This window comes from Neorhizobium sp. T7_12, from assembly GCF_002968535.1.
GTDB lineage: Bacteria > Pseudomonadota > Alphaproteobacteria > Rhizobiales > Rhizobiaceae > Neorhizobium > Neorhizobium tomejilense.
Map to the genome: position 1 here is coordinate 1 of NZ_PVBK01000033.1, position 41,896 is coordinate 41,896.

The 41,896-nt window shown below is 62.5% G+C and carries 46 protein-coding genes and 2 pseudogenes; 16 read left to right on the plus strand and 32 right to left on the minus strand.

Annotated features, from left to right (window positions below; genetic code table 11):
- The coding region (locus C5J26_RS31555) for a protein adenylyltransferase SelO family protein (protein WP_206051246.1) at positions 1–683 on the minus strand (683 nt) is incomplete at its 3' end.
- Between the two features lie 98 nt (positions 684–781).
- Positions 782–2,170, minus strand: a complete 1,389-nt coding sequence (locus C5J26_RS31560) for an MFS transporter (protein WP_172746215.1) — start codon at positions 2,168–2,170, stop codon at positions 782–784.
- A 207-nt stretch (positions 2,171–2,377) separates the two neighbouring features.
- On the opposite strand from C5J26_RS31560, the gene C5J26_RS31565 reads away from it, so the two are divergent.
- A complete protein-coding gene (locus tag C5J26_RS31565; protein WP_046668488.1) occupies positions 2,378–3,007 on the plus strand; it encodes an outer membrane protein in 630 nt (209 codons plus the stop codon).
- A gap of 77 nt (positions 3,008–3,084) precedes the next feature.
- Here C5J26_RS31565 and C5J26_RS31570 read toward each other — a convergent pair whose 3' ends face one another.
- From C5J26_RS31570 to C5J26_RS31600, 7 genes are all read right to left on the minus strand, one after another.
- Entirely contained in the window at positions 3,085–4,215 is a 1,131-nt protein-coding gene (locus C5J26_RS31570) for an esterase-like activity of phytase family protein (RefSeq protein WP_105405366.1), read from the minus strand.
- 160 nt (positions 4,216–4,375) lie between these two features.
- Positions 4,376–4,576 carry a heavy-metal-associated domain-containing protein gene (locus C5J26_RS31575; protein WP_105405367.1) on the minus strand — a complete coding sequence of 67 codons (201 nt, stop codon included), beginning with the start codon at positions 4,574–4,576 and terminating at the stop codon, positions 4,376–4,378.
- A gap of 277 nt (positions 4,577–4,853) precedes the next feature.
- Positions 4,854–5,285: a Cu(I)-responsive transcriptional regulator gene (gene cueR, locus C5J26_RS31580; protein ID WP_105405368.1), complete on the minus strand. Its 432-nt coding sequence runs from the start codon at positions 5,283–5,285 to the stop codon at positions 4,854–4,856.
- Positions 5,282–7,696 carry a heavy metal translocating P-type ATPase gene (locus C5J26_RS31585; RefSeq protein ID WP_105405369.1) on the minus strand — a complete coding sequence of 805 codons (2,415 nt, stop codon included), beginning with the start codon at positions 7,694–7,696 and terminating at the stop codon, positions 5,282–5,284. Before C5J26_RS31585 ends, cueR begins: the two co-directional genes overlap by 4 nt.
- A gap of 97 nt (positions 7,697–7,793) precedes the next feature.
- A complete protein-coding gene (locus C5J26_RS31590; protein ID WP_105405370.1) occupies positions 7,794–9,755 on the minus strand; it encodes an acyltransferase family protein in 1,962 nt (653 codons plus the stop codon).
- 153 nt (positions 9,756–9,908) lie between these two features.
- A complete protein-coding gene (locus C5J26_RS31595; RefSeq protein WP_105405371.1) occupies positions 9,909–11,024 on the minus strand; it encodes a helix-turn-helix transcriptional regulator in 1,116 nt (371 codons plus the stop codon).
- 274 nt (positions 11,025–11,298) lie between these two features.
- A complete protein-coding gene (locus C5J26_RS31600) occupies positions 11,299–11,730 on the minus strand; it encodes a helix-turn-helix domain-containing protein (protein WP_046638365.1) in 432 nt (143 codons plus the stop codon).
- 88 nt (positions 11,731–11,818) lie between these two features.
- On the opposite strand from C5J26_RS31600, the gene C5J26_RS31605 reads away from it, so the two are divergent.
- Positions 11,819–12,634, plus strand: coding sequence for an oxidoreductase (locus tag C5J26_RS31605; protein ID WP_105405372.1), 816 nt, complete (start codon positions 11,819–11,821; stop codon positions 12,632–12,634).
- Positions 12,635–12,690: 56 nt separating this feature from the next.
- Complete coding sequence (locus tag C5J26_RS31610) at positions 12,691–13,692, plus strand: NADP-dependent oxidoreductase (RefSeq protein WP_105405396.1); 1,002 nt, start codon at positions 12,691–12,693, stop codon at positions 13,690–13,692.
- Between the two features lie 58 nt (positions 13,693–13,750).
- Here the strand turns inward: C5J26_RS31610 and C5J26_RS31615 are convergent, their stop codons facing one another.
- Complete coding sequence (locus C5J26_RS31615; protein ID WP_105405373.1) at positions 13,751–14,662, minus strand: LysR family transcriptional regulator; 912 nt, start codon at positions 14,660–14,662, stop codon at positions 13,751–13,753.
- Positions 14,663–14,848: 186 nt separating this feature from the next.
- Here C5J26_RS31615 and C5J26_RS31620 point away from each other — a divergent pair, with 186 nt between their 5' ends.
- Positions 14,849–15,520 carry a glutathione S-transferase family protein gene (locus C5J26_RS31620; protein ID WP_105405374.1) on the plus strand — a complete coding sequence of 224 codons (672 nt, stop codon included), beginning with the start codon at positions 14,849–14,851 and terminating at the stop codon, positions 15,518–15,520.
- A 129-nt stretch (positions 15,521–15,649) separates the two neighbouring features.
- Here the strand turns inward: C5J26_RS31620 and C5J26_RS31625 are convergent, their stop codons facing one another.
- Positions 15,650–16,111, minus strand: coding sequence for a YcgN family cysteine cluster protein (locus C5J26_RS31625; RefSeq protein ID WP_046668495.1), 462 nt, complete (start codon positions 16,109–16,111; stop codon positions 15,650–15,652).
- Between the two features lie 185 nt (positions 16,112–16,296).
- Between C5J26_RS31625 and C5J26_RS31630 the strand changes: the two genes are divergently transcribed.
- A complete protein-coding gene (locus C5J26_RS31630) occupies positions 16,297–18,510 on the plus strand; it encodes a transglycosylase domain-containing protein (RefSeq protein ID WP_105405397.1) in 2,214 nt (737 codons plus the stop codon).
- On the opposite strand, the gene C5J26_RS31635 is transcribed toward C5J26_RS31630, so the two are convergent.
- From C5J26_RS31635 to C5J26_RS31645, 3 genes and pseudogenes are all read right to left on the minus strand, one after another.
- Positions 18,491–18,970: a hypothetical protein gene (locus tag C5J26_RS31635; RefSeq protein ID WP_172746216.1), complete on the minus strand. Its 480-nt coding sequence runs from the start codon at positions 18,968–18,970 to the stop codon at positions 18,491–18,493. The genes C5J26_RS31630 and C5J26_RS31635 overlap by 20 nt on opposite strands.
- A gap of 346 nt (positions 18,971–19,316) precedes the next feature.
- Positions 19,317–19,637 (minus strand): HigA family addiction module antitoxin, encoded by a 321-nt coding sequence (locus C5J26_RS31640; RefSeq protein ID WP_105405376.1) that lies wholly within the window; start codon positions 19,635–19,637, stop codon positions 19,317–19,319.
- Positions 19,609–19,891, minus strand: a pseudogene (locus tag C5J26_RS31645) (type II toxin-antitoxin system RelE/ParE family toxin). Before C5J26_RS31645 ends, C5J26_RS31640 begins: the two are co-directional and overlap by 29 nt.
- A gap of 125 nt (positions 19,892–20,016) precedes the next feature.
- Between C5J26_RS31645 and C5J26_RS31650 the strand changes: the two are divergent.
- Both C5J26_RS31650 and C5J26_RS31655 read left to right on the plus strand, forming a co-directional pair.
- Positions 20,017–20,610 carry a DUF1214 domain-containing protein gene (locus C5J26_RS31650; RefSeq protein ID WP_105405398.1) on the plus strand — a complete coding sequence of 198 codons (594 nt, stop codon included), beginning with the start codon at positions 20,017–20,019 and terminating at the stop codon, positions 20,608–20,610.
- Positions 20,611–20,695: 85 nt separating this feature from the next.
- On the plus strand, positions 20,696–21,310 hold the full coding sequence (locus C5J26_RS31655) for a DUF1254 domain-containing protein (protein WP_245441345.1): 615 nt from the start codon (positions 20,696–20,698) through the stop codon (positions 21,308–21,310).
- A 14-nt stretch (positions 21,311–21,324) separates the two neighbouring features.
- Here the strand turns inward: C5J26_RS31655 and C5J26_RS33010 are convergent, their stop codons facing one another.
- Positions 21,325–21,501 (minus strand): hypothetical protein, encoded by a 177-nt coding sequence (locus tag C5J26_RS33010; protein ID WP_172746217.1) that lies wholly within the window; start codon positions 21,499–21,501, stop codon positions 21,325–21,327.
- A 659-nt stretch (positions 21,502–22,160) separates the two neighbouring features.
- Between C5J26_RS33010 and C5J26_RS31660 the strand changes: the two genes are divergently transcribed.
- Positions 22,161–23,201 carry a DUF2336 domain-containing protein gene (locus tag C5J26_RS31660; protein ID WP_105405378.1) on the plus strand — a complete coding sequence of 347 codons (1,041 nt, stop codon included), beginning with the start codon at positions 22,161–22,163 and terminating at the stop codon, positions 23,199–23,201.
- Between the two features lie 4 nt (positions 23,202–23,205).
- Here the strand turns inward: C5J26_RS31660 and C5J26_RS31665 are convergent, their stop codons facing one another.
- Positions 23,206–23,550 carry a DUF1491 family protein gene (locus tag C5J26_RS31665; RefSeq protein ID WP_105405379.1) on the minus strand — a complete coding sequence of 115 codons (345 nt, stop codon included), beginning with the start codon at positions 23,548–23,550 and terminating at the stop codon, positions 23,206–23,208.
- 127 nt (positions 23,551–23,677) lie between these two features.
- Here C5J26_RS31665 and C5J26_RS31670 point away from each other — a divergent pair, with 127 nt between their 5' ends.
- Both C5J26_RS31670 and C5J26_RS31675 read left to right on the plus strand, forming a co-directional pair.
- Positions 23,678–24,013, plus strand: coding sequence for a GIY-YIG nuclease family protein (locus C5J26_RS31670; protein ID WP_105405380.1), 336 nt, complete (start codon positions 23,678–23,680; stop codon positions 24,011–24,013).
- A 139-nt stretch (positions 24,014–24,152) separates the two neighbouring features.
- Positions 24,153–24,320: a Thivi_2564 family membrane protein gene (locus C5J26_RS31675; protein WP_007772654.1), complete on the plus strand. Its 168-nt coding sequence runs from the start codon at positions 24,153–24,155 to the stop codon at positions 24,318–24,320.
- A 53-nt stretch (positions 24,321–24,373) separates the two neighbouring features.
- Here C5J26_RS31675 and C5J26_RS31680 read toward each other — a convergent pair whose 3' ends face one another.
- Entirely contained in the window at positions 24,374–24,766 is a 393-nt protein-coding gene (locus C5J26_RS31680) for a tautomerase family protein (RefSeq protein ID WP_046638374.1), read from the minus strand.
- Positions 24,767–24,872: 106 nt separating this feature from the next.
- On the opposite strand from C5J26_RS31680, the gene C5J26_RS31685 reads away from it, so the two are divergent.
- The gene (locus C5J26_RS31685) at positions 24,873–25,739 is read left to right on the plus strand and encodes a LysR substrate-binding domain-containing protein (protein WP_105405381.1); all 867 of its coding nucleotides are present in this window, start codon (positions 24,873–24,875) and stop codon (positions 25,737–25,739) included.
- A gap of 229 nt (positions 25,740–25,968) precedes the next feature.
- Here the strand turns inward: C5J26_RS31685 and C5J26_RS31690 are convergent, their stop codons facing one another.
- Both C5J26_RS31690 and C5J26_RS33765 read right to left on the minus strand, forming a co-directional pair.
- A complete protein-coding gene (locus tag C5J26_RS31690) occupies positions 25,969–26,340 on the minus strand; it encodes a nuclear transport factor 2 family protein (RefSeq protein WP_105405399.1) in 372 nt (123 codons plus the stop codon).
- A gap of 435 nt (positions 26,341–26,775) precedes the next feature.
- Positions 26,776–26,865, minus strand: a pseudogene (locus C5J26_RS33765) (peptidoglycan-binding protein); the annotation flags it as partial.
- 390 nt (positions 26,866–27,255) lie between these two features.
- Here C5J26_RS33765 and C5J26_RS31705 point away from each other — a divergent pair.
- Positions 27,256–28,425 carry a hypothetical protein gene (locus C5J26_RS31705; protein ID WP_105405382.1) on the plus strand — a complete coding sequence of 390 codons (1,170 nt, stop codon included), beginning with the start codon at positions 27,256–27,258 and terminating at the stop codon, positions 28,423–28,425.
- Positions 28,426–28,673: 248 nt separating this feature from the next.
- On the opposite strand, the gene C5J26_RS31710 is transcribed toward C5J26_RS31705, so the two are convergent.
- Positions 28,674–29,606: a peptidoglycan-binding domain-containing protein gene (locus tag C5J26_RS31710; RefSeq protein ID WP_105405383.1), complete on the minus strand. Its 933-nt coding sequence runs from the start codon at positions 29,604–29,606 to the stop codon at positions 28,674–28,676.
- A complete protein-coding gene (locus tag C5J26_RS31715) occupies positions 29,578–31,113 on the minus strand; it encodes a HAMP domain-containing sensor histidine kinase (RefSeq protein WP_172746218.1) in 1,536 nt (511 codons plus the stop codon). Before C5J26_RS31715 ends, C5J26_RS31710 begins: the two co-directional genes overlap by 29 nt.
- A 465-nt stretch (positions 31,114–31,578) precedes the next feature.
- On the opposite strand from C5J26_RS31715, the gene C5J26_RS31720 reads away from it, so the two are divergent.
- On the plus strand, positions 31,579–31,998 hold the full coding sequence (locus C5J26_RS31720; protein ID WP_046631663.1) for a DUF5330 domain-containing protein: 420 nt from the start codon (positions 31,579–31,581) through the stop codon (positions 31,996–31,998).
- A gap of 231 nt (positions 31,999–32,229) precedes the next feature.
- Positions 32,230–32,652 (plus strand): SufE family protein, encoded by a 423-nt coding sequence (locus C5J26_RS31725; protein ID WP_046631459.1) that lies wholly within the window; start codon positions 32,230–32,232, stop codon positions 32,650–32,652.
- Here the strand turns inward: C5J26_RS31725 and C5J26_RS31730 are convergent.
- Positions 32,649–33,257, minus strand: a complete 609-nt coding sequence (locus C5J26_RS31730; RefSeq protein WP_105405385.1) for a TetR/AcrR family transcriptional regulator — start codon at positions 33,255–33,257, stop codon at positions 32,649–32,651. The two genes, C5J26_RS31725 and C5J26_RS31730, sit on opposite strands and share 4 nt — an antisense overlap.
- A 155-nt stretch (positions 33,258–33,412) precedes the next feature.
- Here C5J26_RS31730 and C5J26_RS31735 point away from each other — a divergent pair, with 155 nt between their 5' ends.
- Positions 33,413–34,174: an SDR family NAD(P)-dependent oxidoreductase gene (locus C5J26_RS31735; protein ID WP_105405386.1), complete on the plus strand. Its 762-nt coding sequence runs from the start codon at positions 33,413–33,415 to the stop codon at positions 34,172–34,174.
- A gap of 98 nt (positions 34,175–34,272) precedes the next feature.
- Here C5J26_RS31735 and C5J26_RS31740 read toward each other — a convergent pair whose 3' ends face one another.
- A complete protein-coding gene (locus C5J26_RS31740; RefSeq protein ID WP_105405387.1) occupies positions 34,273–34,866 on the minus strand; it encodes an NADPH-dependent FMN reductase in 594 nt (197 codons plus the stop codon).
- Between the two features lie 127 nt (positions 34,867–34,993).
- Here C5J26_RS31740 and C5J26_RS31745 point away from each other — a divergent pair, with 127 nt between their 5' ends.
- Positions 34,994–35,317, plus strand: a complete 324-nt coding sequence (locus C5J26_RS31745; protein ID WP_245437525.1) for a helix-turn-helix domain-containing protein — start codon at positions 34,994–34,996, stop codon at positions 35,315–35,317.
- A 63-nt stretch (positions 35,318–35,380) separates the two neighbouring features.
- Here the strand turns inward: C5J26_RS31745 and C5J26_RS31750 are convergent, their stop codons facing one another.
- The 9 genes from C5J26_RS31750 to C5J26_RS31795 form a co-directional block, all read right to left on the minus strand.
- Positions 35,381–36,208, minus strand: a complete 828-nt coding sequence (locus tag C5J26_RS31750) for a DUF6456 domain-containing protein (protein ID WP_245441346.1) — start codon at positions 36,206–36,208, stop codon at positions 35,381–35,383.
- Positions 36,201–36,632 carry a helix-turn-helix domain-containing protein gene (locus C5J26_RS31755; RefSeq protein WP_105405390.1) on the minus strand — a complete coding sequence of 144 codons (432 nt, stop codon included), beginning with the start codon at positions 36,630–36,632 and terminating at the stop codon, positions 36,201–36,203. The genes C5J26_RS31750 and C5J26_RS31755 overlap by 8 nt, the downstream gene beginning before the upstream one ends.
- Positions 36,633–36,945: 313 nt before the next feature.
- The gene (locus C5J26_RS31760) at positions 36,946–37,377 is read right to left on the minus strand and encodes a MucR family transcriptional regulator (protein WP_037083991.1); all 432 of its coding nucleotides are present in this window, start codon (positions 37,375–37,377) and stop codon (positions 36,946–36,948) included.
- Between the two features lie 435 nt (positions 37,378–37,812).
- Positions 37,813–38,157 carry a monovalent cation/H(+) antiporter subunit G gene (mnhG, locus tag C5J26_RS31765; protein WP_037083993.1) on the minus strand — a complete coding sequence of 115 codons (345 nt, stop codon included), beginning with the start codon at positions 38,155–38,157 and terminating at the stop codon, positions 37,813–37,815.
- The gene (locus C5J26_RS31770; protein WP_105405391.1) at positions 38,154–38,558 is read right to left on the minus strand and encodes a cation:proton antiporter; all 405 of its coding nucleotides are present in this window, start codon (positions 38,556–38,558) and stop codon (positions 38,154–38,156) included. Before C5J26_RS31770 ends, mnhG begins: the two co-directional genes overlap by 4 nt.
- Entirely contained in the window at positions 38,555–39,028 is a 474-nt protein-coding gene (locus tag C5J26_RS31775) for a Na+/H+ antiporter subunit E (protein WP_105405392.1), read from the minus strand. The genes C5J26_RS31770 and C5J26_RS31775 overlap by 4 nt, the downstream gene beginning before the upstream one ends.
- Positions 39,025–40,590 carry a Na+/H+ antiporter subunit D gene (locus C5J26_RS31780; RefSeq protein ID WP_105405393.1) on the minus strand — a complete coding sequence of 522 codons (1,566 nt, stop codon included), beginning with the start codon at positions 40,588–40,590 and terminating at the stop codon, positions 39,025–39,027. Before C5J26_RS31780 ends, C5J26_RS31775 begins: the two co-directional genes overlap by 4 nt.
- A 399-nt stretch (positions 40,591–40,989) precedes the next feature.
- Positions 40,990–41,367, minus strand: coding sequence for a Na+/H+ antiporter subunit C (locus C5J26_RS31790; RefSeq protein WP_105405394.1), 378 nt, complete (start codon positions 41,365–41,367; stop codon positions 40,990–40,992).
- The gene (locus tag C5J26_RS31795) at positions 41,367–41,804 is read right to left on the minus strand and encodes a Na+/H+ antiporter subunit B (RefSeq protein WP_105405395.1); all 438 of its coding nucleotides are present in this window, start codon (positions 41,802–41,804) and stop codon (positions 41,367–41,369) included. Before C5J26_RS31795 ends, C5J26_RS31790 begins: the two co-directional genes overlap by 1 nt.
- Positions 41,805–41,896: the final 92 nt, after the last annotated feature.

A 41,896-nucleotide genomic window follows, 5' to 3' on the forward strand; every position in this document is an offset into this window, starting at 1 on the left:
GCCTGCCGCCCCGCCACCGCCTGCAGTAGCGCCAGATAGGGATTTTCCGCCGTTTTCAGCTCCGGGTAATGCCGCTCAATGACGTAGTCGGCGAGCAATTTGATCCCGTCATTGTCGCCGCGGGCGGCAAAGAACTGGAAGGTGCCGATCCGCACATGGCTTGCCGCGACGCGCACGAACACCGCGCCCTGCTCCACCGTCTCGCGATAGACCTGTTCGCCGGTCGCGACAGCCGCCAAGGCCCGTGTCGCCGGCACGCCGAGCGCATTCATCGCCTCGGAGACGATATATTCGCGCAGCACCGGTCCCAAAGCCGCACGTCCGTCGCCTCTGCGGGAATAGGGCGTCGGTCCGGCGCCCTTCAGCTGGATGTCGCGGCGTTTGCCGTTGCGGTCGACGACCTCGCCCAGCAATATCGCCCGGCCGTCGCCAAGCTGCGGCACGAAATTTCCGAACTGGTGGCCGGCATAAGCCATGGCGATCGGCATGGCGCCGGGCGGCACGACATTGCCGGCAAGGATCGCCGCCACCCGGGCGGGATCGGAAAAGTCCGCCTCGACGCCCAGCTCCTCTGCCAGTTCCGCGTTGAATTTCAGGAGCTTCGGCCCCTCCACAGGCTCGGGATAGACGGAGGCGAAAAACCTGTCCGGCAGGCGGGCATAGGAATTGTCGAACTGGAACACGGGAAGGACTCCTTTGGCCGCCGGGATGCGGCGACCTTTTCTTCAAATATGGGAAATCTGTCCCGCCGAACAAGCGAAATGCGCTTTTGTTGCGCCGCTCAAGGCTTGGCCAGCCGCACACCGAAACCGAGGAGGAAGGTCAGGAGCGCACCGGCAGCCGCAGTCCCGTAAAGCCACAGGGCCGGCCCGCCGGCCTCGCCACTCTCAAGCGCCGAAACCAGGCCGGTCGCGCTTGCGATCATCCCGGCGATTCCCGCGCCTATCGCGTAACCGGCGGTCGAAATCGTCGGCAGCAAGGCACTTGCGAGATCGCGCTCCTGCCTTGCTGCCGCTTCCATCGCCGCCTGGTTGACGCTTGCCCAGGCGACGCCGAAGCCCGTACCGATCGCCACCTGGCCCGCCAGCAGCAGCACCAGCGAGCCGCTCGCGAACGCGGCCGCGAGGCAGAGGAAACCGGCCAGTTGAAACAATGCGCCTGCGCGCATCCACCGATGCCGCGGCTGAAGCGCCGTAATCCTGCTCGCGACCACTGCGACCGCACTCCAGGAGAGCGCCATGGTCACCACCAGATAACCGACCACGGACGGCCGGAGACCGAAGACGGCGTCGATCATCAGCGCCAGGTAAACGCTGCCGACCGAGTGGCTTGCCGACATCAGGAACAGCACCCAGAATCCGTGCCCGAGCACCGAACCGAGCCGGAAAGCGCCTTCCGGAAACAGCCTTGGCCCGATCCGCCCGTCGAGCTTCAGCGCCGGCAGGAACAGGCCCGCCCCTGCCACCACCGCCACTGCCTGCATCGCCCCTCCGGTCACCACCGACGACAGCGACAGGACGAAGGAGGCGGCAAGGCAGAGCGAAATGGTGGCGGCGGAGAGCGGCACCGGCGCCGCCTCGGTCACCCTCACCTTCGCGGTGAGCGCGAAGACGGCCAGCAGCAACACGAAGGGCGAGACGGCCAGGAACGACGCCCGCCATGAATAGGCCTCGGTCAGAAGCCCGCCCGCCAATGGTCCGGCAATCGCCGCCACCGCCCAGACGATCGCCTCCACCGCAAACACCTTTGCGATCAGCGCGGAGGGAAAGTTGGCCGGGATGAGGCTGTAGCAGATCGCCACGATCAGCCCGTCGGCAATGCCCTGCAGCAGGCGCCCGGCCATGATCCAGGAAAAGGCCGGCGCCGACAGCGCCAGCAGCCCGCCGGCCGCAAAGACCAGCGCCGCAAGAAGGAGGATGAAGCGCGCGCCGAACCGGTCGCGCATCGCCGCCGCACCCGTGCCGCCGGCGATCGAACCCAGGAAATAGAGCGTATAGGCCCAGCTGAAATAACCCGTGCCGCCGATCTCTCTCGCTGCCGGCGGCAGCGCTGCGACGATCGCGAACTGGTTGAAGGCATGCAGCCCGATCCCCGCCGAGATCAGCCCCAGCATCGCCCCTTCGCGGCCTCTGAGAAGCCTCGACCAGCCCACATTGATATCCTGCAACACGCCCTGCCTCTTATCCGTTTTTTCAGTCCCGGGGACGCTACAACCTCAACCACGATTGAGGTCAAGGGATGAGCCAAAAATTAAAATTACGTATTTTCAGCGCCTTAAGGCGTAATTGCAGATTCTTTCCGATGTTGTATTTTAGCTACAGCTTTCCAAGCAAACCGCTCTATTTGCGTTTTTGCCAACCAATCGGAGGGAATATCCATGAAGGCTCTTTTCATTCTCGCAGCGTCGGCCGCCATGACCGCCTCTTCCGTTGCTTACGCAGCCGACGCCGTCGAACAAATCCCGCAGGCTCCGCAAGCCGTCGAAACGCCCGTCGTGTTCTCCTGGAACGGCCCCTATATCGGTGCCCATACGGGATATGCCTGGGGCGACGGTGATGCCCCCGGCGGCGGTTCGGACGATTTCGACAGCTGGAGGCTTGGCGGCTTCGTCGGTTATAACTGGCAGTTCTCGAGCGGTTTCGTGGCCGGTATCGAAGGCGACGTCAACTACGACTGGAACGAGAACAGCTATGCCGGCGGCATCGACGTCGACACCGGGTTCTCCGGTTCGGTTCGCGGCCGTGTCGGTTACGCCATGGACCGGGCGTTGATCTTCGCAGCAGCCGGCTGGACGGCCACCACCGCCCATATCGACGGCGGCGGCTTTGACGACGACGACATGCTCAACGGCTGGACCGTCGGCGCCGGCGTCGACTACGCCTTCACCGACAATATCTTCGGCCGCCTCGAATACCGCTACAACGACTTCGGCAACGGCAGCCTCGCAGGCGCCGATTTCGACTTCAGCCAGCACGTGATCAACGTCGGCATCGGCGTGAAGTTCTAAGCCGCGGCTTCGGAATACGTCTCAATGCTCCACCTTGCGACAAGGTGGAGCAAGATCTCGAGGGGTGGCGGGCGTCCTCAGGGGCGGGCCAGCACCTTGAAGGCGATGAACTGCGTCTTCTGTTCCTTCGAGAAATTGTTGTCGGAAACAAAAATCAGCAGATCGCTGCCATCGGTGCCCTTGGCGAAGGTGACGGCCTCGATATTGTCCGGCTGCAGGCCGATCGCCCGCATGTCGAGCACCTGGGCCTTGCGCACCGGCACGATGGCCGCCTCGGTACCGGCGAGCGAAGGAATGGCCGAGACATCGGTGGCGCCCTCGGTATCGACCATGAAGACCTTGATCGAACTGCCGAACCCTTGCGCAAAACCGCGCTCGACCACCAGCAGGCGGTGGTCGTCCAGGCTTAGGATCTCCGAAGCGCCGTTGTCGTTATAGCCCTTGTCGACGGTCGGCGCCTGGGGGATCGGCGCGATCGGATAGACATATTCGGCCTTCGGCCTGCCGGTGGCCGCATCGTAGCGGATCATGCGGGCGAGCGTGCCGCGGCTAAGCCCGGAGATCGGGCCGTCCTGGAACAGCGCCGATTCGACCTCCACCATCAGGTCTCCGCCGGGCAGCGTGGCGAGCCCCTCGAAGGCGAGGTTGTCGCGAACACCGGCGGACTTGTCGGCGGTCGGCAGAAAAGCCTTGGGAAGCTCGAACTCGCGAACGAAGGCACCATCCGGGCCGGCGACGCGCACGAAGGGCGGCAGAAGCTGCTTCACGTCGCCTTCACTCGACCAGTAGATGCCGTCCTTGCCGAGCCGGACCGATTCCGGATCGACGCTCTTGGCTGCAAAAGCCGCGCCGCTCTTGTCCTTCAGGGTCACGGTCTTGACCACCTTCACATCGCTGATGCCGGCGGCGCTCGCCTCGATCGAAAGCTCGTAGAACCGGGCCGGCGCCCGTTCGGAACGGTCGTCTGAAATGGCGATGTAGCGATTGCTTGCCGGGTCGTAGTCAAGACCGGACAGGCCGCCGAACTCGACGCCGTCGAACAGCGTGCCGGTCGGGATGCTAAATTCGCCGGCGAAGGAAAGCCCAATCGCCGCCTTGCAATCGCCGAACGGGCAAGGAGTGACGACCGTCACGCCGGGCTCGGCAGCATGGGCAACGGGCGCGAAGAGGAGGACGAGGGCAACGGTTGAAAACAGCGCTTTGAGCATGATCGATGTCCGGCAATTCGAGGCGGGTGAAAACGGTGACCAGCCTCACGAATGAAAGCCGGTCCCGCAGTTGCTCATCCTCTGCCACGCGAGTTTTGCGGACGTATAACGGTCGGCCGTCAGAATGTTGAAATTTTCGTGACGGGTGGTGGGGAAGACCTCAGACCGCCGCCCGCTCCGGTGAATACCCCGCCTCGCGGATCGCCTCTTCGGCCTTCGCCGCATCGCCTTCGATCGCTACCGTCTTGGCGATCAGATCAATCGCCACCACCGCACCCGGCAGGGCTTCCGCCAACGCGCCGCGGACGGTCTTTTCGCAATGGCCGCAGGTCATGTCCGGCACGGTGAAAATCGCAGTCATCGGAATCTCCTTGTTCGATAGGTGTGTTGTGCAGCCTCCCATGGAGGGAAGGTCAAGTGCATTTGAGGAATGAAGCCGGTGCGGCATGCTCCAGATGATCTCCCCCCTTGAGGGGGAGATGTCGCCGAAGGTGACAGAGGGGGGGTGGCGACGGTGCGGCAAAACATTCGGCCGAAGAATAGCGGAGCGGTCACCCCCCTCTGCCCTGCCGGGCATCTCCCCCTCAAGGGGGGAGATCGAAGGAGGGGCCGTTTTGCCTCATCCTGGCGGAAAAGCATCAGGCATTCTGTTTCATCTTGTTCTTCGCTGGAGCCACTGTCCCATCCCCCGCCAGATCATCGAGGATCGGGCAGTTGGGGCGGTTGTCGCCGCCGCAGCAGTGGGCGAGGTGTTTCAGCGTCTTCAGCATGCCCTGCATCTCGGCGATGCGCCGTTCGAGATCGCCGATATGGGCGGTCGCGACGTCCTTGACGGCAGCACTTTCGCGGCTCTTGTCCTGCCAGAGTTTCAGCAACGTCTCGGTCTCTTCGAGCGAAAAGCCGAGATTGCGGGCGCGCTTGATGAAGCGCAGGATATGCACCTCCTCATCGCCATAGACCCTGTAATTGTTGCCGGTGCGGCCCATCGGGCGAATCAGGCCGATCTCCTCGTAATAACGGATCATCTTGGCCGAAACGCCGGACGCGCTGGAGGCCTCGCCGATATTCATCTCGTTTCTCCCACTTTCACCGCCTTCAGCCGCAGCGCATTGCCGAGCACGAAGACGCTCGACAGCGCCATGGCGCCGGCGGCGATCATCGGCGACAGCAGCCAGCCGAAGGCAGGGTAAAGTACGCCGGCCGCAACCGGCACCAGCGCCACGTTGTAACCGAAGGCCCAGAACAGGTTCTGTTTGATGTTGGTCATGGTCGCGCGGCTCATGGCGATCGCCGAAACCGCACCCGACAGATCGCCGCCGACCAGCACCACGTCGGCGCTTTCGATCGCCACATCCGTGCCGGTGCCGATGGCGATGCCGATATCGGCTTCGGCGAGCGCCGGCGCGTCGTTGATGCCGTCGCCGACGAAGGCGAGCTTCTTGCCGCCGGCCCGCATCTCGTGGATCGCCTTCACCTTGCCTTCCGGCAGGACCTCGGCCACGACCTTTGTGATCCCGACCTGACGGGCGATAGCCTCTGCAGTGCGACGGTTGTCGCCGGTCACCATTACCGTTTCGACGCCCATCGCCTGCAGCGCCCTGATCGCGTCGCGGCTTGAGGGTTTCAGCGGATCGGCAACCGCGATCACGGCAGCCAGCTTGCCGTCGACAGCGGCATAAAGCGGCGTCTTGCCTTCGTCGCCAAGCCGGGCGGCGGCTTGCGCAAACACCTCAACCGAAAGCCCCAGCTTTTCCATGAACCGGTCCGCGCCGACCGAGATCCTGCGGCCGTCCGCCTCCGCCTCGATGCCGTAGCCGGTCACCGACGAGAAGCGTTCCGCCTTCGGCACCGTCAGGCCCCTGGCCTCGGCCGCCTTGACGATCGCCTCGGCGATCGGGTGTTCCGACTGCGCCTCGACGCTCGCGACCAATGCCAGCACCTCGTCCTCGGCAAAACCTTGCGCGGTCACCAGATCAGTCAGTTCCGGCCGGCCCTTGGTGACTGTACCGGTCTTGTCGAACACGACCAGCTGGACATTGCGCAGTTCCTGCAGCGCCTCGCCCTTGCGGAACAGCACGCCGAGCTCTGCCGCCCGGCCGCCGCCGACGACGATCGAGGTGGGCACCGCAAGCCCCATGGCGCAGGGGCAGGCGATGATCAGCACGGCGACCGCATTGGCCAGCGCATGGGCGAGCGCCGGTTCGGGGCCGACGAATAACCAGACGGCGAAGGTGAGAACAGCCAGCGCGATCACCGCCGGCACGAACCAGGCCGTCACCCGATCGACCAGCCCCTGGATCGGCAGTTTCGACCCTTGAGCCTGTTCGACCATGCGGATGATCTGGGCCAGCATCGTGTCGCGGCCGACCTTATCGGCCCGGAAACGAAAGGCGCCGGTCTTGTTGATCGTGCCGCCGACCACGGTCGCGCCGGCCGCCTTTTCGACCGGCAGCGGCTCTCCCGAAATCATCGATTCGTCGACATTCGAGGAGCCATCGATCACCGTGCCGTCGACCGGAATGCGCTCGCCCGGCCGGATCACCAGCACGTCGCCGGCGACCACCTGTTCGGCGGGGATGTCCAGCAGCTTGCCCTCGCGTTCGACGCGGGCGGTCTTCGCCTGCAGCCGGCTCAGCTTCTCGATCGCCTCGCCGGTGCGGCCCGTGGCGCGGGCCTCGAGCAGCCGGCCGAACAGGATCAGCGTGACGATCACCGTCGCGGCCTCGTAATAAACGAAGCGCGCGCTTTCCGGCAGCAGGTCCGGGGCAAACGTCGTCACCAGCGAATAACCGTAGGCCGCCAGCACGCCGACCGCGACCAGCGAATTCATCTCCGGCACGCCGCGCAGCAGCGCCGGCAGGCCGAGCTTCAGGAACCGGAAGCCGGGGCCGAAGACGACCACCGTCGCCAGTGCGAAATAGAGATAATAAAGGTTCTGCGTCTCGATCACGCCCATCAGCCAGTGGTGGAACGGGTCGTAGACGTGGCCTGCCATTTCCAGCACGAACAGCGGCAGGGTCAGCACGAAGGCGATCGCCAAGTCGCGCTTCAGCACGCCCTCCTCGCCCTGGTGCATATGCATGTGGTCATGCCCGCCGGCATGGCCCGCCTGGTCGTGCCCCATGGCGGCATGGTCCATGTGGGCTTCCGGTGCGGAATGCCCGTGGTGGTGCTCGTGCCCGGCATGCGCCGTCGGCGCCACAGGCGGCATCATGCCCGCCTCGCGCATCGCATGGTCGATGGCGCCGGGCGAGATTTCGTAACCGACTTTCCTGATCGCCTTCGTCAGCTCTTCCGGCGAAAAGCCCTCGGCCGATTCCACCGTCAGTTTCTTGGTCGCGAAGTTGACGGCGCTCCTGTCGATGCCCGGCACTTTCGCGGCAGCGTTCTCGACGCGGCGCACGCAGGAGGCGCAGGTCATGCCCTCAACGGGCACGGTAAAAGGCTCGGCCTTGTGGATCGGCTTGACGGTCTGGTTCACGGGCGCAATCTCCCCTTTTTTTGTCGGGATGTCTTACTGTCCCGCCCTATGTGGAGCTTCCCATCATGGGAAGGTCAAGGGGTACTTGTGGATATTCTCAAGGGCGGCAGAAACCGGCGGGTCGGGCAGCGGGAACAGGGCCATTACCGCAGCCCTCAGTCGCCGCTTTCACGATAAGATCGTACAGATGGTACTTCTTTCCGAGCAGCCGTATTCCACCCTCAGAATAGTGTCCCGCATCCGCATAAAGGGAGACGCCATCCTCGGAAACCCGGCAGATCGTGCCGTTGCACCGGCCGGTGCCCATATCGATCACCGGATAGTCCCGCGCCACGACATTCATGATGTCCATCGCAACGCGGCCTCGCCGGTTCACGTCGTCAGCAGACAGATCGCAGCGGTCGGCCGCGATGCCCAGCAATCGTGAACGGGCAACACAACTGCCGACATCGGTCCCCGTCTGCGGCGGCTGCGCGAAAACCACGGGGCTCAATCCCATTTGCCGCAGGCCGGACAAGGACGCTAAAAAGCTGTCCAGAAGCAGCGCCCGGCTTGCCGGTACACTCTGTCCATCCTTCCGAACAAACGTTTCAGTTTCCGTATAGATATCGAGATTGACGCCTATCGCGACGTATCGAAGCGTCTTGGTTGCCGCCATGGCGTCGAGGACGTCCGTGTTCCAGGACAGGCAGCCTTCGGGCGACCTGCGACCGTCGCTGGCGACCGGGTAGGTAATGTCGGTGAACGGTCCGCAAAGGCTTTTGGTGAACTGCACGAGTTTGACATCGGGGGCCGAGGCCAGGATTCCTTCCACGAGATGGGCGCCGAAGGAATCTCCCCACACCGCGATCTCCGGACTATCCGACGTGGAGCATTCGGGCGCCATCTTGCCGTTACAGTTTTCGCTCAGACCTTTGCTCACCTCGGTCATCTCGTAGAGACCCGGCGACCTGAACGCCGCGCCGTCGGTCATTTCGAACATGATCCCGGAAGCGATGCTGGCGGCTCCCGTAACCCCGGCCAGAGTGACGAAAGCCCTTGTGCCGACGCGGTTCCCGTCACGAAACGGCCGCTCGACGAGATAGTAGCTCACAACCGCAAGCAACGCCGTGACGCTAAGCAGAAGAGCGGACGTTGAAGCGCTCAGGTCATCCGTGAACAGTCGCAAGCGCGCGAAGGCGAGGACCGGCTGATGCCAGAGATAGAGGCTGTAACTGATCAAACCGACAAAGACCAAGGCTCTTGCGGAAAGAAGCCGTCCAGCGAGATTTTCTGAAGATGAAAACAGAAGAATCAGCGCGGTTCCGATCACGACAGGCAGCGTTTGCCAGCCGGGATAATACGGTCCGCCTTCAACGAAGAAGCAAGACAGGACGATCATCGCGAGACCGCAAGCCGCCGCCAAACCGCCGTAGCGGGCTTTTTCTCGATCGAAATTCGCCAGGCTGATGCTGGCGCCGACGCCAAGCTCCCAGAAGCGCGTGGGCAGAAGATAGAAATTTGCCGCAGGATCGAACAGCGGCACGACCTGCGTGGCAAGGAAACTCGCCATGCTCAACAGGAGGATGGCCGCCAGAACGAACTGGCGACGAAACCGGCGCAACGCCATGAGAACAACAGGAAATATGATGTAGAACTGTTCTTCTACCCCGAGGGACCACGTATGCAAAAGCGGCTTCAGGTCGTTGCTTGCATCGAAATAGCCGGTTTTACTCCAAAAATAGAAGTTCGAAACGAACAGATTCACCTGATAGAGGCTGCGGCCGAAGTCGCGCAGCTCATAGGGAAGCATCCATGCCCATGCAAAGGGCAGACAAGCCAGGCAGACGCAAACAAGCGCTGGAATGATGCGTCGCAGGCGCCGCTCGTAGAAGCGGACGATACTGAACTTCCGCTCTTCGACTTCGCCATACATGATCGATGTAATCAGATAACCGCTGATGACGAAGAAGACGTCGACGCCGACAAATCCGCCGCGGAAACCCAAACCACCGTGGAATATAAGGACAGGAACCACAGCGACGGCCCGCAAGCCGTCGATTTCCGGTCTGTATTTCATTCTACAACCCAATGCGGCATCAATTCACGACAGCCGAGCGCATCGATCGATTGCACTCGCTCCTGCCTGAGCCAATTGCGACTTCGCACATGCGTGCACGTCATCCAGCAAAGGAATGTGGCCAATTTAACCCGAGCGCGCTTTGCGAGGCGTTCACGGCTCCGGTCGACCGCCACCGCCGAAGCTCGGCGCGTTCAGGCCCGAAAGCAGCAGCACCAGTTCCGCCTGGCGGGTGGTGCCGGTTTTCAGCATGATCTTCTTCAGGTGTGAGCGGGCGGTTTCGAGCGAGATGCCGAGCGCGGCGGCGGCCATTTCCGGCGTCTGGGCCATGGCGATGCCGCGTGCCACGCGGGCTTCGGCGGGGGTGAGGTCGAAGAGGCCGCAGAGCACCCGCATGTCCGGTGGGCCGACCTGCCCCACCTGGGTGACGGCGAGTACCGCCATCGAACGGGAGAAGATGTCGCGGGCGGCGCGGCGGATCGGCAGAAGATGCAGGATCAGCGGCGGCGCCCCGTCGCGGCCCGCCATCGGCAGCGATTGCACGGTCGGCGTGGCCTGCGCCTTGTAGTGCTCTATCGCTCCGTCGAGGAGAGCACTGGCACCCGTCCCCTCCAGCACCAGCCGATCACCGGCGCCGGTGCGGATGCGCGGGCTCAGTGCCTCCATCTCCGGGTTCATTGCAATTGCCTGGCCGCCGTCGCCGATGACCGCAGCCGGCAATCCGAGCAGCGACAGCGTCTCGGTCATCGAACGCGCCTCGGAAAAGGCAAGCCGCGACGCCATATAGGCGGCCCGGGCGAGATCCGGCTTCAAGAGATTAAGGCGCGCCAGCTGTTCGTCGGAGAAATGCGTCAGGCCCTTGGCGCGCATCAGGGTGATGACGATGACGTGCCCGGTCGGCTCCTGGAAAGCCCAGCCCGCCTCCCATTGCATGCCGTGCGGCTCGATGATGTCGCGCTGGATCGCATCATTGGCAAATTCCTCCGCGCTCAGGAGATCGGTCACGCGGACGAACGAAAAGGGCGAACGCTCCATGGCCCGAACGGGGCGAACATTGTCCAGCCGGGTGTCGCTCTTGACGAACTCGGCAAACGCGTCGGCGATATTGGGAGTGGTGACGTAACGATGATTGCCGCTGCCGTCGATGGTGAAGATCGAGGCGGTGCTGGACCCCGCCTCCAATGCCATCCTCTCGCAAGTTTCCGTCCAAAGCTCAGGAACCAGGGCTGCCTCGTAGAGGCGGTCTGCCAGCGTGCCTTCTGCATTCATCTGGATGCCATCGAATGAATTCGGAATGAATCTTGACTGTCACCCTAGTCCTAGCGTTTCTGCGCGCCCGGGCATACTGGTAGAATTACCTGAAAAACTTGCGTAGCCCATCTTAACTTATGTCATTGACAAGTAATAAACCTGCGCTTCGAGCCTCTTCGCGCGCCTTTCTCGCTCGCCGGTTTAGCCCCAGGGCCTATCGATCCGGCATCGCCGAGGAACGGACAGTCGCCGGCAACGGGACGCAGGACCGGCTTTCAACCGGTGTTGCGGTTCATTCGGGCGCGGCGATCCGGATCGGGCGTGTTCCGACCGGAGCGCCGGTGGCGCGGTCGATGGTGACCGGATCGATTTCCGTTCCGGTTTCGGCGTCGAAGAACCGGGTGACCTTGCCGCCGCCGCGATGCTTGCGTCCCCATGCGCCGATCGCAAACAGAACCGGCAGAAAGTCGCGGCCGGCTTCGGTCAGCAGATATTCATCCCGTGGCGGACGGTCGGAATAGCGCCGTTTCTCCAAAAGCCCCTCCTCCGTCAGGCCTGAAAGCCGTCCGGTCAGCATGGTCGGCGCAATGCCGAGGCTCTTGCGAAACTCGTCGAAGCGGGTCAGCCCCGCATGGGCGTCGCGCATGATCAGCATGCTCCACGCGTCCCCCACAAGCGCCAGGCTCCGGGCGATCAGGCAGGGCTGGTCGGAAAGATTCTTCATGTCGATATCTTTTTAGTAGTGACTTGATACGGATTTGATAGTAACTGATCGCTCAACGATGTTCCATCACAAAATGAAAGCGAAACCGATGAGCAAGAAAAAACGTGGCGTTGCCCTGGTTACGGGCGCCTCCTCAGGAATAGGACTGGTGACGGCGCAGGCGCTGCGGCGAGATGGCTATCTTGTCTTCGGCACCAGCCGGAGGCCGATGCCGGACACGGTGGACGGGGTGACGATGCTGGTCTGCGACGTGACCGACGACGCATCGGTCGAAAGTGCCGTCGACGAGGTTCTGCGCCGCGCAGGGCGGATCGATCTTCTCGTCAACAATGCCGGGGTGGGCCTGCTTGGCGGTGCCGAAGAATCCACGATCGAGCAGGCGAAGGCCCTGTTCGACGTCAACGTGTTCGGCACCATCCGGATGACGAATGCCGTCCTGCCCGTGATGAGGGGCCAGCAGAAGGGCCGCATCGTCAACCTGAGTTCCATACTCGGGCTGATCCCGGCTCCTTTCAACGGCCTTTATGCATCGACCAAACACGCCGTCGAAGGGTATTCGGAGTCCCTCGACCATGAAGTGCGGAACCAGGGCATCCGCGTCGTGCTCGTCGAGCCCGGTTTGACCCGCACCGCCTTCGAGGAGAACCTGACCCGCGCTGACCGCCCGCTTTCCGTCTATGATAAGGTTCGCGCCGGTGCGGAACGGCTGATGCAGGAAGCCGTCGCGAAGGGAGATGCACCGGAAGTGGTCGCCGAAGCCGTCCTGAAGGCCGCCAATGAGGCATTGCCAAAACGGCGCTACACTGCCGGAAAAATGGCAGGACAGGTCCGCTTCATACGTCGCTTCCTGCCCGAAACCATCGTCGACAAGAACCTTCGGAAGTTCAACGGGCTTCCCGCCTGAGCATTATCGCAGGCCCGCCGGCGATGCCGGCCACCACGGAAACGGAAGTCAGTCCGATGAAATCATTCCTGATCGATCGCTATCGCAAGGGCGGCGCCCTGCGGCCCGGCGAAATACCCGAGCCGGCATTGCGCGACAACGACGTTCTGGTGGAGGTTCATGCCGCCGGCGTGAACGCCCTGGACAACAAGATCAGGGACGGAGAGTTCAAGCTTATCCTGCCCTACCGCCTTCCCTTGGTGCTGGGCAATGATGTGGCGGGCGTCGTCGTCCGGGTCGGGGCGAAGGTCCGGCAATTCAAGCCGGGCGACGAGGTCTATGCACGCCCGGCGCAGGATCGCATCGGCACGTTTGCCGAATATATCGCCATGGACGAGGCCGATGTGGCGAGAAAACCCAGCAATCTCGCCATGGTGGAGGCCGCATCCATTCCGCTTGTCGCCCTGACGGCATGGCAGGTCCTTGTCGAGCGCGCCAACCTGCAGAAGGGGCAAAAAGTCCTGATCCATGCCGGCTCCGGCGGCGTCGGCACGATAGCGATCCAGCTCGCCAAGTATCTAGGCGCCCATGTGGCGACGACCACGAGCACCGCCAATATCGCCCTCGCGAAAAGTCTCGGGGCGGACGTCGTCGTCGATTACAAGAAAGACGACTTCGAGAAGGTGCTGCAGGGCTACGACGTCGTGCTGAACAGCCTGGGCAAGGATACGCTCGAAAAATCCCTGGACGTACTGAAGCCGAGCGGCAAGCTGATCTCGATTTCCGGCCCGCCCGATCCGGATTTCGCCCGGCAGAACGGCTCCGGCTGGCTGCTTCAACAGGCCATGCGCCTGCTGAGCTTCGGCATCAGGCGAAAAGCGGGACGCCGGAAGATCGGCTATTCGTTCCTCTTCATGACGGCGAACGGCGGCCAGCTCGCACAGATCACCTCGCTGATCGAAGCGGGCCACATCCGCCCGGTGATGGACCGGGTCTTCCCGTTCGACAAGACCAACGAGGCGCTGGACTATGTCGAAACGGGCCGCGCCAAGGGCAAGGTCGTCATCGCAGTGAAGTGACGTCGTTCAGGCTGTAGAAGCGGCGAAACCATCCATTCTGAGGATAGCCGATGACGGACTAGCCGTCGCCTATCCTTAATTCCCGCTCCTCGGCGCAAATCGCGGCGAGGAAATCGACGAAATGCCGCACTCGGGAGGGCATGCGCCGTCCGGCAACGGTAACAGCGTTGATCGGAAAGGGCGGCGGCGCATGCTGGTCCAAAATTTGCACAACCTCGCCGGTGGCCAGCACATCCGTGAACAACCAGCTCGCGTGGTGGGCGATACCAAGGCCCGCGAGGACCGCACCGCGGACATGCTCGGCGTCGTTCGTGCGGAACGCTCCCCCACCGTCGACCGTGACCTGCCGGCCGTCTACCTCAAAACCCCACCCGATGATATCTCCCTGGTAGACATAGCTGATACGCTCGTGGGTGCGCAGTTCGTCCAGCGTCTGCGGCGTGCCGTGTTGGGCAAGATAGCCGGCGGAGGCCAGGGTTATCATCCGCATGTCGCCGATATGTCGGGCGACAAGTGCCGAATCCGAAAGCCGACCGATACGGATCGCGACGTCTATTCCCTCCTCGATAAGGTCAACGTGCCGCCCGGAGACCTCCATCTCGATCGCGACATCAGGGAAACGATTCCTGAAATCTGCCAGCCGGGGAATAACGAACATCCTCCCGAATGCTGGCGAGAGGGTGACGCGGACCAGCCCCGAGGGGGCCGACTGCCCTTCAAGGACCCTCTCTTCGGCGAAGTCGATATCCTGAAGGATACGGACAGTGGCCTCGTAATATTCCTGTCCTGCGGGCGTCACGGCAAGGGCACGCGAACTTCTCGCGAGGAGTTGCGTCCCGAGCCGCGCTTCGAGCGCAGCAAGCTGTTTGCTGACCGTCGGTTGGCCGACGTTCAGGTCTCGCGCTGCCTGCGAAAAGCTTCCGCTTTCGACGACGCGCACGAACATCCGCATCGCATCCAGCTTATCCATCAGTTTTATTCCGAACGAGACCGATCGAGCTGACTGAGCAAGTCATGATCTGCTGGCACGCAATACATCGATGAATTCCAAAATGGAATAGATGACATTCATAAGGCATGGCTGCCGTTCGCCAAGGGAATATGAGAATCGGAATTCAGCCGCCCGTCCACGGGCCCGGAACCGAAAGGAAGAGTTATGACAATCAAGATCTATGGCGACGCTGGCTCGGGCAGCTTGCGTCGCGTGAACGCCGCAGCAAAGATCATGGGCGTTGAACTCGAACGCGTTAACGTTGACCTCCTCAAAGGCGAGAGCCAGACCGACGAGTTCAAATCACGTCTCAATCCGCACGGTCTGACGCCGGTCCTGGAGGATGGAGACACCATTCTCTGGGAATCTTCTGCGATCAATCTGTATCTCGCCAACAAGGTGAATTCGCCACTGGTCGGAACCACGCAGGAGGAGCGCTTCCAGGTGCTTCAGTGGATGTTCTGGTCAGGCGAGCAGTGGCGCACCTTCACCACCACCATCTTCGATGAGCGCGTGGGGAAGACGGTCATGGGCGTACCGAAGGACGAGTCCCTCATCAAATTTGCCGAGGGCAAGATCCGCGCTGCAGCGAAGGTACTCGACCGGCATCTTGAAGGCCGCAAGTTCATGGTCGGCAATGGGTTGACCTTTGCCGATATCGATATCGCGGCTCCCTTCTCCCAGGTCGATCGTGCAAAGTTTCCGTTCAAGGAATATCCAAACCTGATCGCTTGGCACGACAATCTTCTCCAGTCGTTCCCAGCGTGGGCGGAGACGAAGGCTGAGGTTGACAATCGTATGGAAAGCTTCCTGGCAAGTGTCGGCGTGAAACTGTAATTTCTGGCCCTCCTGTCTGGCCAGCGCGCGCATGAAGGTGGTGCGCGTTGGCCGGAATCGCAGCGATCTTGTCAGCGGCGCGGTAGGCGGCTTGTGGCTACCGACCATCTCTCCAGCGTTCAAACCAGATCAGCGCTCCTCGCCCACCGTCAGCGGCCAGTCGACCACGTAGTCTTCGAAATCTTCCACATCGACTTCGTTTTCGCTGACCGTGCGGCCGCGGGCGGAGATGCCGGCCTGGTGCACGGTGTTCGGATCGCCCGAGACCAGCGGATGCCACCAGTAGAGGTCCTCGCCGTCGCGGACGAGGCGATAACCGCAGGTCGGCGGCAGCCAGGCGATCTCGTTGACCGTCGTCGGAGTGAGCTGGATACAGTCCGGCACGGTCGCCTGGCGGTGCTGGTAGTCCTTGCAGCGACAGCTCTCCCCGTCGAGCAGGCGGCAGGCGACGGAGGTGAAGACAACGTCGCCCGAGTCCCAGTCCTCGAGCTTGTTGAGACAACAGAGCCCGCAACCGTCGCACAGGCTTTCCCATTCATTTTGGCTCAGCTGGTCGAGCCGCTTGGTCTTCCAGAAAGGTTCGTCGGTCATCGTGGATATCACATTTGCGGCAGGGCGGAACAAATCCCGGTATCTGCATTTTACCTGTTGCGATTTTGATATCGCGCATCAACCATTTGTCAGCTAAAGCTGATTAACGGTGAGAGGCTAGAGCTCTTGATCCCTTGCGGGGATCGCGTCAAGCACATCTCATCGAAGGGCAGGGAATTCCGAAGGTGCAGGACGAGCCAAAGTCATCCGACGACCGGCCGCGCGGCAAGCGCCACCTGCTGCTGCGCATCGATTCCTGGATCGATTCCACCGTCTGGAATCTCGGTTTCCGGCTCGGCGAAATCTGGGAGGAGATCACCATCTTCTTCCGCCGGTTTCGCGTGCGCGGCTGGAAACGCCTCGGCTTCGAACTCGCCGGCGAGGCGATGACCCTGGGCACCGCGGGTTTCGTGGTGCTCCTGGCGCTCGCCCAGCCCGCTTTCGAGGAAACCCACGAGGACTGGCGCAACCGTGGCGATTTCGCGGTCACCTTCCTCGACCGCTACGGCAACATCATCGGCCATCGCGGCATCATCCATGAAGACTCCGTGCCGATCGACGAATTGCCGGACCACCTGATCAAGGCGGTGCTGGCGACCGAGGACCGCCGCTTCTTCGATCATTTCGGCATCGACTTCTTCGGCCTGGCCCGCGCCATGAGCGAAAACGCCAAGGCCGGCGGCGTCGTGCAGGGGGGCTCGACGCTCACCCAGCAGCTTGCCAAGAACCTGTTCCTCACCAACGAACGGTCGATCGAACGCAAGATCAAGGAAGCCTTCCTGTCGCTGTGGCTGGAAGCCAATCTCTCCAAGAAGGAGATCCTGTCGCTCTATCTCGACCGCGCCTATATGGGCGGCGGCACGTTCGGGGCGGCGGCGGCGGCACAATTCTATTTCGGCAAGAACATCGCGGAAGTGAACCTTGCCGAGAGCGCCATGCTCGCCGGCCTGTTCAAGGCGCCGGCCAAATATGCGCCGCATGTCAACCTGCCGGCTGCCCGCGCCCGGGCCAACGAAGTGCTCTCCAACCTCGTGCAGAGCGGGATGATGACCGAAGGCCAGGTGATCGCCGCCCGCCGCGGCCCGGCGACCGTCGTCGACCGCGCCGACGTCAAGGCGCCGGACTATTTCCTCGACTGGGCCTTCGACGAAGTGCAGCGGCTGGCGCAGGCCGGCAAGTTCCACGAACATTCGGTCGTGGTGCGCACGACGATCGACATGGGCCTGCAGCAGGCCTCGGAATCGGCGGTGGAATCGAGCCTGCGCGAATATGGCGAGAGCTTCAAGGTGAAGCAGGGCGCCCTCGTGATGATCGAGAACGGCGGGGCCGTGCGCGCCATGGTCGGCGGCCGCGACTACGGCGAAAGCCAGTTCAACCGCGCCGCCAAGGCGCTGCGCCAGCCGGGTTCGTCCTTCAAGCTCTATACCTATTCGGCGGCGATGGAGAACGGCTTCAAGCCGGAATCGACGATTTCAGACGCGCCGATCACCTGGAACGGCTGGTCGCCACAGAACTACGCGCGCTCCTACAAGGGCAAGGTGACGCTGCTGTCGGCCATGGCGCAGTCGCTCAATACCGTGCCGGTCAGGCTCGCCAAGGACTATCTGGGCACCGACGTGATCGTCAAGACAGCCAAGGCCTTCGGTGTCGAAACGCCGCTCAGGAAGGACAAGACCATCCCGCTCGGCACCTCGGAAATGACGGTGCTCGACCAGGCGACGGGCTACGCCGTGATGCCGGCCGGCGGCATGGAATCGCGCCGCCACGGCATCGAGCAGGTTCTCGGCTACGGCGGCGACGTGCTCTACGATTTCAACCGCGACGAACGGCCGGCCAAGCGCGTGCTCTCCGAGCAGGCGACATCGTCGATGAACCGCATCCTGACGCAGATCCCGGTGATCGGCACGGCCCGCAGGGCGGCGCTCGACGGCGGCATCGTCACGGCCGGCAAGACCGGTACCTCGCAGAGCTATCGCGACGCCTGGTTCATCGGGTTTACCGGCAATTACACGACCGCGGTCTGGTTCGGTAACGACGACTTCACCTCGATGGACAACATGACCGGCGGCTCGCTGCCGGCCTCGACCTTCAAGACAGTGATGGACTATGCCCACCAGGGCATCGAGCTGCGCGCCATTCCCGGCATCGACAACCCGCTGCCGACCGGCGACCACAAGGGCAACGCCGTCGCCAAGAAGAAGGATGGCACTCCCGATACCGGATTGCAGGCGCTCATCCGCCCGCGTTCCCTGTCGGCCGAATCCACCCGCCTGCTGCGGCAGATCGCCGGAAAGCTGAAAGAAGCCGGGCGGCTCGGACCTGCCACCGCCAAGGTGGCCGACAAGACCGCGACGGGATCGCTCGCCGAGGCGACGGCCGTCAGTTCCAGAAACCCCTGACCCCCTGGCTTCCGAGCTTGCCGCGCATGGTCGCGGCGACGCAGAGCGCAGTCACGCCTTCGTGCAGGCCGCCCTCGGTCAGCTTGCCGAAGGCGATCCGGTCCCGCTCCGACAGGCAGCCGCCCGCCTGCGAAAGCCAGGCACGGAATTCCGCGCTGCGCTCGGCCTGCCCCACCTCCTGCCCCATCAGGTCGAAAAAGCGGATATAGCTGTCGACCGCGAGGTTCTTGACCGGCGGGCTCGTCCAGCCCTCCCGCGCCGGCTGGGGAAGGCAGATCTCGATACCGTCGACGATGGCGCGGCGCGCCTCCGTCGGCTGGCTTTCGGTCAGCGTCATGAAATCGAGGGAAATGTCCTTCGGGGTCGAAGGCCCCGGCGCCGGTTTCAGGTGGTAATAGGCACCCGAAAATCCAGCAGCCACGGCTATCAATGCACCGCTCGCCATCATCCATGCTCTCATCGTCTCTGCTCCGGAACGTCGTCGCAGACACGGTAGCCAAGGAATGAACCGGGGAAGGTACAGGCGGTTTTTAGTCACAGGAACCGCTCGAAACAACCTTATCAAAGGGTTAACCCTAAGATCATCCCTGTTTGGGAATGGCACGCAAAGGCCCTGGATGACCGATCCCGGCACAGGCAGCGGGCCTCTCGCCGCCGATCCGGCGGGGATCGGAGGAAGGACGGCGGGCGTCTTACGGCAGATTTATAGGGAGTGATTCGGCCTCGTACCGAAGTCATGGGGACGGGCGTGCCGAAAAGACACGCACACCCGTTGCTTCAGTGGAATCAATGCTGGCCTTGAGGGATCAGGCTGCGCGCGGCTCGATGCTGTTCAAGGCGTCGCCCAGTTCGCGGCGCCGCTGCATCAGGTCATAATCCGCCTGAAGGCCGAGGAAGAACCCCTCGGACATGCCAAAATAGCGAGCCAGCCTGAGATCGGTATCGGCGGAGACCGACCGCTTGCCGAGCACGATCTCATTGATCCGGCGCGGCGGCACGCCGATGGCACGCGCCAGCCCGTTCTGGCTGAGCCCCATGGGTTTCAGGAAATCCTCCAGCAGGATTTCTCCCGGATGCGGGTTGTGGAGCCATTCGGTCTCAGCCATGGTAATCGACGATTTCGACATGGGCAGGGCCTCCTTCGGTCCAGTTGAAACAGATACGCCATTGATCGTTGATGCGGATCGAAAACTGACCCGAACGGTCGCCCTTCAAGGCCTCGAGCCGGTTTCCGGGCGGAATGCGCAAGTCCGACAACGCGTGCCTGATTGAGAAGACGTAGCTTTCTCAGCGCAACCGGCTGCATATCCGGGGGCAATTTCCGGCTTTTCCTGCCGGACCAAATGCGCTCGGCTTCGCGATCCGCAAAATCCCTGATCATGTGGAGACTATAACGCAATGCGTTATAGCTCGCAACAGGTCCGGGTTTCGCCTGCGGCCCCATTCCTTCGCAATAGAATCAATGCTAACCCTCTGGCACAGCTGTCCGAGGGCCAAAGCAAACCCGTGTTCCGTGTTCCCTTCCTCATCGCGATCGCGCTCACCATCGCCTTCGGCGGCGGGATATGGTCCACTCTCGTGGCATTGGATGCCACGATCGGTTTCGGTGCGATCAAGCTCGGCTCGTGGGAAGCCTTTCCTGACGCGCAGACCGCGCAGGCGGACCCTTACGCGAAATCGCACCGGGCCAGCGCCGGCAAACTCATCTACGCGAGCGCCGAAGGCCTTACCTTCATCGCTTCGGTAGACCAGGCCGGCGAGCGGCTGAATGGAAACTGCTCCTATCGCCTCACCGGCCACACGCCGCCGGCGCGTTTCTGGACGCTGTTTGCCGCAGCCCCCGGTGCCGCCCCGCCCTCGGCGCAATCGGACCTGCCGACCGCGCTCAATTCCCGCGTCGTGCTGCGCAACAGCAGCAGCGACGGCGGTTTCGACATCGCGATTTCCGCAACCGCCAAGCCCGGCAACTGGCTGGCGGTCGCGACGCCCGGCGCGTTCCGGCTGACGCTGACGTTGTTCGACACGCCGACGGCCGGCAGTTCCGGGCTGATCGACCTCACCATGCCGCGTATCGAGAAGACCGGGTGCGGCAATGTCTAGAAGTCTTGGGTTCGGAAGTCCGCGATTTAGGCGCCTTGGGTTTAGAAGGCTGGGATTTAGAAGTCTGCGCCCGAGAGGTTTGGGATTGGGGTCCAGGGACTTCGCGTCCCGGAAGGCCGGTTCCCGGGGTTTTGCGCTGAAGGTTCTGCTGGCGGTGATCACCGGGCTCGTCGGTGCGGCGCTGCTGCACCTGATCATCGTGCTGGCGCTGCCCGATTTCAGCGAGCGCGACGCCTATACGCGGGTGCTGGCGGAAGGCGAGATCTATCGTTTCTACCGGCTGGGGGAGAAGCCGGACCGCGCCGGGCTTTCCAAGGACGATCCGTTCGTGGATGCGACGGTCTGCGCCTTCGATATCTCGGAAGGGCCGGTGAGGCTGACGGCCGCCAATGGCGGCGTGCCCTTCTGGTCGCTCGGCGTCTACGACCAGTCGTCCAACGAGGTGTTCAGCATCAATGACCGGACGTCGGCCGGCGGCGTGCTGGATGTGGTGATCGCCTCGCCGATGCAGCTGACGGCATTGCGCAAGGCGCTGCCGCAGGCGGTTTCGCAGTCGATCCTGGTGGAAGCACGGGCGGAGGAGGGATATGTGGTCTTGAGAAGTCTCGTCCCGCAACCGAGCTTTGCGGGTATCGTGTCGCAATTCCTGAACCAAGCTACCTGCGCGCCCTTCGAATGGCGCTCCCGAAGCCGGTTCTGATCTCCGTTTGGCGACTATTCGGCACGCACCGCGTGGTTTTCAGCCTTGCGGTCGCCAAAATCCTCGAAACGTTCGTATCGCACGCCGGTGAACAGCAGAAGCTGTCCGGCATTGTCGCTTTCGCCGATCCTGATCTGCGGCCGGCGCGCATGCTCGCTGCGCCATCTGTTCAGTATTACGATCTCTGCCATGCTCGTCTCCGTTTAAGGAATTCGAGACGGATGAAGACGGACCGATCTCACCCTGCCCTCTGCAAGGGCCTGACGCTTCCCGAGACAGAAGTCCGGGCATCCGCGCCTTTCTCGCCTGTGCGCCTTGTTCGAAAGCGCAACGACATTTCGGCATAAACGGCCGGTTCCGCCTGAACCGGCCGTTATCGAGAAGGTCCCAGGGACGCGGGGCCATCCGGTACTTGAAACCCGGCAAAACACACGCCGGTTACCCCTGGATTCAGCCAGACCACCGTTAACAATGTCTTACTGCTAATATAGCACTTGCTACCGGTACATGTCTGTTGTCCGACCCCAAAACGCAGAAGCGCCGGTTTGGCTCACAGCCTTTAAAGGCGTCGATCGGACCTGCAATTTCCTGGCAAAACAGCGGGACTGCAAGAAATTACCGGCGTATCGAAACGAACCATTTTTACAGACCGTTAACCCTCCAAGAGTTAGCATCCGGTTAAACCAAGGCGACCCCATTCTGCGGATGTTCTCACAGCTGCGTGAGCGGACGGCGCGCCACCGGGAGTTTCCCAGGCAAGGTACGATGAGAACGCCAGGCGAGCTTTTCCGGCACACCTGATCGGCGTTCGGCACTCCGGATTTGTTTTGCGTTGATTGCGAGTTTGCCAGTGACGAATGAGTTTCGAGACCTTGAAAGGCCCCAGGCCATGCGTAAAAAGGATGTGGTGCTGATGGCCACCGTGACGAGCTTCGAAAGTCTTCCGTACCCTTCGCGGTCGGAACTTCGACAGTTCGCCGAGCTCTTCGCCCCCCTGTTTTCCGCATCGTCCGAAGAGGCCCGCCGCGATGCGGTCGCAGCGCTGTCGCAATGCAAGACCGTGCCGCCGGCCGTCGCCTTCTTCATCGCCAGCCAGCCGATCGCGGTTGCAGCCCCTTTCCTCACCTCCTCGACCTGCCTTTCCGACGATGCGCTGATCGCCATCGCCCGCACCCAAGGGGAAGCGCATGCCCGCGCCATCGTGCGCCGCGAGGCGCTGTCGCCGACGGTGATCGACGCGCTGGTGGGCTTGCGCCACGACCGCACCAAGCGCAGCGATGCGCCCGAAAACCTCGGCGCGCTCCTGCCGCTGAGGCCGACGCCGGAAATGGTCGACGAGGCCGAGCGCAACACGCGCGAGGAACTGCTGCGCAACCGCATCAAGGCGCTTGCCGGCCATGTCGACCGGCCCGCCGCAGACCGGCTGGGCTTGCGCAATCTATCGCCGATCCAGGAGGCGCTGCTCGTCCGCTTCGCCCGCAACCGCGAGACCGGGTTGTTTGCAACCGTGCTTGCCGACACGCTTTCGGCCAGCCACTGGCTTTCGGAGCGGATCATGCTCGACATTTCCGGCCAGCAGCTCGCGGCGACGCTGAAGGGCCTGGCGATGGAGACGGACGATGCGCTGTTCATCCTGCAGCGGCTCTACGACCATCTGGGTGCGGAACAGGACGGGGTGACACGCGCCGCCGCGCTCTGGGACGCGCTCGACGAGGACGAATGCGGCAAACGCGTCGAGGCCTGGCGCCGCGCCGACAGCTACACCTACCCGGAACAGCAGCATCAGCCGATGTTCGGCGACAACCGCGCGGAAGACAGCCGCCAGCCACGGGTGGTCCGCACCACCGCCAGCGCCCGCAAGCCGCTCAACGGCCTCTACCGGGCGCGGTGACCGGTCAGATCGCTTTCACCACTTCAAACAGATCGGCGACGTCGTCGATCTCCAGTTCCAGCAGCCAGAGATCCGGATCGAAGCGCAGTTCCCGCGACAGCATCTCGCGGATGGCTTCCGGCTCGGCCCGTTCCGCCCTCACCTCGAATTTGCGCCCGCCGTCGTCCTCGTCGCCGAAGAAATTCTGCGGCGCCGGCGCGTAGAGCGTTTCCAGCCCGTCGCGAAAACGCTGGCGGATGAAGATTGCGCCCGCCGCCTCCGCACCCTTCTTTTCGACAGCGGCAAAACCGCCAAGCCCGAAGACGCGGCGGATCATGGCGGAGACGACGATTTCGGATTTCAGGCGCATGGCCCCTCATACGGCGCTTCGGGGCCGGGCGCAAACTCACCTCGCACCAATTTTACCCGGATATAACTATTGCCATAATATTACCCGGATGATATTAGCTGCACTTCCACCAAGGAAGGCACGGGACATGAACACTATCGACAGGAAAGCAGCGATCTCCGCCTACAAGGAACGCAAGGCTCCGGCCGGCATCTATGCCATCCGTTTTGCACCCATGGGGCAGCGATGGATCGGCCGCTCCGGAGACCTCGACAAGATCCAGAACCGCATCTGGTTTACGCTCCGGCACGGCAGCCATGTGAGCAAGAGCCTGCAAGCCGCTTGGAATGCCAACCGGCCGGAGGATTTCGCGATCGAGCGGCTGGAGGAGATCGACGAGGAGCTGACCGGCTACCTGCGTGACCGGACGCTGAAGGACCGACATCTGCACTGGGCTTGGGAGCTCGGCGCCGAGGCGGTCTGAGCCACTCCACGGGAGCAAGGCCACGGAAGTCCCTGAGAAGAAACGGAAAATCGCGCTGTCGCGCCCTTCCCTTTCGCCCACTGCACCATATTTACACAGGCGGTGTCGTACGGCACTGTCATGAAAAGGAGTTTGGGGCTTGGCTACTTCCGCATTGATCAGCATTCTGATCACCTTCCTGGTGATCGTCCTAGTTCTCTATCTCGTCGCGCGCCTGCCGATCGATGGCCGCGCAAAGCAGATCGCGCAGATCATCATCATCATCATCGGCATCATCTCGCTGCTGAAATATCTCGCCGTTTTCTAAAGGCAGAGATGCGCCCGGCCATGCCGGGCGCCATCCAGCCGGCGCGATGAGGATCACGCCGTCATTGCATTTGTACGCCGGTATTCCTGCGTTACTCCGCCGAAACCCCAGGCGTCGGCCTCGACCTCGCGGACGATGACATAGGTGGCGGGCGGTATCTCGCCGAGGCTCTGCTTCAAAAGCGCGTCCATCGCCTCGATGAAACGCTTCTTCTCCTCGGCCGTATTGGTGCCGAGCGTGACATTGGCCTCCACATGGGCGGCCACTTCCAGCGGCTCGCCGCCGACGGTCCAGCCGGAAAGATCGACCTCCTCCACCAGGACCGCTGTGACCTCGCGGCGCTTGCGCATGATCGTGTTCATCAGCACCGTGGTTTCCTGCTGCAGCCGGCGCCTGGCTTCCGGCTCGATGCTTTTGCCGGCGATGATGACATGAACGAAGGGCATGACGTTCTCCTTTTCGGATTTCTGTTGACGCCGCTATCTTCTCCCCGCACAATCGTTTTGAAAATCGCGAAGTTTCAAACAAACTCTTTTGCAGAACTCAACGACGATGCTGCCCATCAATCTCGATATCGACACGTTGAGAAGTTTCGCCCTCGGCCTGGAGCTCGGCAGCTTCGCCAAGGCCGCCGACCGGCTTGGCCGCTCACCTTCGGCGATCAGCCTGCAATTGAAGAAGCTCGAGGAACAGGTGGGCGAAACCCTGCTGCAGAAGCAGGGCCGTGGGCTTGTCCTGACCGAAGCAGGCGAAATCCTGCTTGGTTATGCCAGGCGCATCCTGGAACTCAACGACGAGGCGCGGGCGGCGGTGCGCGGCGTCGGCAAGCTCGAAGGCTGGGTCAGGATCGGCGTGCCGCAGGATTTCGCCGAAACCTGGCTGCCCGACCTGCTCGGCCGCTTTTCGAAGGTCCATCCGAAGGTGCGGGTCGAGGCGCGCGTCGACCGGGGTGTCGCGATGGTGCAGGCGATCGACAAGGGTGAACTCGACGTGGCGCTGACCTGGGGCACGCTCGCCAGCCCGCGGGCGGAGATCGTCGCAAGGCGCGACATCGCCTGGATCGGCCCGGATGGTTTCCGGCATATGCCCGGAGAGACGCTCGCGATCGTCGCCTTCGATCCACCCTGCGCCTTCCGCAAAGCCGCGATCGATGCGCTCGACCGCAACGGCATCGCCTGGCGTCACGCATTCGCTAGCCCGAGCCTGGCCGGCCTCTGGGCCGCCGTGACCGCAGGGCTCGGCGTCACCCCTCGGATCGTCGAGGGCAAACCGGCGCAGCTTGCCGCGCTTGATGCCAAAGAAGCAGGCCTGCCCGATCTCGGCGCGATCGAGCTTGCACTGCACGTCGCCGAAACCCGCCTCGCCCCACCTGCCGAAGAGCTGAAACGGCTGGTGCTGGAAGCGGTGGCGATGCGTTGAGCGACGAGCCCTCGCCGCTGGAAACATCGTACATTCGGGAATGTGGCAAAACGAGGCGGCATATGTCCGGCAGTCGGCAGCAAACGCCGCCAGGCGTGGGGCTACCGTGGCGACTTCGCGCCAGAAGCGGACACAGCGTCGGCTTAGTCGAGTGACCAAATTTGGGGCCGGAAGCTGACCGACGGCTCAAAACTGAGGCACTTCAAGAACGTCAACATCTGGTCTTGTGCTATTCGACGATCTTCCAATAGGAATCTTTGCGGATCACCTGACCATTCCGAAACGTATAAAGATCGCAGCCTTGGACTTCCGTCTTTGTCCCGTTAACCGACGTACCCATGAGGGTCCATCTCGATATCCCAGTTCCGGATGCTTCATCAACGAAGTGCTCAGCGTTGTTGTAGGTAACGTCAGGCAGGCCCTGAAAGCGCGACGCCAGAGCCTCTCGCACCTTGGTCTTGCCTTCCAAGCGAGACCCCCATGGATCGCGCCCGCGTGGCATCTCCAATATGCAGTCTTCAGCGAAGTAGGTCATGATCAGATCGAGATCATGAGCGTTGAAGGCATCGCACAGATCCCTCAGCCGTCGAAGCAAGTTCATCACGGTCTCCATCAGTAGGGAAAGCGAGCTCGCGATCCTACCATGTTTCCTCCCGTTTTGCAGGAGGTGCATTACTGCGCGGGCAATGGGTGAAGACCCAATTTGAAAAGATGCGACGGAACTGGTCCAGACACACCACCTCGATGCTTGCCCTAGCAGCATTTCGGACGAAAGAGACTATGTCTTGCCCAGATGCTTCGGCCAGAATTCGTGATGAACTTTGGCGGCTTCGTCTTCTAGGTTCGCCGGGCTCAGTGACCAATCGGACCGGCAGCTTTCAAGACATCGCAAGATCGGGTTGAATGACCGCAATGAGGGGGCAAAGCAGCCCTTCAGAGATCGTGCCGACTATGACCGCATTGGGCCAAAAGCGGTCGCTGGTGGCCCCTCGCCGTAATAAACAAGAGAACATTCGGGAGATTGAGCGCGGCCGCCCTACAGCGCGCCGATCGACTTCAGCTTCTTCAACACCAGTTCGTCGGACTCCCCGGTTTCGGGCAGGCGGTAGTGGCGCTGGAAGCGGCGTCATTAAAAGGAGTTTGGGCTTCGCTACTTGCGCATTGAGCTGATATCTCGCCGTTTTCTGAGGCGATTTCCTGCATATCGAGACATTGCCTTTCATCCTCTCTCCGTTCCGGCGGGGAGAGGCACTCCCTTGAGAAGGCGGCAAATGCCCGTGGGCTGTGGGGCGATCGCGGCGATTTCGCGTCAATTGTGGGCATCCCTCGAAGCATTCATGAAGGTCCGCTCCCGACCCCAGTTCCTGACGGTTGGAGCACTTCCGTCGCCGCTCGAAAGCTGCCGTTCGTCTAGGCAACCGCCAACCTTAAGGGCCCTCCTTTTTCTCGATACTGTTCTCGGACCCTTAAATTCGTTATTTCTCTGGAACGGGTGCTGTGCCCGATTCGGCGCAACATGGCCCTTGTCAGCCACATTATCGGAGACTGTCCCGGCTGTGGCGCCAAGCAGGCCTTTGGCAACGTGGATGTCTATTCCCGGTACGTGTACCGCGGGTGTGGACGTTGCCGGTACAATGAGAAAGTCTCGCTGCCTGAGGTGAAGAAGAAGGTCCTGTATCTGGACCAGTTCTTTTTTAGTCACGCCTTCCGCGCCAACGATCCCATATTTGTCGAGGCGGCCGAACGCATTTCCAACCTCACAGCCAACCAACAATTGGTTGTGCCGTTCTCTAGCATCCACGAGGACGAAACGCACATGTGGGAGCGGTACGCGGAACTGATGGAGTTCATCAAGCACACGTCACGCGGTCACGAATTCAAGCCCGCCTACCGTATTGAGAACGACCAGTTGCAGGCTGCCCTCCACGCTTGGCTCCACAACGAGCCGGTGGAGTTTGAGAAAGCTGACGCCATCAGCGACGACATCCATGTGTGGGATGGGTATTATAGAATTGACGTCGGCGGCTACAACCGCGACCGCGACGTTGTCCGAAAGGGAAAAACCGAAGCTATCGAAGGATTGATTGACCTTTTCCCGAACTGGCGAAACTCGACCAACACCTTCGAACAAGACAAAGGGTTGGAGCATGAAGCCGCCGCCAACGGCTACGTCAACTCCTACATAACCTACGCAAAGCGGATATTTTCGGGCGACTACACAGCCCTCTTGGACTCGCCCGTCATGTCCAAAGTGGTGCAGGTGATGCTGAGCCAGTTTCCCAAAGAAATGGACCACAAGGCTAAGCTAGAACGCATCGTTGAGTTCTATTCAACCGAACAGTTCCAGGCTGTCCCGATGCAGGACCTCAGGAGTCGGATGTTTGCCACACTGAAGATGCTAGTGGTTCAAGGAGCCTACCAGAACAGAGATGACGCTCTGAAGAGGCACTCCGGCTTCTATTACGACGTGGATCACATTTCGACCTATGCGCCCTATTGTGACGCTATTCTCATCGACGGGCCCATGCATGAAATCGTAGGCAGGCAGCAGGTGGACTTAGAAAAGCGTTACGGAGTGAAGGTATTCAGCCGCAGCAACTGGGACGAGATGCTGGCTTGGTTCGATGAAATCGAAGCGGAGATGACCGACGAGCACCGGCAGGCAATCGCCGTCGCGTATCCCTAGGCTCTCACCTTTGCCCCTTTGACTACGACAGACAAACCGCCTTTTATGGTGAAAACCGCTAACCGAGGGCCTGCCCAAGTAGCAAGGTGTTGAATGGCCGCTTCCTCGGAGTTAGCCGCCGAAACCTGCCTGTCCCCTTCACCCCATCTCAGACGAACCCAACTCAATCCTGCAATGACCGCTTCGGCCCAAAGCGTTCGTTGTTGCACTTGCCGTGCCAGCAAAAGAATATTCGGGACAGTGCGCCCCTACAGCGCGCCGATAGACTTCAGCTTCTTCAGCACCAGTTCGTCCGGTTCGCCGGTTTCGGGCAGGCGGTAGTGGCGCTGGAAACGGCGGATGGCGGCCTTGGTCTGGCTGCCGGCGACGCCGTCCACTTCGACATCCGCATAGGCGATGTTCGACAGGCCGCGCTGGATCTGCAGTACCAGGTTCGTAGGCTGAACGGGCGCGTTCGGCTTCTGGGAGACGGGCGTGGCCACGGGCCTGCCGGAACTGGAGGCCCCGTTCGGGATATTGGCGGGCGGCGTCATCGTCGGCTTGCGCTCGGAGGCGCGGATTGCGGCGGCAACCGGGTCTTCGCCGCGCGCATTGGCGCTCTCGGCCGGGCGGGTCGGAGAGACAGGCCGGGGTGGCTGGACCAGGGACGGCGCAGGCCTTGCCGGCGCGGCCGGTGTGGCGCGGGCTGTCTCAGCGGGTTTTGGCGCTGCGGGCTGGGCGTCAGGGGATGCTGCCGGCTGGGCGGCGACCTGCTGCGGCGCCGGGCGCGGCATCGGCGCGACAACCGTCGGCGCGGGCGCTGCCGTCTGGGCAGGCGCTGCGGCTGGCATTGCGGCCGGCGCGGGGGCTGGAGCCGGCGCTACGACGCTCGGGTCGGCCCGCTCGATACGAAATGTGGTGACATCGGCGGGCGCGGTGCGCCTTGCCGGACGATAACCGGCGATCTGGTTCGGGTTCTTGGAATCGCGGGTGGCGAGGAACGGGGACGGATGGCCGCCCGGCTGGTACCAGAGCGCGTTGCCGGCGACGAAGGAGAAGACGATGCCGAAGGCAGCGCAGCCAAACAGGGCTTTCGGCCGGCGCGCAGCAGCCCGCGCTCCCGCCAGCAGCAGGTTCGACAGAATGCCCGGTTGCTTGACAGTTTTTTTTCTGTCAGGCGATTTTCGCTTCCGCGCGGTCATCGATAAAATCCTGTTCGTCCATCATGGCCGCATGCCGGGCTGCCCTCAGCCGCGGCGGGAATTCGACTTTTTCCTCCCGGGAGTCATCCCGTTTTGCTTCGACGCCCGAGCCGTCTGCCGGCAGGGAGATCGTCACCACGGTCCCCTCGCCCGGACGGCTGGCGATCGTGAACCGACCGCCGTGCAGCGCCACCAGACCTTTTACCAGAGAAAGTCCGAGGCCGGTACCTTCGTAGGTGCGGGTATAGGCGTTTTCCACCTGCATGAACGGCTGGCCGATATATTGCAGCTTTTCCGCCGCGATGCCGATGCCGGTGTCGCTGACCGAAATCTTGACGTCATCGCCCTCGAGCACGGCGTCGATCGACACGACGCCGCCGGGGCCGGTGAACTTGATCGCGTTGCCGGCCAGGTTGATGAGGATCTGCTGCACGGCGCGGCGGTCGGCGATCACTTCGCCAAGCCCGCGCGGGGCGCGGCTGGTGAGCGTCACGCCCTTTTCACGGGCGGTCAGATCGAGCATGGCACGGCAGGTTTCCACGGCTTCGGCGATGGCGAAGGGCTCGGCAAGCAGTTCGTAACGGCCGGCCTCGATCTTCGACATGTCGAGCATCGTGTTGACGACGGACAGGAGATGGCCGCCGGACTGGCGGATCAGGCCGACATATTCGCGCTGGCGATCGTTTTCGAGCCGGCCGAAATATTCGCCGATGAGCACGTCTGAAAAACCGAGAATGGCGTTGAGCGGGGTGCGCAGCTCGTGGCTGACGGCAGCGAGGAACCTCGACTTCGCCTCATGGGCGGAACGGGCCTCGGCGACATTGGCCGCGGCTTCCAGACGGAGCTGCTCTTCTTCCGACATGTCGCGCGCCTGCGCCAGGACGTAGAGGAGTTCCCCTTCGCCGTCGCGGATGGCGGTCATGTCGAGGCGAACGGACAGGAACTGGCGGCCGGCCGCCGAGTACGGCCGTTCGATGCGGACATCGGCAGCGGCGCTTGGCACACCCTGGCGCAGCATGTCGAAAGCCTGGACGAGGCCGATCCGGTCGGACACGTGGACGCGCTCGGCAAGCGGCTCACCGGCCGCCTCGCGCAGGCTTGGCGGAAACAGATGCTGATCGCGGCCGCCAGTCTTCACCAGCAGGCCATGCGGATCGAGAATAAGCGACAGGCCCGGCATCGCATCGAAGGCAGCGTCTTCCGGTGGGGGCGCAGCAACGGAGGCCACGGCATGGCGCGGAAAAGCGAAGGAGGCGGCTGCGGCCAGAAGGAAAAGCGATAGAACCAGCGCAACGCCGACCGGCAGGGCCAGCGCCGGCGGCAGGAGCAGCGCAAGCGCCGGCGGCACGGTGACGAATGCGGCAAGGCCACAGAATACGAGCCGGCGGAACTGGGCAATTTCGCCGGGACGCGCGGTGTCGCCCTCGCCGAGGCGCGTCAGCCAGCGGCTTGCGGTCTCGTCGACCAGCATGACCGCCTTTCCGGCAATGTTACTCAATACGCGCACGCAAAACCCTGCACAGACTCGTTTATCGAAGCCGACAATAGGCCCCCGTGGCTTAAGGAAAGGATAAAAGAAGGGGTGTCTGGAAGTCCCGCAATGGGCCAAAATCCGGCTTTGGGACAGAAGGGCCAAGCCTTCCGAGTTTGTGGTTAACGCCACGTAAGCGGCGGATTTGCTTCGATTTTTCGCAATGCGTTAACCTTTGTGGCAAACCGGCGCCCGACAAAGCCCTAGGTTTCGGGCGGACCGCCGCAATTATGCTTAACATCGATCGCTAAAATTCGATTCAAGTTCGCGGCAAAGACGCTGCAAATGCCGATATTTCGCATTTTAAGCAAATTTGCCGAAAAACCGAACGATCTCGTCAAAGCCATATTTGCTTCCCGGCGGTACAACCATGTTCAAGACCGGCACAGATCCGGCGGCCCGCTCGATACCCAAGAGCGGGAAAAACAGGTGGATAGAACGATGTGGTTTCTCATCAAGGGAAGTATGTGGTTCGCGGCGGTGCTGGTAGTGCTCTCCTACTTCAGCAGCAAGCCGGCGACCGAGACCGACGGGCTTTCGCCCCTGCAGGTCAGCAATGCATTTTCGGCTGCGACCGAAGCCTATCAATATGTGAGCGCCATCTGCACCGAAAAGCCTGAGGTCTGTGAAAAGGGTGCCGAGACCTTCTCGGCGCTCGGCACGAGAGCCAGGCAGGGCGCCCAGGTCGCCTTCGAGCTGCTCGACAAGCAGTTCGGCGACAAGGGCACCCGGACCGCGGTGCTTGCCGATCCGGAACCGACCCCATTCCCGGCCAAGCAGGCCGAAACGGCAGCCGCAACCGGCGCCGACACGATCTTCACCGGCACCGTTCCGGTCCCGCAGAAACGGCCGACCCACTAATCCCGCGCATCAGGTCGGCGCACCAGATCGACCTGATACCGGACGTCTGATCCGAATTCGAATTTCAAAGCTTGCACCGGGCTCTCAATGCCACGGTTCCCGGTGCCTGATCTGCCTGCCCTGTCATTCAGCATTTGCTGACGCCGTGAGGTTTACCCCTCACGGCGTTTTTTTTGCTTTTATCCGAGCCTGCAGTGCCTATATGGAGCGGATAGAAGAACCGGAGCGCTTATGGCCAGCCTCGAGCAGATCATCGAAGATTTCGAATACCTCGACGAGTGGGAAGACCGCTATCGTTACGTGATCGAACTTGGCAAGGCGCTGCCGGACCTTCCCGACGACCAGAAGATCGCGGAGAACAAGGTGCAGGGCTGCGCGAGCCAGGTCTGGCTGGTCAGCCATCTCGGGGACGGCAGCGCCGACCCGGTGATGACCTTCGACGGCGATTCGGACGCCCATATCGTGCGCGGCCTCGTCGCCATCGTGCTCGCCGTCTATTCCGGCAGGACCGCCTCCCAGATCGCCGCCACAGACGCGATCGAAATCTTCGACCGCATCGGCCTTGTCGAACACCTGTCGTCCCAGCGCGCCAACGGGCTGCGCTCGATGGTCAAGCGCATCCGGGAAGAGGCACGGATCAGGGCTGCGGCTTAGGGCGCAAAAGACCCCTCGCCCCTGCCTGCGGGCCACGTGGCGAGCGCCTGCTCGGCAACAGCCTCCAGCGTGTCGCGACTGAAGCCAGCCTTTGCCTGCACCGCCATGCCGTGAAGAACGGCCATCAGGAATGCCGCAAGCGTATCGGGCCTCGCCGTCTCCGGCAGGTCGCCCTCGGCCTTTGCCCGCTCGAAGCGTTCGCGAAGCTGCGCTTCGGCTTCGGCGCGCGCCTCTATCAAGGCCTGGCGGACAGGCTCCGCTTCATCCGATCCCGCCAGGGCCCCCTGGATGGCGAGGCATCCCGTGTGGTCGGGATAACGGGTGGTGAGGTCGATCGCACCCTGGAGAAGGTGCGCCGCAACCTCACGCGCCGTCGGCAACTGCAGTGCGACGGGAACATAGTCCACATACCGCTCGTAGTAGCGTGCCAGGACCTTGCGGAAGAGCGCTTCCTTGTTGCCGAACGCGGAATAGAGGGCGGGTCTTTCGACACCCGCCGCCTCGGTCAGGTCGGCGTAGGAGGCACCTTCATAGCCCTTGCGCCAGAAGACGCATAACGCGGCGTCGAGCGCCTTCTCCACATCGAATTCGCGATGGCGTCCCATCAGCTCTGTCCTGTTATTTTCATAACGATCGTTATTAAACCGCTTGACCGGCCCTGTCAAATTTCATACCGATCGTTATTGTAACATACGTTATGAAATTGGGCGCCGCTTGGCAGGATCGAGCGGAACCCTCGTCGAATTGGGAAAGGATACTCATGTCCAACATATTCAAGGGGAAGGTCGTCCTCATTACCGGCGGTTCGCGCGGCCTCGGTGCCGCGACGGCGGAAGCCTTCGCCGATCACGGAGCAGACGTAGCGATCAGCTACGCGGCCTCGGCCGAGAAGGCGAAAGTCGTCGTGGAAAAGCTCAGGGCAAAGGGCGCTCGCGCGATTGCGGTCAAGAGCGACCAGGCCGACCTTTCTTCCGCAAAACCCCTGATCGACACGGTGATGGCGGAATTCGGTAGGCTCGACATCCTCGTCAACAATGCCGGCATCGCCATCCAGGGCCAGATGGTGGACGATCCGGAACTCGACTGGGACAACTATAATCGCCAGTGGCAGGTCAATGTGCTGGGCACGATCGCCAACACCCGCGCGGCGGCGCAAAAGCTGACCGACGGCGGCCGGATCATCTTCGTCGGCTCTCGTCTCGGCTCAGTCGTGCCCTTCTCGGGCGTCGCCGACTATGCCGGAACAAAGTGGGCGCTCGCCGGCTATGCGAAGGGCATCGCGCGCGACCTTGGCCCCCGCAATATCACCGTGAACGTGGTCCAGCCGGGAATCATGCCGACGGACATGGCGGCGGAGGTTGCCGGCGAGCTTCCGAACCGTGAGGCCATCCTGGACATGCATCCGATCCGTCGCATTGCAACCCTCGAAGAGGTGGCCGAAACCATCTGCTTCCTCGCCGGACCACACGCTGGCTACATCACCGGTGAGACCGTGAACATGGCTGGTGGTATCGGAATCTAAGCGCCGAAGCCCGGATCTTCGACAGAAAGGCCCGGATCGGGTCATCAGCCTGAAAATCCCTGAGCTTCAAACGAAGCTCAGGGATTGGGCATCAGGAATCAGGCTTCCGCTGCTTTGGCGGCCATTGTGGCCTTTGCCCACCAGACCAGCTCGTCGAGCGCCGTTTTGGCAGAAGCCAACAGATTTGCCTCGATCTCCTCGATCGGCTTGTTGCCGCCCCTGGGGGCGACCGCCATGAAGTCCCCGCCACCGATATGGACGGCGGCATGGGTCGATACCATCTGCAGTTCGACCGCGATGCCGCGCAGGTGTTCCACCGCGCGCGACGCGCCCGTGCCGCCGTAACCGATGGCGGTAAAGGGCTTCCGGATCCATTCCTTGTAAGCCTGGTCGAGGGCGTTCTTGAGCACGCCGGTGAGCGAATGATTGTATTCGGCGACCACGAAAATATAGCCGTCGAAGCGGCCGACGGTTTCCTGCCAGCGGACAGCTTCCGGATTCTGGCTCGGCATCCACATGTTCGAGGCCATCTCGTCGAAGAACGGCAGCGGGTGGTCGCGCAGATCGATCAGTTCGACCTCGATGTCGTCACGCGCCTGCGCCTGCTTCAACATCCACTGTGCCGGCTTGTCGGCAAAGCGGGTGGGGCGGGTAGAGCCGATAATGACCGCGATTTTGGGCTTCGGAACCATGGTATCCTCATGTATGTTGGTTTCTGTCCGTAACCATCTATCCGAGGATCAGGTGCCCCATCAAGACAGCACTTTACGGAAACCAGGTAACCGCGAGGATACCGTGTCCTGCGGGCCAATCAGCCGCATGCTGGCCCGGATCAGCGATAAGTGGACGCTTCTGGTCGTGCGCGTTCTGGGTAACGGCCCTCTTCGCTTCAATGCACTGAAGCGTGAGATCGGTGAGATCAGCCAGAAGATGCTGGCTTCCACTCTTCGCGATCTCGAGGAGAATGGTTTCGTGACGCGGACCGTCACCCCGACGACGCCCCCGCAGGTGGAGTATGCCCTGACAGACCTCGGCCGGGATTTCTGGGAACCGGTCCAGGCGCTGGCCGACTGGACACATGCGAACTCCCCGAGGATAGACGCCGCCCGCGCCGCCTATGCAGCGAAACGGGCGGCGCAGTAGGCCGGTGCTTGCGGAACCGGTCACGGGCGGCATTTGCAGCGTCACCCTCACAAGTCTTCTCCGTCACAGGACCGGCCGGTAATCCTCGGCTCCCCAGTGGTGGTTCTGGCGGCGTTTTGCCGGAGCCGGCGGCGCATAATGGCGGGCAAGTGCGAGCAGCGCGGTGCGCAGCATGAGTTTGGCCGAGCGGGCCGGCCATTGGCGTTCGCGTTCCACCGTCTCAAGACCCTTCGCAAAGCAGCAGACATCCACCGCGACGCCGGAAAGTTCCGGCCCCATCGCTTCCACCGCCCTGGAAAAACGGTTGCGGGCTGATATCGCGCTGTCGGCGATGTCGGCCTGGCCGCCGGCGGTGCCCTTGGCGCGGGTGGCGAGCCGCGGTTCCCAGGAGGCGGTAACGCGGGGCTGGAGCTGTCCGCGGGTGAAATCGGCGAGCAGCCGCTCGCCCGCGTCCAAGGCTTCGGCCGGCAAAAAGGGTTTTCCGTCGCGGTCCTTCATTCGTGCGATCACGCCGAGCGGTGATTCGGCAAGGTTCCGGCGCACCGGCTGGCGGGCGCCGTCGATCTCGGTGGAGGTCACGACGATCTCGCCATGCTGCTCGACGAAGGCCTCCTCGCCCGTCACCAGCGCACGGCGAAGGAAGCTGGACGCCGCCGCACTTGCAGCGATCCTTCCGTCGCCGAGCTGCGCCAGCCCGAGCGAGCGGGCCTGGGCGATCACCGCTTCGGGATAGGTCCGTTCCTCCGCCCCGACGAGCCTCATCTCACCCGCCTCACCGGCCGTGATCGCGCAGTCGCCGCGGGCGAGCTGGCGGATCAGTCGCAGGAGGTGCCGCCTGAGGGTCGGGTCCACAGCCTTGTCCATCACGGGTTTCCGGATTGATTCAGTCATGGGCCGCTACCTCCGAGAGGCCGAACACGGCGGTGACGATGCGCTCGACGGCCGAGACGAACTCGTCGAAGGCGAGGTCGTCGCGGCGATCCTCGACCACGTGGCAGGCGTGACCGACGGTGGTGCGGTCGCGGCCGAAAGCCTCGCCGATGTCGCTCATCGAAATCTGGAGCGCCACATGGCAGACATACATGGCGATCTGGCGCACATGGCAGGAAAGCCGGCGCCGGTCGCGGCGCAGCATCACCCTATCGCCGAAAAGCTGGACCAGTTCGGAGACCATCTGGCGGACGATGCGGCAGGCGCTCTTGAGCGGCAGGCTGGAGGGAAGCATCGGCGAACCGGCCGTATCCAGCGGCACAGGCGGGGAAAACGGCAAAGAGGAAGGCGGGGCGGAGGGCTGGAAATATCTCTCGAAAGGCATGACAACTCCTCAATTAATAGGAATTAATTCATACACCCTAGAGCAAAAACGGGGACGCTGGAAACCGCCTCCACGCAATTATAAGCTGAAATTGTTGATAATTTCCACAAGCTCCCGAAAGATAATGGGATTTTTTTCCTCTACCCATCCCCGCGATGCCTGTTTCAAAAAAGAAAAAACCGGGCACTCAATCGGCCCGGTTCTTTATCCGCATCTTTACGTCGATGCCAAAACCAGCCACCCCGCCGCTGTTGCGATCGGTCCTCATCGGGCTGGTCTCAAATCCTCCCTGCCTTGTCGGGCGTCGCCCGGATCAGGCCTTGCCGCGCTTGCGGCGCTGGCCGAGACCCATTTCCTTGGCGAGCCTGGAGCGGGCTTCCGCATAAGCGGGGGCCACCATCGGATAGTCGGCCGGCAGGCCCCACTTCTCGCGATACTCTTCCGGCGTCATGTTGTAGTGAGTCATCAGATGCCGCTTCAGCGACTTGAACTTCTGCCCGTCCTCCAGGCAGATGAGATAGTCATCCTCGATCGATTTCTTGATCGGAACCGGGGGCTTCGGCTTTTCGATGGCCACGACAACCGGTGCCGGCGAAGAGGTGTTGCTCAACGCCGAATGCACGTCCGCGATCAAATTCGAAAGATCGCTGACGGGCACAACATGGTTGCTCACATAGGCGGCCACAATATCTGCGGTCAGCTCTACCAGCAGATCCGGGCTTTTGCCCAATGCGACGTCTGTCATTTCCTGTCTCCTGTTTAAGTGACTGGCTGGCCCCGCGACCTCCGCGACACCTGCCCGTTCGTAGAGTCTCCCGGAGAAAACCTATGCCGCCCCGCCGTCTTGCGACCGAAGCCTACCCCTAAGCTTCATGCGGAAAAGAAAACGGTTCACACCGGATATTGCGCTCGATTGGAACCTTCCCTTGCGTGTGAACGGCGTTATTGTTCCTCATCGGAAGAACTTGTCGACTCACCAAAATGACGAGGGAACGCCTAATCTAGAACAACATCTGCACTCTACTTGTAATGAAGTACCACTGCTTCGCTTCATCTCCAAGTGCGAATTTTGCCGGTTACCAGCCTTTCTGCCACCTATATCGCCCCTACATCAGCTTTACTGATGAATAGATGGGCATTTGCTCAGTCGCGACAGGGTTATAACTCGGTCCAGAATGGATTATATTCGCTTATCGTAATCCTTCATTTCATCCCGGACGGACTCAGCGCAAAGTGGATAGCCAACCTTGTGTGCTGCCATAGCGAGCAGATGCGCCGAAATCGGCGCTGTCAGCACGAAGAAAAAGAAGCCTGCAAGCGCTCTTGCAAAAGTCGGCAGGTCGCCCGCATGGACGCCGACCGCAAGCAACAGGAGCCCGGAGCCGACCGTGCCCGCCTTGGACGCGGCATGCATGCGAGTATAGAGGTCCGGCAGACGATTGAGGCCGATCGCCGCCACCAGCGCGAACCCGGCGCCGCCAAGGATCAGAAGTGCGGTTATCGCGGCCAATAGAATATCCATCATTTCTTCGCCTTCCGCCGGACGGCCGGCTCGGTGCCGGATGGGCGCCTTGCCGCGGATTTGCGTCGCGGTTCGGGCACCGACGCCGTGAACGTCTTCATCATGTCCCCCTTCGGCGCCTCCCTGTTGCCGCGCGACAGGATGAACCGCGCAAAAGCCACGGTCGCGAGGAAGCCGACGAGGCCGAGCGAGATGGCGATATCGATATAGAGCGTGAAGCCGGTGCGGATGGCGATCAATGCGATGAAGCCGATGACGATGCCGGTCAGCATGTCGAGCGCCACGACCCGGTCGGGAAGCGTCGGCCCCTTGATCACCCGCCAGACGGTGAGCAGGAAGGATAAGCCAAGCACCACAAGCGCCAGCCAGACCGCGTAGGAGATGATCATTTCAGCCGTCGTCATCGGAACGCCTCCATGATCTTGCGCTCGAAGCCGTTGGCGATATCCCGTTTCGTGGCTTCGACATCGGAACAGTCGATCGCGTGGACGAACAGCGTCTTGCGGTCCTCGGAAACGTCGACCGACAGCGTACCGGGCGTCAGCGTGATGAGGTTGGCAAGCAGGGTGATCTCGAAATCGCGGGTGACGGTCAGCGGGAAGGCAAAGATGCCGGGCTTCAGGTCCATGTGCGGGCTCATCACCAGCACCGCCACCTTCCAGGCCGACAGCGCCAGCTCCTTCAGGAACAGGGCGAGCAGCGACAGGATGCGGCCAAGCCGCCGCCAGTAACCGCGGGCGCCCATCTCGTCGCGGACGATCCAGAGCACGAGCGTCGACAGCGCAAAACCGAAGATCAGGTTATGCAGCGTGGCGCTGCCGGTGACCGCGACCCAGACGACGGCAAAGACCAGTGACAGGATATAAGTGATCATCGCGCTGTCCCTCCCGGGAAGACCGACTGGATATAGGCCGCAGGCTCGCCGAGCCCCTCCGCCGCCCTCTGGGCGAGATCGAGCAGCGGTTCCGGCAGCAGGCCGAAAAGAACGACGAGCGCCGTCAGGCAGCCGAGCGGCAGGGCGATACGCCAATCGGCGGGCGAGCCGGCCGGAGCCGCAGCCTCGGGAACAGGGTCGGGCTGCGGCCGCCAAAAGGCAAGCAGGAAGACGCGGGCGAGCGCCAGCGTGACCAGGAAGGCGGAAAGGAGGATCGCCGCGGCCAGCCACCAGGCGCCGATATCGAGCGAAGCTTTCAGGAGCGCCACCTTGGGCCACAGGCCGGAGAGCGGCGGCAGGCCGGAGGCGGCGAGGAACAGCAGGAAGGAGGCGCCCGAGAACCACGGCGCCTTCCGGTAAAGTCCGCCGAGGCCGGAGAGTGCCCAGGTGCCGCCGAGCCGGCCGACTTCCCCCGACACCAGATAAAGCGCGGTCATGGTCACCACCGAATGCAGCGCATAAAGGATGGCGCCGCTGACGGCCGCCGGCGTGCCGATCGCGACGCCCGCCATCATGTTGCCGATGCCGGCGATGACCACGTAACCGACGAGCCGGCGGATATCGTTCTGCGCCAGGGCGCCGAGCGCACCGACCAGCATGGTGAGCGCCGCCGAGATGGCGACAATCAAGCTCAATGCCTCGCGCTCGACGGGGAAGAGCATGATGGTGACGCGGATCAGCGAATAGATGCCGACCTTGGTGAGCAGCCCGCCGAACAGCGCCGACACGACCACGCGCGGCGTGTGATAGGAGGCCGGCAGCCAGAAATTCACCGGAAAGGCGGCGGCCTTCATCGCAAACGCCAGGATGAACAGTGCCGTCAGCGTCGTCAGCGGCGCGGTCTCGCGCAGGCCTGCCGCCTTGCCGGCGATATCGGCCATGTTGAGCGTGCCGAAGATCGCATAGAGGTAACCGACCGCGATCAGGAACAGCGTCGTGCCGATCAGGTTGAGGACCGCGTATTTCAGCGCCCCGTCGATCTGCTCCGGCTGCGAGCCGAGGATCAGGAGGCCGAAGGACGAGATCAGCAGGACCTCGAACCAGACATAGAGGTTGAAGATGTCGCCGGTCAGGAACGCGCCCGTGACGCCGGCCATCAACAGCATCAGGAACGGATAGAAGCCGTAGCGCCGGCCGCTCGCGTCGATATCGGCGAGCGCGAATATGCCGGCGGCAAGTGCGACGACGGCCGCCGCGAGCGCCATGACCGCGCCGAAAAGGTCGGCGGTAAAAGCGATGCCGAACGGCGGCAGCCAGCGGCCCATCACCATGGTGACCGGACCATGCACCGAGACGCGCCAGAGCAGAGCGGCATCGAGGAGGACGAGCAGCGCCAACCCCGCGATCGCGATGCCGCCATGCAGGCGAACGGACTTGCGCACCATCATCAGCACCGCACCGAGGCCGATCATCAGCGCGACGGGGAGAACGACCAGCCAGTCGGGAAACGCCGGGGCGGCGAGGATCAGGGCTGCGGAGAGGTCGACGGAAGGAGAGGCCATCAGTGGAGACCTCCGGGTGGCGTGTCAATTTTCCCAAGTCGAGCCATTCGCCCCGCCCCGCTCTTGGAGTCCCCCGCGAGCGCAGGGCGATGCCATATGGGATGCGAGGCGGTGCGTGGAGCCCCTCCCCCTTGTGGGGAGGGGTTGGGGAGGGGTCTTCGCCGTGAATAAAACCCCTCCCGCCTGCCGGCCACCCTCCCCACAAGGGGGAGGGTTAAGGGTGCCGCACCGCCTCGCGTCCCATATCGCTCAACAGAAAGCGGAGCGATAGGGAGCAGGAAGCCCGCCCCTGGCCGATCTCCCCCCTTGAGGGGGAGATGCCCGGCAGGGCAGAGGGGGGTGCCGCGGCATTCAAAGCCAGTGGCGGGAAAGAACATGACAACCTGCAAAACCATCCTCTCAGTATCCCAGCGGCGGGAGTGGTTCCTGCCGCGGTTCGGCGAGCCGCATCTCGTCGGTATCGTCGGTGCCGAGTTCCTGGTAGGCGCGGTAGGTCAGCACCAGGAGGAAGGCGAAGAAGGAAAACGAGATGACGATCGCCGTCAGGATCAGCGCCTGCGGCAGAGGATTGGCGGCGCCTGGCGACAGCGCGTCCATGCCGGCCGGGATGATCGGCGGCACCTCGCGGGTGAGCCGGCCGGCGGTGAAGAGCAGCAGGTTGACCGCGTTGCCGAGCAGCACCACGCCCAGCAGGATGCGCACGGTGGATTTCGACAGGATGAGATAGATGGCGCCCGCAAAGAACAGGCCGATCAGGATCGAAAACAGCGCTTCCATCAGTCCTCCCCCTCCACGTCGGAGCCCGGCTCCTGTTCGAGCGCCAGCGCGATCGAGGTAATCGCCCCGACCACGACCAGATAGACGCCGATATCGAAGGACATCACCGTCGAGAGCGGCAGCTCGACATCGAAAATGACCGGATAGACCCAGAGCCCGGTCATGAACGGCACGCCGAAGAAGATGGACAGCACGCCGGAAAGGGTGGCGAGCAGCAGGCCGAAGCCGGCGATCGCCATCGGGTGGAACCGGATGGCACGGCGAACCGACGGCACGCCGAAGGCGATGCCGTAGATCGCCAGCGCCGAGGCCGCGATCAACCCGCCGATGAACCCGCCACCAGGTTCGTTATGGCCGCGCAGCAGGACGAAGACGGAGAACAGCAGCATCAACGCGGTAAGAGACGGGGCGACGGTGCGCAGGATGAGAGTGTTCATGGGGACACCTCCATTTGCTGTGGCGCGGGGCGGAAACCCCAAACGGACCGCCGAGTGAAGCCCCTCCCCCTTGTGGGGAGGGGTTGGGGAGG

Excerpts from the sequence above, each read along its gene's own strand:
- C5J26_RS31565 (WP_046668488.1), top strand. The coding sequence starts at position 2,378 with ATGAAGGCTCTTTTCATTCTCGCAGCGTCGGCCGCCATGACCGCCTCT.
- C5J26_RS31570 (WP_105405366.1), bottom strand. The coding sequence starts at position 4,215 with ATGCTCAAAGCGCTGTTTTCAACCGTTGCCCTCGTCCTCCTCTTCGCG.
- C5J26_RS31575 (WP_105405367.1), bottom strand. The coding sequence starts at position 4,576 with ATGACTGCGATTTTCACCGTGCCGGACATGACCTGCGGCCATTGCGAA.
- cueR (WP_105405368.1), bottom strand. The coding sequence starts at position 5,285 with ATGAATATCGGCGAGGCCTCCAGCGCGTCCGGCGTTTCGGCCAAGATG.
- C5J26_RS31590 (WP_105405370.1), bottom strand. The coding sequence starts at position 9,755 with ATGAAATACAGACCGGAAATCGACGGCTTGCGGGCCGTCGCTGTGGTT.
- C5J26_RS31595 (WP_105405371.1), bottom strand. The coding sequence starts at position 11,024 with ATGAATGCAGAAGGCACGCTGGCAGACCGCCTCTACGAGGCAGCCCTG.
- C5J26_RS31600 (WP_046638365.1), bottom strand. The coding sequence starts at position 11,730 with ATGAAGAATCTTTCCGACCAGCCCTGCCTGATCGCCCGGAGCCTGGCG.
- C5J26_RS31605 (WP_105405372.1), top strand. The coding sequence starts at position 11,819 with ATGAGCAAGAAAAAACGTGGCGTTGCCCTGGTTACGGGCGCCTCCTCA.
- C5J26_RS31610 (WP_105405396.1), top strand. The coding sequence starts at position 12,691 with ATGAAATCATTCCTGATCGATCGCTATCGCAAGGGCGGCGCCCTGCGG.
- C5J26_RS31615 (WP_105405373.1), bottom strand. The coding sequence starts at position 14,662 with ATGGATAAGCTGGATGCGATGCGGATGTTCGTGCGCGTCGTCGAAAGC.
- C5J26_RS31620 (WP_105405374.1), top strand. The coding sequence starts at position 14,849 with ATGACAATCAAGATCTATGGCGACGCTGGCTCGGGCAGCTTGCGTCGC.
- C5J26_RS31625 (WP_046668495.1), bottom strand. The coding sequence starts at position 16,111 with ATGACCGACGAACCTTTCTGGAAGACCAAGCGGCTCGACCAGCTGAGC.
- C5J26_RS31635 (WP_172746216.1), bottom strand. The coding sequence starts at position 18,970 with ATGAGAGCATGGATGATGGCGAGCGGTGCATTGATAGCCGTGGCTGCT.
- C5J26_RS31640 (WP_105405376.1), bottom strand. The coding sequence starts at position 19,637 with ATGTCGAAATCGTCGATTACCATGGCTGAGACCGAATGGCTCCACAAC.
- C5J26_RS33010 (WP_172746217.1), bottom strand. The coding sequence starts at position 21,501 with ATGGCAGAGATCGTAATACTGAACAGATGGCGCAGCGAGCATGCGCGC.
- C5J26_RS31665 (WP_105405379.1), bottom strand. The coding sequence starts at position 23,550 with ATGCGCCTGAAATCCGAAATCGTCGTCTCCGCCATGATCCGCCGCGTC.
- C5J26_RS31670 (WP_105405380.1), top strand. The coding sequence starts at position 23,678 with ATGAACACTATCGACAGGAAAGCAGCGATCTCCGCCTACAAGGAACGC.
- C5J26_RS31680 (WP_046638374.1), bottom strand. The coding sequence starts at position 24,766 with ATGCCCTTCGTTCATGTCATCATCGCCGGCAAAAGCATCGAGCCGGAA.
- C5J26_RS31685 (WP_105405381.1), top strand. The coding sequence starts at position 24,873 with ATGCTGCCCATCAATCTCGATATCGACACGTTGAGAAGTTTCGCCCTC.
- C5J26_RS31690 (WP_105405399.1), bottom strand. The coding sequence starts at position 26,340 with ATGAACTTGCTTCGACGGCTGAGGGATCTGTGCGATGCCTTCAACGCT.
- C5J26_RS31705 (WP_105405382.1), top strand. The coding sequence starts at position 27,256 with ATGGCCCTTGTCAGCCACATTATCGGAGACTGTCCCGGCTGTGGCGCC.
- C5J26_RS31710 (WP_105405383.1), bottom strand. The coding sequence starts at position 29,606 with ATGACCGCGCGGAAGCGAAAATCGCCTGACAGAAAAAAAACTGTCAAG.
- C5J26_RS31720 (WP_046631663.1), top strand. The coding sequence starts at position 31,579 with ATGTGGTTTCTCATCAAGGGAAGTATGTGGTTCGCGGCGGTGCTGGTA.
- C5J26_RS31725 (WP_046631459.1), top strand. The coding sequence starts at position 32,230 with ATGGCCAGCCTCGAGCAGATCATCGAAGATTTCGAATACCTCGACGAG.
- C5J26_RS31730 (WP_105405385.1), bottom strand. The coding sequence starts at position 33,257 with ATGGGACGCCATCGCGAATTCGATGTGGAGAAGGCGCTCGACGCCGCG.
- C5J26_RS31735 (WP_105405386.1), top strand. The coding sequence starts at position 33,413 with ATGTCCAACATATTCAAGGGGAAGGTCGTCCTCATTACCGGCGGTTCG.
- C5J26_RS31740 (WP_105405387.1), bottom strand. The coding sequence starts at position 34,866 with ATGGTTCCGAAGCCCAAAATCGCGGTCATTATCGGCTCTACCCGCCCC.
- C5J26_RS31745 (WP_245437525.1), top strand. The coding sequence starts at position 34,994 with ATGCTGGCCCGGATCAGCGATAAGTGGACGCTTCTGGTCGTGCGCGTT.
- C5J26_RS31750 (WP_245441346.1), bottom strand. The coding sequence starts at position 36,208 with ATGACTGAATCAATCCGGAAACCCGTGATGGACAAGGCTGTGGACCCG.
- C5J26_RS31755 (WP_105405390.1), bottom strand. The coding sequence starts at position 36,632 with ATGCCTTTCGAGAGATATTTCCAGCCCTCCGCCCCGCCTTCCTCTTTG.
- C5J26_RS31760 (WP_037083991.1), bottom strand. The coding sequence starts at position 37,377 with ATGACAGACGTCGCATTGGGCAAAAGCCCGGATCTGCTGGTAGAGCTG.
- mnhG (WP_037083993.1), bottom strand. The coding sequence starts at position 38,157 with ATGATGGATATTCTATTGGCCGCGATAACCGCACTTCTGATCCTTGGC.
- C5J26_RS31770 (WP_105405391.1), bottom strand. The coding sequence starts at position 38,558 with ATGACGACGGCTGAAATGATCATCTCCTACGCGGTCTGGCTGGCGCTT.
- C5J26_RS31775 (WP_105405392.1), bottom strand. The coding sequence starts at position 39,028 with ATGATCACTTATATCCTGTCACTGGTCTTTGCCGTCGTCTGGGTCGCG.
- C5J26_RS31780 (WP_105405393.1), bottom strand. The coding sequence starts at position 40,590 with ATGGCCTCTCCTTCCGTCGACCTCTCCGCAGCCCTGATCCTCGCCGCC.
- C5J26_RS31790 (WP_105405394.1), bottom strand. The coding sequence starts at position 41,367 with ATGGAAGCGCTGTTTTCGATCCTGATCGGCCTGTTCTTTGCGGGCGCC.
- C5J26_RS31795 (WP_105405395.1), bottom strand. The coding sequence starts at position 41,804 with ATGAACACTCTCATCCTGCGCACCGTCGCCCCGTCTCTTACCGCGTTG.